General features: G+C 63.9%; 49 protein-coding genes, 1 tRNA gene and 2 pseudogenes (2 of these 52 running past the window's edge). 26 read left to right on the top strand and 26 right to left on the bottom strand.

Annotated elements, in window-relative coordinates; translation table 11 throughout:
- On the bottom strand, positions 1-113 hold the start of the coding sequence (gene ispF / locus NTA49_RS11940; protein ID WP_258295012.1) for a 2-C-methyl-D-erythritol 2,4-cyclodiphosphate synthase. Its footprint begins 367 nt before the window's first position; the window shows 113 of its 480 coding nt (coding positions 1-113); it begins with the start codon at positions 111-113; its stop codon lies beyond the left edge, outside the window.
- Positions 94-762, bottom strand: coding sequence for a 2-C-methyl-D-erythritol 4-phosphate cytidylyltransferase (gene ispD / locus NTA49_RS11935; RefSeq protein WP_258295011.1), 669 nt, complete (start codon positions 760-762; stop codon positions 94-96). Before ispD ends, ispF begins: the two co-directional genes overlap by 20 nt.
- Before the next feature lie 210 nt (positions 763-972).
- On the opposite strand from ispD, the gene dusB reads away from it, so the two are divergent.
- The 5 genes from dusB (at position 973) to ntrX (ending at position 8,121) form a co-directional block, all read left to right on the top strand.
- A complete protein-coding gene (dusB, locus tag NTA49_RS11930) occupies positions 973-1,932 on the top strand; it encodes a tRNA dihydrouridine synthase DusB (protein ID WP_261368289.1) in 960 nt (319 codons plus the stop codon).
- Positions 1,929-3,011: a two-component system sensor histidine kinase NtrB gene (locus tag NTA49_RS11925; RefSeq protein ID WP_258295009.1), complete on the top strand. Its 1,083-nt coding sequence runs from the start codon at positions 1,929-1,931 to the stop codon at positions 3,009-3,011. The genes dusB and NTA49_RS11925 overlap by 4 nt, the downstream gene beginning before the upstream one ends.
- Before the next feature lie 3 nt (positions 3,012-3,014).
- Complete coding sequence (locus tag NTA49_RS11920) at positions 3,015-4,379, top strand: sigma-54 dependent transcriptional regulator (protein ID WP_258295008.1); 1,365 nt, start codon at positions 3,015-3,017, stop codon at positions 4,377-4,379.
- Between the two features lie 137 nt (positions 4,380-4,516).
- Positions 4,517-6,715 carry a sensor histidine kinase NtrY-like gene (locus NTA49_RS11915; protein ID WP_258295007.1) on the top strand — a complete coding sequence of 733 codons (2,199 nt, stop codon included), beginning with the start codon at positions 4,517-4,519 and terminating at the stop codon, positions 6,713-6,715.
- Positions 6,712-8,121 (top strand): nitrogen assimilation response regulator NtrX, encoded by a 1,410-nt coding sequence (gene ntrX, locus NTA49_RS11910; RefSeq protein WP_258295006.1) that lies wholly within the window; start codon positions 6,712-6,714, stop codon positions 8,119-8,121. Before NTA49_RS11915 ends, ntrX begins: the two co-directional genes overlap by 4 nt.
- Positions 8,122-8,157: 36 nt before the next feature.
- Here ntrX and NTA49_RS11905 read toward each other — a convergent pair whose 3' ends face one another.
- Complete coding sequence (locus NTA49_RS11905) at positions 8,158-8,628, bottom strand: hypothetical protein (protein WP_258295005.1); 471 nt, start codon at positions 8,626-8,628, stop codon at positions 8,158-8,160.
- A 127-nt stretch (positions 8,629-8,755) separates the two neighbouring features.
- Here NTA49_RS11905 and trkA point away from each other — a divergent pair, with 127 nt between their 5' ends.
- The 4 genes from trkA to hflX all read left to right on the top strand — a co-directional run bounded on the left by trkA (position 8,756) and on the right by hflX (position 13,348).
- A complete protein-coding gene (trkA, locus tag NTA49_RS11900) occupies positions 8,756-10,132 on the top strand; it encodes a Trk system potassium transporter TrkA (protein WP_258295004.1) in 1,377 nt (458 codons plus the stop codon).
- A gap of 1 nt (position 10,133) precedes the next feature.
- The gene (locus NTA49_RS11895) at positions 10,134-11,669 is read left to right on the top strand and encodes a TrkH family potassium uptake protein (RefSeq protein WP_261368282.1); all 1,536 of its coding nucleotides are present in this window, start codon (positions 10,134-10,136) and stop codon (positions 11,667-11,669) included.
- Positions 11,670-11,813: 144 nt separating this feature from the next.
- Positions 11,814-12,053, top strand: coding sequence for an RNA chaperone Hfq (hfq, locus tag NTA49_RS11890; RefSeq protein ID WP_007119530.1), 240 nt, complete (start codon positions 11,814-11,816; stop codon positions 12,051-12,053).
- 41 nt (positions 12,054-12,094) lie between these two features.
- Positions 12,095-13,348, top strand: coding sequence for a GTPase HflX (gene hflX, locus NTA49_RS11885; RefSeq protein WP_261368288.1), 1,254 nt, complete (start codon positions 12,095-12,097; stop codon positions 13,346-13,348).
- A gap of 93 nt (positions 13,349-13,441) precedes the next feature.
- On the opposite strand, the gene NTA49_RS11880 is transcribed toward hflX, so the two are convergent.
- Together NTA49_RS11880 and NTA49_RS11875 are read right to left on the bottom strand one after the other, a co-directional pair.
- Positions 13,442-13,990 (bottom strand): rRNA large subunit pseudouridine synthase E, encoded by a 549-nt coding sequence (locus NTA49_RS11880; protein WP_261368281.1) that lies wholly within the window; start codon positions 13,988-13,990, stop codon positions 13,442-13,444.
- A complete protein-coding gene (locus NTA49_RS11875; protein ID WP_258294999.1) occupies positions 13,987-16,458 on the bottom strand; it encodes a penicillin acylase family protein in 2,472 nt (823 codons plus the stop codon). The genes NTA49_RS11880 and NTA49_RS11875 overlap by 4 nt, the downstream gene beginning before the upstream one ends.
- 97 nt (positions 16,459-16,555) lie before the next feature.
- Here NTA49_RS11875 and NTA49_RS11870 point away from each other — a divergent pair, with 97 nt between their 5' ends.
- On the top strand, positions 16,556-17,428 hold the full coding sequence (locus tag NTA49_RS11870; RefSeq protein ID WP_258294998.1) for an NAD(P)-dependent oxidoreductase: 873 nt from the start codon (positions 16,556-16,558) through the stop codon (positions 17,426-17,428).
- Positions 17,429-17,559: 131 nt separating this feature from the next.
- On the top strand, positions 17,560-18,789 hold the full coding sequence (locus tag NTA49_RS11865; RefSeq protein WP_258294997.1) for a hypothetical protein: 1,230 nt from the start codon (positions 17,560-17,562) through the stop codon (positions 18,787-18,789).
- Positions 18,790-18,907: 118 nt separating this feature from the next.
- On the opposite strand, the gene NTA49_RS11860 is transcribed toward NTA49_RS11865, so the two are convergent.
- From NTA49_RS11860 to hemB, 3 genes and pseudogenes are all read right to left on the bottom strand, one after another.
- Complete coding sequence (locus NTA49_RS11860) at positions 18,908-19,474, bottom strand: lipid-binding SYLF domain-containing protein (RefSeq protein WP_258294996.1); 567 nt, start codon at positions 19,472-19,474, stop codon at positions 18,908-18,910.
- A 165-nt stretch (positions 19,475-19,639) separates the two neighbouring features.
- A pseudogene (locus NTA49_RS11855) lies at positions 19,640-19,822 on the bottom strand (porphobilinogen synthase); the annotation flags it as partial.
- A 6-nt stretch (positions 19,823-19,828) separates the two neighbouring features.
- Entirely contained in the window at positions 19,829-20,830 is a 1,002-nt protein-coding gene (gene hemB, locus NTA49_RS11850) for a porphobilinogen synthase (protein ID WP_258294995.1), read from the bottom strand.
- Positions 20,831-20,949: 119 nt separating this feature from the next.
- Between hemB and NTA49_RS11845 the strand changes: the two genes are divergently transcribed.
- Together NTA49_RS11845 and mfd are read left to right on the top strand one after the other, a co-directional pair.
- Positions 20,950-21,477 carry a hypothetical protein gene (locus NTA49_RS11845; RefSeq protein ID WP_258294994.1) on the top strand — a complete coding sequence of 176 codons (528 nt, stop codon included), beginning with the start codon at positions 20,950-20,952 and terminating at the stop codon, positions 21,475-21,477.
- A gap of 34 nt (positions 21,478-21,511) precedes the next feature.
- Entirely contained in the window at positions 21,512-24,982 is a 3,471-nt protein-coding gene (gene mfd / locus NTA49_RS11840) for a transcription-repair coupling factor (protein WP_258294993.1), read from the top strand.
- A gap of 5 nt (positions 24,983-24,987) precedes the next feature.
- Here the strand turns inward: mfd and NTA49_RS11835 are convergent, their stop codons facing one another.
- From NTA49_RS11835 to NTA49_RS11810, 6 genes are all read right to left on the bottom strand, one after another.
- Positions 24,988-26,196 (bottom strand): multidrug effflux MFS transporter, encoded by a 1,209-nt coding sequence (locus tag NTA49_RS11835; protein WP_258294992.1) that lies wholly within the window; start codon positions 26,194-26,196, stop codon positions 24,988-24,990.
- 108 nt (positions 26,197-26,304) lie between these two features.
- Entirely contained in the window at positions 26,305-26,709 is a 405-nt protein-coding gene (locus NTA49_RS11830; protein ID WP_258294991.1) for an adenylyltransferase/cytidyltransferase family protein, read from the bottom strand.
- A gap of 228 nt (positions 26,710-26,937) precedes the next feature.
- A complete protein-coding gene (locus NTA49_RS11825) occupies positions 26,938-27,585 on the bottom strand; it encodes a DsbA family oxidoreductase (protein ID WP_258294990.1) in 648 nt (215 codons plus the stop codon).
- Positions 27,586-27,660: 75 nt separating this feature from the next.
- Positions 27,661-29,217 carry a class I adenylate-forming enzyme family protein gene (locus NTA49_RS11820; protein WP_258294989.1) on the bottom strand — a complete coding sequence of 519 codons (1,557 nt, stop codon included), beginning with the start codon at positions 29,215-29,217 and terminating at the stop codon, positions 27,661-27,663.
- An 84-nt stretch (positions 29,218-29,301) separates the two neighbouring features.
- A complete protein-coding gene (locus NTA49_RS11815; RefSeq protein WP_258294988.1) occupies positions 29,302-29,784 on the bottom strand; it encodes an arsenate-mycothiol transferase ArsC in 483 nt (160 codons plus the stop codon).
- A 34-nt stretch (positions 29,785-29,818) separates the two neighbouring features.
- Positions 29,819-31,531: an extracellular solute-binding protein gene (locus tag NTA49_RS11810; RefSeq protein ID WP_261368287.1), complete on the bottom strand. Its 1,713-nt coding sequence runs from the start codon at positions 31,529-31,531 to the stop codon at positions 29,819-29,821.
- Positions 31,532-31,933: 402 nt separating this feature from the next.
- Between NTA49_RS11810 and NTA49_RS11805 the strand changes: the two genes are divergently transcribed.
- Both NTA49_RS11805 and NTA49_RS11800 read left to right on the top strand, forming a co-directional pair.
- Positions 31,934-32,707, top strand: coding sequence for a 3-hydroxybutyrate dehydrogenase (locus tag NTA49_RS11805; RefSeq protein WP_258295087.1), 774 nt, complete (start codon positions 31,934-31,936; stop codon positions 32,705-32,707).
- A gap of 67 nt (positions 32,708-32,774) precedes the next feature.
- Positions 32,775-33,806: a patatin-like phospholipase family protein gene (locus NTA49_RS11800; protein ID WP_258294986.1), complete on the top strand. Its 1,032-nt coding sequence runs from the start codon at positions 32,775-32,777 to the stop codon at positions 33,804-33,806.
- Here NTA49_RS11800 and NTA49_RS11795 read toward each other — a convergent pair.
- The 4 genes from NTA49_RS11795 to NTA49_RS11780 all read right to left on the bottom strand — a co-directional run bounded on the left by NTA49_RS11795 (position 33,793) and on the right by NTA49_RS11780 (position 37,321).
- The gene (locus NTA49_RS11795; RefSeq protein ID WP_258294985.1) at positions 33,793-34,518 is read right to left on the bottom strand and encodes a DUF502 domain-containing protein; all 726 of its coding nucleotides are present in this window, start codon (positions 34,516-34,518) and stop codon (positions 33,793-33,795) included. The genes NTA49_RS11800 and NTA49_RS11795 overlap by 14 nt on opposite strands.
- 112 nt (positions 34,519-34,630) lie before the next feature.
- A complete protein-coding gene (locus tag NTA49_RS11790) occupies positions 34,631-35,539 on the bottom strand; it encodes a pseudouridine-5'-phosphate glycosidase (RefSeq protein ID WP_258294984.1) in 909 nt (302 codons plus the stop codon).
- Entirely contained in the window at positions 35,536-36,423 is an 888-nt protein-coding gene (locus NTA49_RS11785) for a PfkB family carbohydrate kinase (RefSeq protein WP_258294983.1), read from the bottom strand. Before NTA49_RS11785 ends, NTA49_RS11790 begins: the two co-directional genes overlap by 4 nt.
- Positions 36,424-36,505: 82 nt before the next feature.
- A complete protein-coding gene (locus tag NTA49_RS11780) occupies positions 36,506-37,321 on the bottom strand; it encodes a DUF4198 domain-containing protein (RefSeq protein WP_258294982.1) in 816 nt (271 codons plus the stop codon).
- Between NTA49_RS11780 and NTA49_RS11775 the strand changes: the two genes are divergently transcribed.
- Positions 37,320-38,513, top strand: coding sequence for a HupE/UreJ family protein (locus NTA49_RS11775; protein WP_258294981.1), 1,194 nt, complete (start codon positions 37,320-37,322; stop codon positions 38,511-38,513). The genes NTA49_RS11780 and NTA49_RS11775 overlap by 2 nt on opposite strands.
- A gap of 27 nt (positions 38,514-38,540) precedes the next feature.
- On the opposite strand, the gene NTA49_RS11770 is transcribed toward NTA49_RS11775, so the two are convergent.
- Entirely contained in the window at positions 38,541-39,155 is a 615-nt protein-coding gene (locus tag NTA49_RS11770) for a thiamine phosphate synthase (RefSeq protein WP_258294980.1), read from the bottom strand.
- A 121-nt stretch (positions 39,156-39,276) separates the two neighbouring features.
- Between NTA49_RS11770 and NTA49_RS11765 the strand changes: the two genes are divergently transcribed.
- The 4 genes from NTA49_RS11765 (at position 39,277) to NTA49_RS11750 (ending at position 43,229) form a co-directional block, all read left to right on the top strand.
- Complete coding sequence (locus tag NTA49_RS11765; RefSeq protein WP_258294979.1) at positions 39,277-40,014, top strand: RNA methyltransferase; 738 nt, start codon at positions 39,277-39,279, stop codon at positions 40,012-40,014.
- Positions 40,015-40,075: 61 nt separating this feature from the next.
- Positions 40,076-41,242: a heme A synthase gene (gene ctaA / locus NTA49_RS11760; RefSeq protein ID WP_258294978.1), complete on the top strand. Its 1,167-nt coding sequence runs from the start codon at positions 40,076-40,078 to the stop codon at positions 41,240-41,242.
- A gap of 6 nt (positions 41,243-41,248) precedes the next feature.
- The gene (locus tag NTA49_RS11755; protein ID WP_258294977.1) at positions 41,249-42,724 is read left to right on the top strand and encodes a carboxypeptidase M32; all 1,476 of its coding nucleotides are present in this window, start codon (positions 41,249-41,251) and stop codon (positions 42,722-42,724) included.
- A 148-nt stretch (positions 42,725-42,872) separates the two neighbouring features.
- Positions 42,873-43,229: a hypothetical protein gene (locus NTA49_RS11750; protein ID WP_258294976.1), complete on the top strand. Its 357-nt coding sequence runs from the start codon at positions 42,873-42,875 to the stop codon at positions 43,227-43,229.
- A gap of 198 nt (positions 43,230-43,427) precedes the next feature.
- On the opposite strand, the gene gyrA is transcribed toward NTA49_RS11750, so the two are convergent.
- A complete protein-coding gene (gene gyrA / locus NTA49_RS11745) occupies positions 43,428-46,211 on the bottom strand; it encodes a DNA gyrase subunit A (protein WP_258294975.1) in 2,784 nt (927 codons plus the stop codon).
- A 190-nt stretch (positions 46,212-46,401) separates the two neighbouring features.
- On the opposite strand from gyrA, the gene NTA49_RS11740 reads away from it, so the two are divergent.
- The gene (locus NTA49_RS11740; RefSeq protein WP_258294974.1) at positions 46,402-46,671 is read left to right on the top strand and encodes an usg protein; all 270 of its coding nucleotides are present in this window, start codon (positions 46,402-46,404) and stop codon (positions 46,669-46,671) included.
- A gap of 10 nt (positions 46,672-46,681) precedes the next feature.
- On the opposite strand, the gene NTA49_RS11735 is transcribed toward NTA49_RS11740, so the two are convergent.
- Positions 46,682-47,641: a radical SAM protein gene (locus NTA49_RS11735; RefSeq protein WP_258294973.1), complete on the bottom strand. Its 960-nt coding sequence runs from the start codon at positions 47,639-47,641 to the stop codon at positions 46,682-46,684.
- Between the two features lie 161 nt (positions 47,642-47,802).
- Here NTA49_RS11735 and zwf point away from each other — a divergent pair, with 161 nt between their 5' ends.
- Genes zwf through pgi form a run of 3 tightly spaced genes read left to right on the top strand, consistent with a single transcriptional unit; the run spans position 47,803 to position 51,509 of the window.
- Positions 47,803-49,257, top strand: coding sequence for a glucose-6-phosphate dehydrogenase (gene zwf, locus NTA49_RS11730; protein ID WP_258294972.1), 1,455 nt, complete (start codon positions 47,803-47,805; stop codon positions 49,255-49,257).
- Positions 49,254-49,922 carry a 6-phosphogluconolactonase gene (gene pgl / locus NTA49_RS11725; protein WP_258294971.1) on the top strand — a complete coding sequence of 223 codons (669 nt, stop codon included), beginning with the start codon at positions 49,254-49,256 and terminating at the stop codon, positions 49,920-49,922. Before zwf ends, pgl begins: the two co-directional genes overlap by 4 nt.
- Positions 49,923-49,925: 3 nt before the next feature.
- Positions 49,926-51,509: a glucose-6-phosphate isomerase gene (pgi, locus tag NTA49_RS11720; RefSeq protein WP_258294970.1), complete on the top strand. Its 1,584-nt coding sequence runs from the start codon at positions 49,926-49,928 to the stop codon at positions 51,507-51,509.
- A 16-nt stretch (positions 51,510-51,525) separates the two neighbouring features.
- Here the strand turns inward: pgi and NTA49_RS11715 are convergent, their stop codons facing one another.
- Positions 51,526-51,999 carry an acyl-CoA thioesterase gene (locus NTA49_RS11715; protein WP_258294969.1) on the bottom strand — a complete coding sequence of 158 codons (474 nt, stop codon included), beginning with the start codon at positions 51,997-51,999 and terminating at the stop codon, positions 51,526-51,528.
- 136 nt (positions 52,000-52,135) lie between these two features.
- Here NTA49_RS11715 and NTA49_RS11710 point away from each other — a divergent pair, with 136 nt between their 5' ends.
- Together NTA49_RS11710 and NTA49_RS11705 are read left to right on the top strand one after the other, a co-directional pair.
- Positions 52,136-53,755: a long-chain-fatty-acid--CoA ligase gene (locus NTA49_RS11710; protein WP_258294968.1), complete on the top strand. Its 1,620-nt coding sequence runs from the start codon at positions 52,136-52,138 to the stop codon at positions 53,753-53,755.
- A 265-nt stretch (positions 53,756-54,020) separates the two neighbouring features.
- Positions 54,021-54,161: pseudogene (locus NTA49_RS11705) on the top strand (HNH endonuclease); the annotation flags it as partial.
- 25 nt (positions 54,162-54,186) lie between these two features.
- Here NTA49_RS11705 and NTA49_RS11700 read toward each other — a convergent pair.
- From NTA49_RS11700 to NTA49_RS11685, 4 genes are all read right to left on the bottom strand, one after another.
- Positions 54,187-54,816, bottom strand: coding sequence for a hypothetical protein (locus NTA49_RS11700; protein ID WP_258294966.1), 630 nt, complete (start codon positions 54,814-54,816; stop codon positions 54,187-54,189).
- A gap of 301 nt (positions 54,817-55,117) precedes the next feature.
- Positions 55,118-55,191 (bottom strand) — tRNA-Gly (locus NTA49_RS11695).
- Between the two features lie 123 nt (positions 55,192-55,314).
- A complete protein-coding gene (locus tag NTA49_RS11690; protein WP_258294965.1) occupies positions 55,315-56,151 on the bottom strand; it encodes a class I SAM-dependent methyltransferase in 837 nt (278 codons plus the stop codon).
- Positions 56,148-56,849 carry the final stretch of an ASKHA domain-containing protein gene (locus tag NTA49_RS11685; RefSeq protein ID WP_258294964.1) on the bottom strand. 1,353 nt of this gene lie beyond the right edge of the window, so 702 of the gene's 2,055 nt are visible here — the last part of the coding sequence; its start codon lies beyond the right edge, outside the window; its stop codon occupies positions 56,148-56,150. The genes NTA49_RS11690 and NTA49_RS11685 overlap by 4 nt, the downstream gene beginning before the upstream one ends.

Genomic DNA, 56,849 nt, shown 5'->3' with positions numbered 1-56,849 from the left:
TCCGAATGGCCCTTGAGGCCCTGATCGTGGGCGATGCGCACGCCGCAGAGTGTGACGTGATCGCCGCCCTCGAAGGCATGTACGTCAAAGCCGTTACCCAGTCTGATGTCCATTGCGTCCTCTTATGATGCGTGCGGCGCGGTCGAAGTCGCCGGGGTGGGTGATTTTCAGATTGTCCTCGTCCCCCGCGACGATCGCCACGTCAAGCCCTGCGGCGCGGGCGACCTCGACGTCGTCGGCGGCCTGGCCGGTATAGGCGGCATGGGCTGCGGTGATCGCGGCGCGGTCGAAGCCTTGCGGCGTTTGCGCACGGTAAAGACCGCTGCGGTCCTGCGTGCCGGTCACGTGGCCGTGCGATCCTGTCCAGAGTGCGTCGGTGACGGGCAGGGCCGGCGCTGCACCGGCCGAGGTTTCAAGCGCTGCGATGACATCGGTGATCGTGCGCGCGGTGACGCAGGGGCGGGCGACGTCATGGATCAGCACGCGGGTTACCTCCGCATCGTCGAGCGCGGCCAGCCCCGCGCGCACCGAGGCCGCGCGGTCCGCACCGCCGGTGGTGCAGGCGACGCCCGGAAATTCCGCATCCGCGATATCATCGGCATGCAGCACCAGAACCACATGGGCAATCTGCGGATGGCTCAGAAACGCGGCAAGCGTGTGGTCGATGACCCGCTTGCCGCAAAGCGGTTGCCATTGCTTGGCCACGGTGCCACCAGCACGCACGCCACGGCCTGCAGCCACGATGATGGCGGCGCATGTCATGCGGGCTTTGCTTTCGTCTCGCTCATGTCCGATGTTTAGGGGCATTGACGCAGACTGGCAATTCGGCAGTGCATATGCTTAATAATTAAGCACTTGCTGCCGCTATGCGTGCAAAACGGTCATGCAGGATTGAGGCTGCCCAATGGCTGGGCTAGGTCGAAGACACGCACAAGGATTAGGCATTTGCCCCAACGCACCGACCCATTGATGATGAGTGCCCCCGTGATGCTGGCCCCGATGGCCGGAATCACCGACCTGCCGTACCGCAAGCTGGTGGCGCGGTTCGGGGCGGGCATGGTGGTGTCGGAGATGGTTGCCAGCGTCGACATGCTGAACGCGCGCCCCGGTACGCGCGAAAAGGCCGAGCTGGGTCTGGACCAGCAGGGCACCGCCGTGCAGCTGGCCGGTCGCGAGGCAGCGCCCATGGCCGAAGCCGCGCGGATGGTCGAAGGGCAGGGGGCCGCCGTGATCGACATCAACATGGGCTGCCCTGCCAAGAAGGTGACCCAAGGCTATTCCGGGTCGGCGCTGATGAAGACGCCCGACCATGCGCTGACCCTGATTGAGGCGGTGGTGAATGCGGTCAGCATCCCGGTGACGCTGAAGACACGGCTGGGCTGGGACGATGCGCTGCTGAATGCGCCGCAGATCGCCGCACGGGCCGAGGCCGCAGGCATCCGGCAGATCGTCATTCACGGGCGCACCCGCTGCCAGTTCTACAAGGGCCATGCCGATTGGGCCGCGATCCGCGGCGTCAAGGAGGCGGTGGGCATTCCGGTCATTGCCAACGGCGATATCGTCGATGTGGCCACCGCGCGTCAGGCCCTGACGCAATCGGGCGGCGACGGCGTGATGATCGGGCGCGGGGCGCAGGGGCGGCCATGGCTTTTGGCGGAAGTGGCCCATGCGCTTTACGGCACAGCCGCGCCGCAAGTGCCCACAGGGCAGGATTTCGCCGAGATGGTGATGGCGCATTATGCCGAAATGCTGGAATTTTACGGCGCGGACCTGGGGTTGCGCGTCGCGCGCAAGCATCTGGGCTGGTACATGGACACCGCAGGCACAGCACCCGATCTGCGCCGCGCCGTGCTGACCGCCAGAACCGCGCCCGAGGCGATGCGGCTGTTGCCCGATGCCCTGTCGCCCTGGACCGGACAGGTCGCCGCATGAGCCCTGCCGCAGATATCTGGGCCTCGCTGCCCGTGCCCGCGCTGCTGATCGACGCCGACGACCGCATTCTGGAAATCAATGCCGCCGCCGAAGGGTTCCTGAACGTCTCGGCCAAATCCGTGGTGGGGGTGCCGATCTGGGATCAGGTCAATGTGGATTCGCCGCTGGAGGAGGCATTCGCCCGCGCCCGCAACTTTGAGACGCCGCTTTTTGTAAACGACGTCGATGTAGGCGGCGGCCAGCGCGCGCCGCTGCAATGCGGTCTGCAGATTGCTCCGTTGCAGGGCGCGCCGGGGCAGATGATCATGCTGATCAGCCCGCGCGAACTGGCCGGACGCATCACCCAGCACGACAGCGTGAAATCCGCCGCCAAATCGGCCATCGGCATGGCCGAGATGCTGGCCCACGAGATCAAGAACCCGCTGGCGGGCATCACCGGCGCCGCGCAATTGCTGAGCATGAGCCTCAGCAAGGACGATCTGGAACTGACCGATCTGATCGTCGAGGAGAGCCGCCGCATCGTCAAGCTGCTGGAGCAGGTCGAGCAGTTCGGCAACCTGTCGCCGCCCGACTTTCGCGAGGTGAACATCCACGACGTGCTGGACCGCGCGCGGCGCTCGGCGCTGCTGGGGTTCGGTGCGCAGATGAAGATCATCGAGGATTACGATCCCTCGCTGCCGATGGCCCACGGTGATCCGGACCAGTTGTTGCAGGTGGTGCTGAACCTTTTGAAGAACGCATCGGAAGCGGCGGGCAAGGATGGGGGCACCATCCGGCTGCACAGTTATTTCGAACATTCGTTCCGCCTGCGCCGATCTGATGGCACGGGCCGGTCGCTGCCGCTTCAGATCGAGATCATCGACGACGGCCCCGGCCTGCCCGAGGCGATCAAGGCCGATGTGTTCGATCCCTTCGTTTCGGGGCGCGAAAACGGCACCGGGCTGGGGCTGGCGCTGGTCAGCAAGATCATCTCGGACCACGGCGGGTCGATTTCGGTCACGTCAGTGCCGGGGCGCACGGTGTTCCGGTTGTCGCTGGCCCGCGCACCCAACAAGTTAGCGTTGAAAAAGGAAGTTTAAGGTATGGACGGCACGGTTCTGGTTGCAGATGACGATCGCACAATTCGCACGGTGCTGACACAGGCGCTGACGCGGGCAGGGTGCAAGGTGCATGCCACGTCCTCGCTGACGACGCTGATGCGCTGGGTCGGCGAGGGCAAGGGCGATGTCGTCATCACCGATGTCATCATGCCCGATGGCAACGGGTTGGAAATGCTGCCGAAAATCGGGCAGGACCGGCCCGGTCTGCCGGTCATCGTGATCTCGGCGCAGAACACCATCATGACCGCCATTCAGGCCGCTGACGCCGAAGCCTATGATTACCTGCCGAAGCCCTTTGACCTGCCCGACCTGATGAAGCGCACCGCGCGCGCGCTGGAAAGCAAGCAGAGCCGCCCGCGCATCCAGACGGTCGAGGACGACCGCCCCGACGATCTGCCGCTGGTCGGGCGCACGCCGGTGATGCAGGCGCTGTACCGCGTGGTAGCGCAGGTGATGAACACCGACCTTCCGGTGCTGATCTGGGGTGAAAGCGGCACGGGCAAGTCGTTGATCGCGCGCGCCATTCACGACTTTTCCGACCGCCGCTCGCAGCCCTTTGTCGCGGTGACGCCCGCCGATCTGGTTGATCTGGAAGGGCCTGCGCGGGTGATGGCGCGGGTGCGGGGCGGTACGCTTCTGATCGACGAGATTGGCGATATTCCCGACGAGATTCAGGCCCGCATCGTGCGCATGACGGATGCCACGGGCGATGACGTGCCGCGATTCCTGGCCACCAGCCAGACCGATCTGGCCGCCGCGATGGAAAGCGGTGCTGTGCGCAAGGATCTTTATTACCGGCTGAGCGGGGCGACACTGCACGTGCCATCCTTGCGCGAACGGGTCGATGATATCCCGCTGCTTGCGCATCACTTTCTGGCGCGCGGCGAAAAATCCGGTGCGGCGCAGCGCACTCTGTCGGACGAAGCTGCCGAGGTGTTTCGCACCTATTCCTGGCCCGGCAACGTCCGCCAGTTGGAAAATACCGTGCGCCGGCTGGGTCTGACCAGCCGTCTGCCCGAAATTTCCGCCGCAGAGGTCAAACAGGCGCTTGGCAGCCAGCCCGAGATGGAGCCGCTGCAATCGGTGGGCGACACCGAGAAACTGGGCGCCTCGGTCGCGCGCCACCTGCAGCGCTATTTCGATCTGCACGGTGACATGCTGCCGCCTGCGGGTCTGCATGGCCGCATCCTGCGCGAAGTCGAGGCACCGCTGATCGAAATTGCCCTCTCTGCCACCGCCGGAAATCAGGCCAAGGCCGCCGAGCTTTTGGGGATCAACCGAAATACCCTGCGCAAGAAGATCACGGACCTTGGAATACAGGTGACACGCGGTCGAAAGATGATGTAAAACTGCCACATCAAACCGTGGCCATTCGAACACTTTCGGATCAGGACCACGATATGTGGCGGTAGGTGCCTGCGGGCACCGCATCAACAGGTGGGTGCAGGGTGGCAACCCAGACACGGCAATCACGTTGGGCGACTATGGGGCGTTTGCGCCGCAAAAAGCGTGTTCGCAACGTGGCGACGCTGGGACTGGTCATTCTGGGGCCTGCGCTGGCGCTGGGAACCTTCCTGATTCTGGGGCCGCTGGACCAGGGTGCCAACAACATTTCCCTGCGGCTGATTCTGCTGGCGGACTTTGTCTATATCCTTGTGGTTGCGGCATTGGTGATGAGCCAGGTGGCCCGTCTGATCGCGGCGCGGCGGGCGAAATCGGCGGGCTCGCGGCTGCACCTGCGGCTGACCGGCGTGTTTGCGCTGATGGCGCTGATCCCGACGGTGACGGTTGCGGTCTTTGCCGGGCTGACGGTGAACATCGGGCTTGAGGGCTGGTTTTCGGACCGCGTGAGCAATGTGGTCGGATCGTCGCTGGCCGCCGCCGAAGCCTATGAGGCCGAGCAGAACGACGATCTGGTCGAGGATGCCATCGCACTGGCCGAGTTCATTGACCGCATCCGGCGCACCGAACCCAGCCAGAGCGATATCGAGATTCTTGCCGCCGGTCAGCGGCAGATTCAGCGTGGCCTGCGCGAGGCCTATCTGATTGACGGCACCGGCGAGATCCGTGCCCGTGGCGACCGGTCCTATCTCTTCGATTACGAGGAACCCGGTGCTGCGCAACTGGAGGCAGCCCGCGAGGAAGGGCTGCTGGTGATCGAGGATTGGCCCAACAACGAGTTCCGCGCGCTGGTGCCGCTGGCCACCTCGGTCGACCGGTTTCTCTATGTCAGTCGGGATGTCGACGGGGAAATCCTGTCGCTGCTGGATGAAACCCAGGAAACAGTGCGGCTCTATCAACAGCTGGAGGCCGACAGGGGCCGGGTGCTGTTCGAGTTCGGGCTTCTGTACCTCGGCTTTGCCGTGATCCTGATCCTTGCCGCGATCTGGCTGGGGCTGTGGTTTGCCGAACGGCTTTCGGGGCCGGTGGGTCGCCTGACCGGGGCGGCGCAACGTGTCGGTGCGGGCGACATGGACGTGCGCGTGCGCGAGGAGGACGGCGACGACGAGATCGCGATGCTGGGGCGGTATTTCAACCAGATGACCCGCCAGCTCAAGGCGCAGCGCGACACGCTGCTGGACAACACCCGCCAGATCGAACGCCGTCGTCGGTTGTTCGATTCCGTGCTGAGCTCGGTCACATCGGGTGTCGTGGGGCTGGACCCCGAGGGGCGCGTGGCGTTCGTGAACCGGTCGGCCGAGCGGCTGCTGGACTGGCAGGACGACAATCAGTCGATTGCGATTTCCATGGCCGTTCCGGAATTCGGGTCTCTTTTCAAGGTCCTGAAGGACAATCTTCAAGAGGTGGCTCAGGGCGAGGTCAAGGTCAGCCGCAGTGGCCATCTGGAGAACCTGCTGGTGCGCATGGCGACGCGCCGCGCCGAGGACGGGCGGCTGGAGGGCTATGTCGTCGCCTTTGACGACGTGACCGATCTGGTCAGTGCGCAGCGGATGGCGGCCTGGGGCGACGTGGCGCGGCGGATTGCGCATGAGATCAAGAACCCGCTGACCCCGATCCAGCTGAGCGCCGAGCGGATCAAGCGCAAATTCTCGTCGAAAGTGGGCGATGACAGCGACAGTCTGGAACAGATGACGGATGTAATCGTGCGCCAGACCAATGACTTGCGGCGCATTGTTGATGAGTTTTCCAAATTCGCGCGGATGCCCGAACCCGACCGGCAGAACCACGATCTTGTCCAGATCGTGCGCGATGCTGTCATGTTGCAGCGCGCGGGCCAGCCGGATGTGACCATCGACGCCGATGTGCCCGACGCGCCGCTGAACACCGATCTGGATGCGACGATGATTGGTCAAGCGTTGACGAACTTGATCAAGAACGCCGGAGAAGCGATTGAATCGCTTATCGAAAATAGTCCACCCGAAGGTTTGAAGCCGCAGGTGCACGTAAATCTGGAAACCCATAACAACCGTGCGATCATCCAGATCGCCGACAATGGCATCGGCCTTCCCGAAGACCGCGCACGCCTGTTCGAGCCCTATGTGACCACGCGGTCCAGTGGCACCGGGCTGGGGTTGCCGATCGTCAAGAAGATCATCGAAGAGCACGGCGGCACGCTGACTCTCGAAGACGCGCCCGTGTTCGAGGGCCAGACGCATTTCGGCGCGATGGCAGTGATTACGCTGCCTTTGACGCCGCAACGTAAAAACAGTGAGGTAACATGAGTGATATTCTGATCGTTGACGACGAGCGCGACATTCGCGAGCTGATTTCCGATATTCTGAAGGACGAAGGCTTTGCCACGCGGCTGGCGGGCAATTCCGATGACGCGATGAGCGCGATCAACACCGAAGCGCCGGCGCTGATGATCCTGGACATCTGGCTGAAAGACAGCCGCATGGACGGGATCGACATCCTCAAGACCGTCAAGCGCGACAATCCGGATGTGCCGGTCGTGATCATCTCGGGTCACGGCAACATCGAGATCGCGGTCGCGGCGATCAAGCAGGGTGCCTATGACTTCATCGAGAAGCCGTTCAACATCGACCAGCTTCTGGTGGTGATCCGCCGCGCGATGGAAACCTCGCGGCTGCGCCGCGAAAACCAGAGCCTGCGACGGCAGGACAACGGCACGACCCAGATGATCGGATCAAGTGCGTCGTTCAAGGGGTTGATTTCACAGCTGGATAAGGTCACCAAGTCCAATGGCCGGGTGATGCTGACCGGCCCTGCAGGCGCGGGCAAGGAACTGGCGGCGCGCTATATCCATGCCCATTCCAGCCGTGCGTCGGCCCCGTTCATCACCGTCAACTGTGCCGGTGTGGCGCCAGACCGCATGGAAGAGGTGCTGTTTGGCCGCGAAGGCAGTGACCGCGGCGTCGAGCCGGGGTTGCTGGAACAGGCCCACGGCGGCGTGATCTATTTCGACGAGGTGGCCGACATGCCGCTGGGCACCCAGTCCAAGATCCTGCGTGTGCTGGTCGACCAGCAATTCACCCGTGTCGGCGGCAACGACAAGGTGCGTGTCGATCTGCGGGTGATTTCGTCGACCAACCGCAATCTGGAACAGGCCATCGCCGCCGAGACCTTCCGGCAGGAGTTGTTTCACCGGCTGAATGTCGTGCCCATCGCGGTGCCCTCGCTGGAGGACCGGCGCGAGGATATTCCGGTTCTGGCCGACCATTTCATCGCCGAGTTCAACGCGACCCAAGGCCTGCCAAAGCGCGAGATCAGTGACGAGGCGCAGGCGCTGCTGCAAACGATGGTCTGGCCCGGCAACGTGCGCCAGTTGAAGAACCTGGTCGAACGGGTGCTGATCCTGGGCGATGGCACCGGCCCCATCGACGCGCGCGAATTGCCGGGGACCGAGGAAGCCGCGGGCGGTGAGGAAGGCCGCGTCGTGCTGGCCGGGTCGCTGGCCACCTTGCCGCTGCGCGAGGCCCGCGAGGCGTTCGAGCGGGAATACCTGCTGACGCAGATCAACCGGTTCGGCGGCAACATCAGCCGCACCGCCAATTTCGTCGGCATGGAACGTTCGGCCCTGCACCGCAAGCTGAAGAGCCTGGGCGTGGTCACCTCGTCCAAGGCGGGCGCGCGGGTGGCGCATATGGACGAAGACGACGAGGACTGAAGACCGCAGGCGGCGGGGCCACCGGCCCCGCGCGCCTCAGCCCTGGTTCACGATCTGGAACGTGCCGTCGGGGTTGCGGATCGCGCAGGATTTCGGCGTCAGCCGGGGCAGGGTCGCCGTCGCTGCGGGCGCTGCGGCTTGCTTGATCCCTTGCGGACAGGCCGGAATGCTGGCGGGGCTATAGCCCAGATCGGCCATGCACTGATCCTCGACCCTTTTGCGCAGCGGGGCGTTCACATCGACGGTATAGATCTCGCCGGGCAGATAATATCCGCCCGTGGTGCTGCACGATCCCGCCGAATTGCAGACGCGGCGCGCCGGTACATATCTGGGTGGCGTGCGGCGCACCTGGTTTGCAACAGGTGCATCGCGCAGGGCCTGCACCTGGCAGGCGGTTGTGTCACGCTTGAGCTTTTCAACCGGCACGCCGGGCTTGTAATACAGCGTCAGCGGGGCGCAGGCAGGCAGCGCAAGCATGATGAGAAGGGTGGCAAATCGCGTTTTCATGACCTAATTCTGCCGCAAAACCACAGGGTTTACAATTGAATTGACCCGGTTTCGGGCATCTGTCATTCAGATGTCTCGGATCACTCTGGTTGCGATTGCCATAGGGGCCCAAAGGGGCAAGGGACGCATGAAGGTCATCATTTGCGGCGCGGGTCAGGTTGGCTGGCAGATCGCACGACACCTCTCGAATGAGCGCAACGATGTAACGGTGGTCGACAGCGACCCCGATCTGGTGCGCCGTGCCACGGATTCGCTCGATGTGCAGGGCGTTTCGGGCTATGCGAGCTATCCCAACATCCTTGACCGGGCAGGGGCGCGCGACGCCGACATGATCATCGCCGCGACCCATTCGGACGAGGTGAACATGGTCACCTGCCAGGTCGCGCATTCGGTGTTCGGCATCAATCGCAAGATCGCGCGGCTGCGGTCGCAATCCTATCTGGATGCGATCTATTCCGACCTTTACCGTCGCGATCACATGCCCATCGACGTGGTGATCAGCCCCGAACGCGAAGTGGCTGCCGCCGCGCTGCAACGTCTGCACACCACGGCGGCCTTCGACACCGAACGCTTCATGGACGGCAAGGCGCATCTGCTGGGCATCACCATCGAGGAAGAATGCCCGGTGGTGAACACGCCCCTGCGGCAGCTGACGGATCTGTTCTCGACCCTGCGCGCGGTCGTCGTCGGCGTGCGCCGCGACGGCACGCTGTTCACGCCCGAGGCCAAGGACCAGCTGTTTGTCGGCGATGATTGCTATGTGTTTTGCCACGTGGACGACGTGGCCCGCACGATGGAGATTTTCGGCAAGAAGCTGGCCAAGCAGGAGCGCATCATTCTGGTCGGCGGCGGCAACGTCGGGCTTGCTGTCGCGTCCGAGCTGGAGAAACGCACCCACCGCGTGCGCACCAAGATCATCGAGAAAAACCGCAAATGTGCCGAACGCGCCGCCGAGGCGCTGGAGCGGACGATCGTTCTGAATGGCGACGGTCTGGATGTGGCGCTGCTGCACGAGGCGGGCGTGTCGCGTGCCGATGCGATGCTGGCGGTGACGGATGATGACAAGACCAACATGCTGGCCGCCGTGCGCGCCAAGACCGAAGGTTGCCCCTATGCCATCGCGCTGATCAACGACCCGACGCTGGTGCCGATGATGGGCCCGCTGGGCATCGACGCCTATATCAACCCGCGCGCCACCACGGTGTCGTCGATCCTGCGCCACATCCGGCACGGGCGGGTGCGCGCGGTCTATTCCATCGGCGACGCCGAGGCCGAGGTGATCGAGGCCGAAGTGCTGTCGACCTCGCCGCTGGCGGGCCGCAAGATCGGCGAGATCGAGTTTCCCGAAGGGGTGTTGGTCGGTGCCCTGCGCAAGGGCGGCGAAGTGATCCGCCCGATATCGTCGACCCGCATCGACGAGGGCGACGTGATCGCGATCTTCAGCCTGGCCAAGGATGTCCCCGAGGTCGAGCGGCTGATGCAAGTGTCCATCGACTTCTTCTGATATGGCGCAGCCGTCCGCCCTTCGGGATCGCGTCTTGCAGCTGCCGCTGTTTCTGCTGATGTTCGGCGCGGCGTCGGTCCTGATGCTGGTGCCCGCGATCCACGGCGGGGTGATCCGCGAACTGGCCACGGCGCGGGCGTTTCTCTATTCGGCGGTGCTGGGCATCCTGCTCTTTGTCATGATCGCGCTGGCCCATGCGGGGCGCGCGCCCCGTCATGGCACGCTTGGGCCGCTCATGAGCCTCTTTGCCGCCTTCACCGTGCTGCCTGCCTATCTTGCGGTGCCGTTCCACGAAGGGCTTGGCACCACGTCGTTCCTGAACGCCTATATCGAGATGGTCAGTTCGTTCACCACCACGGGGGCCACGCTGTTCGACATGCCGGGGCGGCTGAACGACACGCTGCACCTGTGGCGCGCACAGGTCGGCTGGATGGGCGGGCTGCTGATGTGGATTGCCGCCAGCGCCATTCTGGCGCCGCTGAACCTGGGCGGGTTCGAGGTGACGGCCCGCGCCGAGCCGGGGCGCTATGACGAGCGCAACCTGCGCTATCAGCATCCCGAAGGGCGCGCGCGTCTGGTCAAGGTGACGAAGGCGCTGGTGCCGATCTACATCGGGCTGACGTTGCTGTTGTGGATATTGCTGATCGCCGGGGGCGACCGGTCGCTGGTGGCGCTGTGTCATGCGATGTCGGTGATGGCGACCTCGGGCATCTCTCCGGTGGGCGGGGTGTCGGGGGCAGGGTCCGGTATCAGCGGCGAGATGGTGATGGCGCTTTTCATGCTGTTCGCCCTGTCACGCATGACCTTTTCCACCGACACCGTCACATCCGAAAGCGGCGGTCTGCGCAACGACCCCGAGTTTCGCATCGGCATCGCGCTGGTGCTGGGCGTGCCGCTGATCCTGTTCCTGCGCCATTTCCTCGGCGCGTTCGACATCGGCGAGCAGGACCGCCTGATCTCGGCCTGGCAGGCGCTTTGGGGCAGCGTGTTCACGGTACTGTCGTTCCTGACCACCACCGGCTTTGCCAGTTCGCATTGGGACACCGCGCAGAACTGGTCGGGGCTTGCGACGCCGGGCATGATCCTGATGGGGCTTGCGCTGATCGGCGGCGGCGTGGCGACCACGGCAGGCGGGGTCAAGCTGTTGCGGGTCTTTGCGCTCTATCAGGCGGGCCTGCGCGAGATGGAAAAGCTGGTGCATCCGTCATCGGTCAGCGGCAGCACCACGCTGGGACGCCGTGTGCTCAAGGGCGGGGCGTTCATCGCCTGGGTGTTTTTCATGCTGTTCGCGATCAGCCTGGCACTGGTCACGACGGTGCTGGCAGGCCTGGGCGTCGCGTTCGAGGATGCGATGACGATGGCCGTCGCGGCCCTGTCGACCACCGGTCCGCTGTTGGTCTGGGCGGGCGACGCGCCCATTCGCCTGCAAGAGCTGGGGCCTGCCGCCAAATCGGTCTTTGCCGCCGCGATGGTGCTGGGACGGCTTGAAACACTGGCGATTATCGCATTGCTGTCGCCGGGATTGTGGCGCAGTTAAGCCACAGGCGGGCGGCAGTGTCGCCACAGGGCCACAGCTTGCTGATTTTGGGCTGGAAACTCTGCGACTTGGTCTCCATACTCTCACGCAACGAGGGACGGCTTGATCCGCAGGCCTGCCAACAAGAAAAAAGGTAAGACCGACATGGCTTCGGACAGACAGAATTTGCAGGATGCCTTCCTGAACCACGTGCGCAAGACCAAGGTGCCCGTGACGATTTTCCTCATCAATGGCGTAAAGTTGCAAGGCGTGATCACGTGGTTTGACAACTTCTGTGTGCTGCTGCGCCGTGATGGTCAGTCGCAACTGGTGTACAAGCACGCGATTTCGACGATCATGCCCAGCCAGCCGATCAGCCTGTACGAGGGCGAAGACGCCTCTTGAGCAAACCACCGTTTCAGTTGGATGACAGTGAAGGGCCGCGGATGACGCGGGCCTTCGTGTTGCATCCCGATATAAAATCCGATCGCAACCGGCGTGGTGCCGCTTTGGCAATCGCCGAAGCCGTGGCGCTGGCCCACGCGCTGCCGCATCTGCATGTGGCGGGCGATCTTGTCGTGCCGCTGCCCAAGGTGCACGCGGGCAAGCTGTTCGGCAAAGGCAAGATCGAAGAGCTGCGCGCCCGCTTCAAAGCCGAAGAGATCGAGCTGGTGCTGGTCGACGGTCCCGTCACGCCCGTGCAGCAACGCAACCTGGAAAAGGAATGGGGGGTCAAACTCCTCGACCGGACCGGCCTGATCCTCGAGATTTTCAGCGACCGCGCCGCCACCCGCGAGGGCGTGTTGCAGGTCGAGATGGCGGCGCTCAACTATCAGCGCACCCGTCTGGTCCGCGCCTGGACCCACCTTGAACGCCAGCGCGGCGGCCTTGGCTTTGTCGGCGGCCCCGGCGAAACCCAGATCGAGGCGGACCGCCGTGCGATCGACCTGCAACTGGTGCGCCTGCGCCGCCAGCTGGAAAAGGTGGTCAAGACCCGCACCCTGCACCGCGCCGCGCGCGCCAAGGTGCCGTTCCCCATCGTGGCCCTCGTGGGCTATACCAACGCCGGCAAATCGACACTGTTCAACCGCCTGACCGGGGCCAACGTCATGGCCGAGGACATGCTTTTCGCCACCCTTGACCCCACCATGCGCCGGGTCGAGCTGGAAAATGGCCCCGAGATCATCCTGTCGGACACCGTGGGCTTCATCTCTGACCTGCCGACGGAACTGGTTGCCGCCTTCCGCGCCACGCTCGAAGAGGTGCTGGCCGCCGACATCATCTGCCACGTGCGCGATATCTCGCACCCCGAGACCGAAGATCAGGCCGAAGACGTCCGCGAGATCCTGACCACGCTTGGCGTCGGCAACGAGCGTCCGATGTTCGAGATCTGGAACAAGATCGACCTGCTGCCGGAGGCCGATGCCGAGGCGGCTTTGGCCCGCGCCGCCCGCGACGCGGACATCATCGCCATCTCGGCCCTGACCGGCAAAGGTGTCGACAGCTTCATGTCGATCATCTCGGACGCGCTTCAGGGCCGCGTCAGCGAAGAAACCCTGCGCCTCGGCTTTGCCCAAGGCAAGAAACGCGCCTGGCTCTTCTCCGAAGGCGTCGCCGTGGACGAGGTGCAGGACGAAGAGGGCTTTGCCATCACCGTCCGCTGGACCCCCAGGCAGCGTGCCCAGTTCGAACAGGTCTAGACCGGCTTTCTCTTGGCCAAAAATATTCCGGGGGAAAGCGCCGCCAGGCGCTTGGGGGCAGCGCCCCCCAAAGCCCTCTCAACACTCCGCGCCTCAAACCTCGATGCGCCGCCAGCTGCCGTTTTCCAGCCCATCCAGCGTCCACTCGCCGATGCTGACGCGCACCAGCCGCAGGGTCGGCAGCCCGACATGGGCGGTCATCCGGCGCACCTGGCGGTTGCGGCCTTCGGTCAGGGTCAGCTCGATCCAGCCGTCGGGCACCGTCTTGCGCACGCGGATCGGCGGATTGCGCGGCCACAGCCATTCGGGTGCGTCGATCAGCCGGGCCTTGGCGGGCAGGGTGGGCCCGTCCTTCAGCGTCACACCTGCGCGCAGGTGCGCCATGTGGCTTTCGGTCGGCGTGCCCTCGACCTGCACCAGGTAGGTCTTGGGCTGCTTGAACTTCGGGTGCGATATCCGCGCCTGCAGCGCACCGTCCGAGGTCAGCACCATCAACCCCTCGCTGTCGCGGTCCAGCCGTCCGGCCGGATAGACCTGGGGAACGTCGACATAATCCGACAAGGTCGGCCGGGTCGTCGGGCTGCCCTTGTCGGTGAACTGCGGCAACACGCCGAAGGGCTTGTTGAACAAGAGCGTCGTCATGGTGCGGCGGGTTCCAGCCGGGTGATCCCCACCGATGCTGCCCGCGCCAGACCCTGATCCAGCGACATCGGGATGTATTCCCCGCGCCGCCACAGCTGCGCCATGTCGTCATAGTGGCGCGACAGGAAATGCCCGGACTGGCCGGTCGATTCGATAAAGACCGAACTGTCGGGATCGGCAAAGTCATAGACCCCGCGATAGCCCGCGCCGTGCACGTTCTCGAAGGCATCGGCACCCGAGCCACCGCGCGTCAGCCCGCGTTGCAGGGTGTTGTCGCCGCCCGACGTGCTTTGACGGATGTTCACGAAATACCGCAGCAGCGGGACACTGCCCAGAACCGGATGGTCGTGGGTCGCCTGATGCGCATCGCCCCAGCGCAGCGATTCCAGTTGCGTGCCATAGGTCTCGCCGATCCACAGCAGCGCGTCGTCCAGCGCCAGCCGGGCCATGTCGGGGCAGGTCTCGACCGGGGCGCTGCGGCGCACGTCGCACCAGGACGCGGCACCGTCCACGTCGCGGAACGCGCGCTCGATCAGCAGCGGCTCGACGTGGCGCAGCTCGTTTGCCAGCGGCCCGATATCGTCGCGCACCATCCGGTCCTGCAGCGCGCGCAGCCATGCGGCATAGATCAGCGGCTCGGGCAGGTGTTCGTTCATCTCGCCGTTCCAGTCGGCCAGCAGTGTCAGCGCCCGCTGGCGCTGGCGTTCGGCGGTGCCGTCGGGGGCAGCCTCTTCGGTGAACCACAGTTCGGCCCCGATCAGCGGCAGCAGCGTGCGTGCCGTGGCGCTGACCGTGTCCAGCTGCGCCTCGATGAAACTGTCGCGGGTGTGCACCTGGCGCGCCTGCATCAGCCGCTGCCAGCGCTGGATGCGCTGGGTGTCGCCCCAGCGATAGCTGAGGTGATTGGGAAAGGGCCGGTCGACCGTCTTGTTGTTGGTATTGCCCAGGATACCGCCCAGGGGGGCGACAAAACCGGGGTTCGACGCGAAGGGCATCACCCCCTGCCAGCGGTTCTCGGGCAGGTAGCCCAGCGACGGCATCCGCCCCTTCGACTGGTGCGCGGCGTCGCGGCGCGGGACGGCGCCCACGGTCTTCATCGCGATGATGTCCTGATCGGCCAGCGTCAGGTTCTGCGCGGGTGCGATCACCAGTTCGGCGGCATTGATCGCCTCGGCCACGTTTTGCGCCGACATCAGCTCGACCGCGGCACTGACCGTGGTGTCATTGGGCGACAGCACCGTCCAGCTCAGCGCCGCGACATGGCCCGAAGGCGTTACCGTGCCGATGTTCTTGAAGCTGCCCGGCAGCACGGGGCCGTTGTCGGTCCAGCGCAGGGTCAGCGTGATCGGCTCGGCGTCCTTGATGGTGATGATCGACTTGCGGGTCTCGAAGTCCTTCCAGCCGTCGGGCGTGCGGTATTGCGTGGGGTTGTCGGGGTTCAGCTCTTCGATGAACAGATCCTGATCGTCGACATAGGCCGCCGTGACACCCCAGCCCAGGTCGTCGGACCGCCCGGTCAGAACCGTGGGCATGCCGGGGATCGTGGCCCCGATCACGCCACCTGCCGCCAGGTCCAGCCGCGCCAGATACCAGATGCCGGGCGCGGTAAAGCCAAGGTGCGGATCGTTGGCCAGCAATGTGCCCCCCGACGCTGAACGCGACGGGTCAGCCGCCCAGGCGTTCGACGCACCGGCAAAGGCCTCGGGCCCGAAGGGCGACAGCGGGTCGATCCGCTGCGGCGTGGCGGCGGCATAACGCGGCACATTCGGCACCAGCGCGGAATATTCCGGCAGTGCGGCCACGCCGGTGCCGGGCGCATCGGGCAGGATATCCACCAGCCGCTCAGGGTCTGGCAGCGCCAGCGACATCCGCGCGCGCAGCACTTCGGCGTCAAGCTGGCCCGACAGTTGCAGCCCCATCAGCTTGCCGATGGCGATGCTGTCGGCGGGTTGCCAGGGGGCAAGCGACATCGGAAACACGAAGAATTCGGGCGCGCCGCGTCCCAGCGCCTCGGCGTTGATCTGGGTGATGCGCGCGTTCACCCCTGCGGAATAGGCCTCGAGCGCGGTCAGCGCCTTGGGTGTCTGTGCCGACACCGATTGCACGGCCAGCCGGTAGATATCCAACCGGCGCAGAAAGCTGTCGGTTTCGACCGTCTCGGCGCCGAACACTTCCGACAGGCGCCCCTGCGCGGTGCGCCGCAGCAGCATCATCTGCCAGAGCCGGTCCTGTGCATGCACGAACCCCAGCGCAAAGAAGGCGTCGGCATCGCTTTGCGCCAGAATGTGCGGCACGTTGGCATTGTCGCGCACGATCTCGGTATCCGCGCCCAGACCCGCCACCTGCAGCGTCGCGTCATAGTCGGGCAGGGACCGCGAGGCGAGATAATAGATCATCCCGACACCCAGCACCGCCAACACGATAAGCCCGGCGGTCAAACGCACCAACCACCGAAATACCACAGCCATAGACGGTCTCTCACTTTGCTTGCACAGTTGACCCGATGTGCCTGACTGATAGGAAAGGCGCAAGCGATAGGCAACATCCACGTAAAAGGAAGATCGAATGGCAAAGCTGGCATTTCTGGGTTTGGGCGTGATGGGCGCACCTATGGCGGGACACCTGAAAAAGGCCGGTCACGACGTTACCGTCTACAACCGCACCACGTCCAAGGCGCAGAATTGGGTCGACGACCACGGCGGCGCGCTGGCGAAAACTCCGTTCGAGGCGGCGAAAGGTGCCGATTTCGTGATCTCGTGCGTGGGCAACGACGATGATCTGCGGTCGGTCTGCACGGGCGATCAGGGCGCGTTCAAGGGCATGACCGGCGGTGCGATATTCATCGACCACACCACCGTGTCGGCGCAGGTCACAGCCGAGCTTTATGCCGCGGCGGATGCAGCGCAGATCAGCTTTGTCGATGCGCCGATTTCCGGGGGGCAGGCGGGGGCCGAGAACGGCGCGCTGTCGATCATGTGCGGCGGCGATCAGGGTGCCTATGACCGCGCCCTGCCGATCATGGAGGTGTATTCCAAGATCTGCCGCCGGATCGGTGAAAGCGGCGCGGGCCAGAAGACCAAGATGTGCAACCAGATCGCGATTGCCGGTCTGGTGCAGGGCCTGTCGGAGGCGCTGCATTTCGCCGAAAAGGCGGGTCTGGACGGGCGCGCGGTGGTCGAGGTGATCAGCCAGGGTGCCGCAGGGTCCTGGCAGATGGCGAACCGCTACGAGACCATGCTGGATGACAAGTTCGACCACGGCTTTGCGGTGGACTGGATGCGCAAGGATCTGGGCATCTGTCTGGATACCGCAGATGAGAACGGCGCGTCGTTGCCGGTGACCGCGCTGGTCGACCAGTTCTATAAAGATGTGCAGAAACAGGGCGGCGGGCGTTGGGACACCTCGAGCCTGATCAAACGTCTGCGCGCATTAGGTTGAAGGGCGGGCTAGAGAGCGGGCTTTGATGTCAAAGCCGCGATCTTTGCCGGTTATTGCCTGTCAGGCTTAACCGATCGGAAACTTTACATGGGATAAGCTGCTTTCAAATCACTCCAATTGAAAGCAGCACCTTGTCCACTGATCACCCCACCCGCGACACGGACCGTTTCACTCTTGAAAACCTGTTTTTCTCGCGCACGGACGCGCGCGGTGTCATTCAGGCCGCCAACAGCGTGTTTGTACATGTCTCCGGGCACGCCTGGTCGGCGCTGAACGGGGCCCCGCACAAGATCGTGCGCCACCCCGACATGCCGTCGGGTGTGTTCCACCTGATGTGGGAGGAGATTGCGGCGGGCCGGTCCATCGGGTCCTACGTCAAGAACCTGGCGACCGATCACACGCATTACTGGGTGTTCGCGGTCGTCCTGCCGCTGGAGGACGGATATCTGTCGATGCGGCTGAAACCCAGCAGCGCGCTGTTTGAAAAGGTGCGTCCGCTCTATGCCGCCCTGCGGGCCGAGGAACTGTCGGGCAGGCTGAACCCCGAGCAATCGCATGCCGCATTGCTGGACAAGTTGAAGGAGCTTGGTTTCACCAGCTATGCATCCTTCATGAGCATCGCGCTGGCCCAGGAGCTTGAGGCGCGCAGCGATACCTTGCGGCGGCGTTTCGATCCGGCCCTGCAAGCGATGGGCGGGCTCTCCGAGGCGGTGAAGGATATGGGCATCTACGGCGACAAGGTCGATCAGATCTTTCACAGCACGGCGCTTATTCCCAACAACCTCAGCATTCAGGCCCGCAGCCTGGAGGGGGCGAACGGACCGATCAGCGTGATTTCCAACAACCATCAGGTCATGGCACATTCATTGGGCAATATCCTGACACGGTTCCGCAACGCCGTGAGAGAGGGCGCGACCCACACTGGCATGGCGCGCTTTAACGCAGGCGCGCGCGTGTTGATTCAAGAGGTGGTAGACCAGTTTCGCAGCAACGCGGCCGTCAACGGTGTCGATGTCAGCGTCGAGGCCGACCGGCTGTCTGCGCTGCGGGCCGACTGCATGCAGCGCGAGCACATATCGGTGGTCAAGGTGATGGAGGCTGCCTCGGTCTATCGCGGCATGTCCACCGACATGCGCCGGGTGATGTCGGGGCTGGAGATGAGCCGGGTCATGTGCAAGATCGAACAGTCGAAATATGCATCCAACGTCGATGGTCTGAACGAAATCGTCGAGCGTCTGCACCGCGCAGAGCGACAGTTGAGCCAGGTCATCAACGATATCGAAAGCAGTGTCTTCGTCATCGAGGACCGCACCAGCCGGTTGATGCCCGGACGGGCCGGATACGCAGGTCGCGCGGCGTGAACAGGGACGCTCCCGGACCAGAACACCCGCCGCGTGGGCGGGCGTTCGATGACAGGTTTCGAGGTGTGAGGCGTCGCGGCCCAAAAAACGTCTGGGCCCGTTTTGCCCTAATGCGGGATCAGGGAATGATCCGCGAATATTTGGTGCCTTCCAGCGTCGCACCGAGGCGCAGGCCCGCGCGTCCGAACACCGCCGCCAGCACCGGAGCCAGCGCGGTCGTGGTCTCTGCGTTCAGGCTGTCGCCCTGGTCGGAAATCACGTATTCCAGATCCGCCCCCGCAGCCCAGCCGGGCGAGCGGCGGAACCCTGTCAGCGCGTCCTGGGTCATGAAGAACAGCACATGCGCATATTGCTGCGCGCCGATCTGCAAGCCGCCCGATGCCTTCGTCACGGAATAATAATCCACCGTTGCGTTGTTCACCCGCAGTGCCCCACGTCCATAAGCGCCGCCCAGACCCAGGCCCGCTTCGGTCACCAGCGGCATCACCAGCATGCCGGTGGCTTTTTGTGCCAGCGACTGCGTGTTGGGGTAGAGACGGTACATCTCTGCCAATGTCGCGTCGACGCGCGCGTCGATCATGCCGGGACCACGCCCGCCGATGCCGTTGCCACATGCTGCCAAAGCTGCCGTCGATGAGAGAGCGCCGAGGGCAAAGGCCCGACGTGAGAGGGTGGATAGGGTCATTGTGAACCGCCTGTGATTGTTGCTCTGCTGCCGGTTATCCGGTCTTGGCCGAAACTATAGGCGCAAGATCGCCACCTGTCACGCGCGAAGGCGCCGATGGGCGGAGCGGTGCCTGATTTTACCGACCTTCGGAGCGCGTGCACGCAGGAGCGGCGCACCGATGCCTCAACGGCTGGCCAGTAAACGCGCCGCCGCGGGCGCGAAACAGGTCAGAATGCCGTCGCAGCCTGCGCGTTTGAAGGCCATCAGGCTTTCCAGCATCACCCGATCACCGTCGATCCAGCCGTTTTGTGCTGCTGCCTGGATCATCGCGTATTCACCAGAGACCTGATAGGCGAACGGCGCGCCGATGCCTCAACGTTTGGCCAGAAGCCGTGCCGCCGCGGGCGCAAAATAGGTCAGAATGCCGTCGCAGCCTGCGCGTTTGAAGGCCATCAGGCTTTCCATCATCACCCGGTCGCCGTCGATCCAGCCGTTCTGTGCCGCCGCCTGGATCATCGCGTATTCACCAGACACCTGATAGGCGAAGGTCGGCGCGCCGAACGTGTCGCGGGCACGGCGGCAGATGTCCAGATAGGGCAGGCCGGGTTTGACCATGATCATGTCTGCGCCCTCGGCCAGATCGCGTTCGATCAGGCGCATCGCCTCGTCGGCGTTGCCGGGGTCCATCTGATAGGTGTTCTTGTCGCCGGTCAGGGCCGCCGACGCACCCACCGCATCGCGGAAGGGCCCGTAGAACGCACTGGCGTATTTTGCAGCATAGCTCAGGATCATCACGTTGCTGTGGCCCGCCGCCTCGAACGCCGTGCGCATCGCGCCGATCCGCCCGTCCATCATGTCGGACGGGCCGATGATATCGGCACCCGCATCCGCCTGGGCCACCGCCATCTTGACCAAAGCCTCGACCGAGCGGTCATTGACGATCTCGCCCGCTTCGACAAAGCCGTCGTGGCCGTTGATGTTGTAGGTGTCCAGCGCCACATCGGTCATGATCGCGATGTCGGGCACCGCCGCCTTGATCGCGCGGATCGCGCGGTTGACGTGGTTGTCGGGGTCCCATGCGCCCGTGCAGTCCTCGGTGCGCTCTTCCAGCCCGGTATAGGGGAAGAGGCAGATCGCGTTGATCCCCAGATCGGCGGCCTCGCGGGCGGCCTCGACCACCTTGTCGACGGACCGGCGGTAAACGCCGGGCATCGAGGCGATCGGCTCCATGATGTTCTCGCCCGCGCGCACGAAGACCGGCCAGATGAAATCATCCACCGACAGCGTGGTCTGCCGCACCAGCCCACGGATCTGTGGCGTGGTGCGGGTGCGGCGCAGCCGGGTGGCGGGAAAGGGAGCGAGCGTTGGGCGCATGATAAGGGAGCCTTTTTGAAAGTCATTCTTGGGTGCCACGTAAATTTGCACCGTGCAAGGGTAGGAATTGGTGCGACGCAGCGGTAAGAGAAGCGATATCCACGCAAAAGGCTTTGGCGTTGAACTGGCATCAAACAATTTTCGAGCTGATCGACATGCGGTCCTTTTCCAATCTCTGGTTCTGGATCGCCCTTGCCGTGGTGTGGTCCACGGCCAGCCACTGGGTTCTGGGCGTGCCCTTCGACATGGTGTCGCGCGCGCGCAAGGCCGGTGGTCAGGTCGAGCAAGATCTCGAAGATCTGGTGCGCATCAACGTCAACCGGTTTCTCTTTATCGTGCGACTGTCGGGGCTGTGGATGCTGGGCATCGTGTGTTTCGTGCTGACCATGCTGGGGCTGCTGGGCTGGATCTACCGGATCGAGTTCGCGCAGGCGCTGTTCTTGCTGGCCTTTCCGATGACGCTGGTGGGCGCTTTGAACCTGTCCACCGCGCGTCTGATCGAGCGTGACCAGCTGAGCGGAGAGGGGCTGCGCCGGCGTCTGACCCGGCACCGCACCTACACGCAGGCGGTGGGCATGCTGGCGATCTTCGTCACCGCGCTCTGGGGGATGTATCAAAACCTCAGCCTTGGGGTTCTGGGCGGTTGACAGCGTGCCGGTCTGCCCCACATGAAGCGCGCTTATGATTGATCCCGCACACATCACCGTATCCGGCGCGCCCGAAGGGTTCGACGCCACCCGCATCCTGGCCGAACTGGCGCGGGGCGTGCCTGTGGCCCACGTGGCGCGCGACGACAAGCGGCTGGCGGCGATGCGCGATGCGCTGCGGTTCTTTGCCCCCGACGTGCCGGTGGTCGTCTTTCCCGGATGGGACTGTCTGCCCTATGACCGGGTGTCGCCCAACGCCGACATCTCGGCGCAGCGGATGGCGACGCTGGCCGCGCTTGTGCACGGCATGCCGGACAAGTTCGTGCTGCTGACCACGATCAACGCGGCCACCCAAAAGCTGCCTGCGCGGTCGGTGCTGCGCGAGGCTGCGTTTTCGGCACGTGTGGGGGATCGGATCGACGATGCGTCCCTGCGTGGATTTCTGGTGCGTATGGGGTTCGTGCAATCGCCCACGGTAACCGAGCCCGGCGATTACGCGGTGCGCGGCGGCATCATCGACATCTATCCGCCCGGCGATCTGGGGCCTGTGCGGCTGGATCTCTTCGGCGACGTGCTGGACGGCGCGCGCCGGTTCGATCCCGCGACGCAGCGTACCACTGAAAAGCTGGACGTGATCGAGTTGGCCCCGGTGTCCGAGGTGATCCTGGACGAGGCGGCGGTGACGCGGTTTCGCCAGAACTACCGGCTGGAATTTGGCGCGGCGGGCACTGACGATCCGCTGTATGAGGCGGTGAGCGCAGGGCGCAAGCATCAGGGTGCGGAACATTGGCTGTCGTTCTTCCACGATCATCTTGAGACGCTGTTCGATTACCTGCCCGATGCGGCGATCACGCTGGACGATCAGGTGACGCCGACGCGGTTGGCACGCTGGGACACGATCGCCGACCAATACGAGACGCGCAGGCTGGCGATGCTGAACCGCTCGAAGATGGATTCGGTTTACAAACCCGCGCCACCGCAGGGCCTGTATCTGGACGATGCCGCATGGGAGGCCGCTGTTGCAGGCCGCCGTCTGGTTCAGTTTCGCGCGCTGGCGCAGGCGACGGGCCCCGGCGTGGTGGACGCAGGCGGGCGCATCGGGCGCAATTTCTCGCCCGAGCGTCAGCAGGAAAGCCTGAGCCTTTTCGGGGCTTTGGCCTCGCATATCAAAGCGAAGCTTGCAGATGGCCCGGTGGTTGTCGCCAGCTATTCCGCAGGGGCGCGTGAACGGCTGAGCGGGCTGATCGAGGATGAGGGGCTGGCCGAGACCATCCCCGTCACCGACGCCACGCGGATCGGCAAACGGGGCCTGCATCTGGTGGTCTGGGCGCTGGAACACGGGTTCGAGGGGCCGGTGGACGGCAAGCAGATGACTGTGATCTCGGAACAGGACGTGCTGGGCGACCGGCTGATCCGCCAGCCCAAGCGCAAGCGGCGTGCCGAGAATTTCCTGACCGAAGCGACCAGCCTGACGCCGGGCGATCTGATCGTGCATGTGGATCACGGCATCGGGCGCTATCACGGCATGGAGGTGATCACCGCCGCCGGGGCAGCACATGAGTGTCTTCTGCTGGAATATGCAGAGAATTCAAAGCTGTACCTGCCGGTCGAGAACATCGAACTGCTGTCGAAATACGGCCACGACGAGGGGCTGCTGGACCGCTTGGGCGGTGGCGCATGGCAGTCGAAAAAGGCGAAGCTGAAAGAGCGCATCCGCGAGATGGCCGACAAGCTGATCCGCATCGCGGCCGAGCGTGCGTTGCGCCGCGCACCTGTGCTTGAGCCGCCCCCCGGCATGTGGGACGCATTCAGCGCGCGCTTTCCGTATGAGGAAACCGACGACCAGCTGAAGGCCATCGGCGACGTGATCGAGGATTTGACGAGCGGCGCGCCTATGGACCGTCTGGTGGTGGGCGACGTCGGCTTTGGCAAGACCGAGGTGGCGATGCGCGCGGCTTTCGTGGCGGCGATGGCAGGCGTGCAGGTGGCGGTGATCGCGCCCACGACGCTGCTGGCGCGGCAGCACTACAAAAGCTTTGCGGAGCGGTTTCGCGGCTTTCCCATCGAGGTGCGCACGCTCAGCCGGTTCGTCAGCACAAAGGAGGCGTCGGACACCCGCGAGGCGATGTCGCGCGGCACTGCCGACATTGTTATCGGCACTCATGCGCTGCTGGCCAAGAACACCCGGTTCAAGGAGCTGGGCCTGCTGATCATTGATGAAGAACAACACTTTGGCGTCGGTCACAAGGAACGGCTGAAGCAGATGCGTTCGGACGTGCATGTGCTGACGCTGACCGCGACGCCGATCCCGCGCACGCTGCAACTGTCGCTGACGGGGGTGCGCGATCTGTCGATCATCGGCACGCCGCCCGTCGACCGTCTGGCGATCCGCACCTATGTCAGCGAATTCGACGCGGTGACCGTGCGCGAGGCGTTGCTGCGCGAACATTATCGCGGCGGGCAGTCGTTCTATGTGGTGCCGCGCCTGTCGGACCTGCCCGAGATCGAGGAGTTCCTGAAGGCGCAATTGCCGGAGTTGTCCTATGTCGTGGCGCACGGCCAGATGGCGGCGGGCGAGCTGGATGACCGCATGAACGCCTTTTACGACGGCAAGTTCGACGTGTTGCTGGCCACCACGATTGTCGAAAGCGGTCTGGATATTCCCACTGCCAACACGATGATCGTGCACCGTGCCGACATGTTCGGGCTGGCGCAACTCTATCAAATTCGCGGACGGGTGGGCCGGTCGAAAACCCGCGCTTATGCGTATCTTACGACCAAACCGCGTGCCAAGCTGACGCCGGTTGCGGAGAAACGGCTGCGTGTGCTCGGCTCGCTTGATACGCTTGGTGCGGGCTTTACGCTGGCGAGCCAGGATCTGGACATTCGCGGCGCGGGCAACCTGCTGGGCGAGGAACAGTCGGGCCAGATGCGCGATGTCGGGTTTGAGTTGTACCAGTCGATGCTGGAAGAGGCGATTGCCAAGATCAAGGCGGGCGAGATGGAAGGCCTGAGCGAGGCCGACGAGCAATGGGCGCCGCAGATCAATCTGGGCGTTCCTGTCCTTATTCCCGAAGACTATGTACCGGATTTGGATGTGCGTCTGGGGCTCTACCGCCGTCTCAGCGGGCTGAGCACCAAGGTCGAGCTGGAAGGCTTTGCCGCCGAGTTGATCGACCGTTTCGGCACGCTTCCGCGTGAGGTCAACACGCTGATGCTGGTGGTGCGGATCAAGGCGATGTGCAAACGCGCCGGGATCTCGAAACTGGACGGCGGGCCGAAGGGGGCCACGATCCAGTTCCACAATGACAAGTTCGCCTCGCCCGAGGGGCTGGTCACCTTCATTCAGGATCAGCGCGGGCTGGCACGCGTCAAGGACAACAAGATCGTGGTGCGCCGCGACTGGAAGTCCGAAGGCGACAAGATCAAGGGGGCCTTTGCCATCGCCCGCGATCTGGCGGAAAAGGTCGTGGCGGAGAAGAAGAAGACCAAGAAAAGGGCCTGATCGCGTCAGTCGCGGTTTTCGATCCGGCCCATCCACAGCATCAGCGCATAGCCGCCCGAGACGAAGAGGATCACGGCGATCATCAACGACAGCGCGGTGCCGTCGTAGAACAGTGCCACGGGCGACGCGATGGCCGCCGCCGCCAGCGTGGAAAACGCGCCGATCACCGAGGCTGCCATGCCGGCGATATGCCCCATCGGGTCCATTGCGATGGCGTTGAGGTTGCCCACGGAAAAGCTGGCGGTGCAAAAGAGCGACAGCTGCCAGATCAGGAAGATGTAGAATTCGCCCGACAGGTTCAGGCGGGTCATCACCAGCATGACGCAGGCGAATGCGATCTGCGTGCCTAGCGCCCAGGTCACCAGACGCCGCATGCCCAGGCGCACCACGACCAGCGCATTGGTCAGACTGGCAAGGCCAGAGATCAGCGCCACCAGCCCGAACCAGAACGGAAAGCTCGCGCCGCGCCCATACACATCCGTATAGATCGGCTGGATCAGCATCAGCGTGCTGAACAGCATGGCCATGATCAGGGTCTGCACGATGATCGACAGCCGCACCGTGGGGTGGCGAAACATCTCGACGACCGCATCGCGCATCAGCCGCAGACGCAGGGGGCGACGGTTTGCGTGGGGCAGGGTTTCGGGCAGGCGCAGCCCCAGCCAGCCGACGGAGATCACGGAAAACACCACGAAGGCGCCGAAGATGCCGCGCCAGCCGGTCAGGCCCATGATCAGCGCGCCGATTGCGGGGGCGACGGAGGGCACCAGCGTGAAGATCATCATCACGATTGACATGATCCGCGCCATGCCGCGGCCCGCATAAAGATCGCGGATGATCGCCAGCGCCACCACGCGCGGACCGGCGGCACCGAGGCCCTGAAAGAACCGGGCGGCCAGCACCATGGCGAAGCTGTCCTCGTACCAGCCGACGGCGGCGGACACGATGTAAAGCGCGGCACCGCCGTAGACCACCGGCTTGCGTCCCAGCGCGTCCGAGAGCGGACCGGTAAAGAAGGTGCCAAGCCCCATGCCCATCAGGAACACCGTCAGGATCAGCGCCGCCTGTGCGGCATCGCCGCCCGTCAGCTCGTCAGCGATTTGCGGCAGGGCGGGCAGCATAGCGTCGATGGAAAAGGCGATGGTGGCGAACATCATGCCCATCAGCGCGATGAATTCGACGCGGCCAATGGTGGGCCTTGGGGTGGGGGTCATGGGCTGAGGGCTCCTGGAGGTGGCGCGCAACGGCGTCATGCACGCGCAGGTTTATCCCAGCGTTTTCAGGATCACAATATAGCGAAGCGGATCAAGCGATTGCAGGTCTCAGGCGGCTGAAATCTGCCGCTGGAACGGCTCTTCCGGTGTCAGGTCGGACGCATACGGCAGGTAGATCACCCGCGTGAGGTCACCCAGATCGTCGAACTGGCCGGTCCACCTGTCGTCCATGGCGAAGACCGAGACATCGTAGTTCACGATGTCGGAGCGTTTCTGGTCAAAGCTGGTCTCGGGGATCACCCGGCTGACGAAACGGCAGGCTTCCAGAACCTCGCGGCGTCGGACGAAGGGCATGGTGCAATGGATGCCGCGTGCCCTGGTGTAGGCATCGGTCGCGCAGCCGACGATCAGGGTGTCGCCCAGTTGTGACAGGCGCTGCAACAGGCGGACGTCGCCCTGGTCGAACATGTCGAAACTGCCGTAAGTCAGGACGGTGACAGGTGTGCGGGTCATCGGGCGCACCGCTGCATTCGGGCAAGGCAATCGCCCGTGGTGATGTCAGAAGATGCAATGAATACGCTGCGCACCCCGAAGGGTGCTGCCTGTGTGTGTGCCATGTTACCCGCTCAACTGGTTTGTTTTTATCGTTGTCGCCGGGGGCTTTTGCCCCTCGTTGCGTCAAGAGTACGGCAGGCGGGTTTGATTTTCCACTTGTTTTTATGCCGTTGGGCAGATGGCGGGTCAGCCCTCTTGCGCGGCCAGTTCGGCGATCACCTTCGACCACAGCTCGGGTGGTTGCGCGCCCGGCACTGCATGTTGGCCTGCGACGATGAAGGTCGGCACCGAAGTGATCCCCATCTTGCGGCTGTGTGCGTCACGCTCGATGATCATCTCGCGGTCGGAGTCCGATGCCAGAAGCCGGCGCACCACGGCTGCGTCCATTTCGATGCTGTCGGCGATATCGGCCAGCGTGTCGGCATCGCCGATGTCGCGGCCTTCGACGAAATAGGCCTTGAACAGGGACGAGACGGCGGCGGTCTGGCGGCCTTCGATCCCGGCCCAGTGGATCAGGCGGTGCGCGTCCAGCGTGTTCGGCGTGCGCTGCATCGCCTCGAAGTCGATCTTGAGGCCGGCGGATTTCGCGTGGTCCACCACGGGTGCATAGGCTTTCACCGCACCTTCCTTGCCGCCGAACTTGCCTTCGAGATAGGCGCGGCGGTCCATCCCCTCGGCAGGCATGTCGGGGTTCAGCTGGAACGGATGCCATTCGATCTGGAAGGGATGGTCGGGGTTCTGTTCCAGCGCGCGGTCCAGATAGGATTTGCCGATATAGCACCAGGGGCAGATCGGGTCGGACATGATATCGAGCTTGATCGCGGCGGCTGGCATCGGGGTCACCTTGGTTGTTTGCGTTCTTTCACGCTGCCACATAGCGGGGTTTGCGCGCGGATGCACCCCCTTGGCTCAGGGCACCGTGATCTTGCCTGCGTCGAAGTCGCGGCACAACTTGCGGCGGAGGATCTTGTTGTTGGCACCCGTGGGCAATGCGTCGACATGCACGTAGAGACGCGGGCGCTTGTATCGGGCAAGACGGGTTTCGGCGAAGGCCTTGAGCACGTCGGGGTCCAGCGGTGCGGGCCCGGTGTAGAAGGCCGCGATCACGCGGGTGTCGGCCTTGACCAGCACATCGGTGGCGGCGACGGCGGTGATGCCGTCGTGTGACAGCAGTGCCTGTTCGACCTCGATGGGCGAGACGCGGTAGCCGCCTGCGTTCATCATGTCGTCGGCGCGGCCCAGATAGGTCACCTGATAATCGGCATCCATCTGCGCCTCGTCCCCGGTCAGGAACCAGTCACCAGCGAATTTCTGCGCGGTCTCCTCGGCGGCACCGATGTATTCCAGCATCAGGCCGGGATCGCTGCGGTGCACGGCGATGATGCCGGGCTGGCCGATGGGTCGGGGTGTGCCTGTCTGGTCCACGATGGCGATGTGGCGGCCCGGCTGGGGCTGGCCCGATGCGCCGTCCGTCGCCGGGTTGGTCGGGCTGGCCGAGATGAAGGTCGAGCATTCCGACATGCCGAAAGCCTCGAACACTGGCGTGCCGGTGGCTGCAGACCAGGCATCGCGGATGCGGTCGGGCAGCTTTTCCCCGGCACTTAGCCCGTGGCGCAGATCGGGCAGGAGCATGGACCGGGGCAGGGTATCGCGCCCTTTCAGCATCTGGCGAAAGACGCCGGGTGCGGCGGCGAAGATGGTGGCGCGGTGGCGGGCCAGCAGGTCGGGCAGCGCCTGCGCAGGCGTGCCGGGAGCGGGGATCAGCGCGGCAGCACCCAGCGTCCACGGGTCCATCAGGCCGGTGCCCAGCGTGTAGGTCCAGTTGAACGCGCCCGCGTGGCAAAGCCTGTCGTCGGCGCGCAGCCCGTACCAGCCCTGGTGCATCATGCCGCGCGCCCAGATCGCGCGGTGCGCATGGGCCACGGCGCGCGGTTTGCCCGAGGTGCCGGAGGTATAGATGACGTAAGCCAGCCTGTCGGGATCGCCCATCGCGGCCTCGGCAGGCCGCAGGGCGCGCATCGCCTGCAGGTCGTCCAGCGGGATGCAGCGCGCATCGTCGGGGCAATCGACGCCCGGATCGCGCAGGATCGCGGCGACGGGCAGTTCGGCCAGGATTGCCGCGACTTCGGGGTCGGTCAGTGCAGCCGAGGTGGGGATCGGCACCAGCCCGGCCCAGATCGCGCCCAGGTAAGCGATGGGAAAATCGACGGTATTGCCCAGCCGCATCAGCACCATCTGGCCGGGCTGCGCATGGCGCAAAAGCCCCGTCGCGGTGCCGCGAATGGCGGCGATCAGCGCGCCGAAGCTCCAGTCCTCGGTTTGGTCGTCGTGCCCGTCGTGCCCGTCGTGCAGGATGCTCAGGGCAAGCTGATCACGGCGCGTATCGCCTGCGCGCAGGACATGAGCGGCCATGTTGAACGGGGCGGGGCAGCGGGGATGCACCCCTTGGGCAAAGACTGACAACATGGCTGATCGGTAGACCGACCGCGGCGTCGTTGCAAGGTGCGGGAACAGCGGCATTGGCTGTAGCGTGACCAAGGCGGTGGCCTGTCAATCCAGGCTGCCGATCTCTTTCAACAGCTTCTCAAGCGCGTCTCTCTCCATCGTCTCGAACGGGTGATCCAGAAGCGCCTGCGTCCGGCGGTTCAGACGTTCGAACGTGGTCTGAAACGCGTCGTCCCATCGGGCTTCGGGCGTGGCGGCGGGGTCTGCGACGGGCCAGTGCGCCATGGCAGGCGAACCCGGCCACTGCAGGTTGATTTCATCTGCGGCAGAGCCGCTTACCGAGATGACCACGTCCATCACCGGCGCGCCGCTTGCCGTAAACTCGTCCCGGCTTTTGGGTCGCAGGGGGTCTGTCTCCATCTCCATCTCGTCCAGCAGCTTCAGGCAGTGCGGATGCACGCGCCCTTGCGGACGCAAGCCTGCCGAAAAGGCGCGGATGCGTCCGATGCCGGCATCATCGAGGATGGATTCAAGCAAGATCGACCGGGTCGCGTTTCGGGTGCCAAGCACAAGGATGTTCACTGGCACGGCGCTGGTCCCTCGCTGTTGCAGACAGGTGGCATCATTCTTCCCACCACCAGACTTCCGGCATGTACGTCGGCCCGTCGCCATAGATCGGCAGCAAATCGGGGTGTTTCATTTGCCGGACGTGGGCGATGCGCCCTTCGGTGAACTGCCAGAACGGAATGACATAGCGCCCCGCTGTCAGCACGCGGTCGAGGGCGCGGGTGGCCGTGACGAACTGATCCTGTCCTTCGGCCCCCAGCATCGCGTCGATCATCGCATCGACAGCCGGGCTTGCGATACCGGGCAGGTTGCGCGAGCCTTCGGCCTCGGCGGCCTCGCTGCTCCAGTAATAGCGCTGCTCGTTGCCGGGCGAGAGCGACAGGGCGCGGCGGAAATAGGTCATGTCGAAATCGAAGCTGTTGGTGCGTGCCAGAAACTGCGCGTCGTCCACGGTTTCGATGCCCGCGGTGATGCCCAGCCGTGCCAGCGCGCCCACATAGATGTCGGCGATGGCGATGTTTTCGGTGCTGCCCTTGGGCAACAGGATGTCGAAGGTGAAAGGCGTGCCATCGGGGCCGCGTAGGGTGCCGCCTTCGGCGGAAAACCCGGCCTCTTGCAGCAGCTTCGTGGCCTTGCGCAGGTTGGCGCGGTTGCGCGCGGTGCCGTCCGAGACAGGCAGGGCGTAGCCGTCCAGCGTACCCTCGGGCAGATCGTCCGCGTAAGGCTCCAGCAAGGCGGCCACCTCGGGCGACGCGGGCCCTGTCTGCATCGCAAGGGCCGAGTTCGAGAAATACGACGTGATGCGCGGCTGCGCGCCCCCGGTCAGCGTGTCGTTGATATACTCAAAATTGAACGCGTGCATCAGTGCTGCGCGCACACGCCAGTCGTCGAAGGGCGCGCGGCGGGTGTTCATCGCAAGACCGGTCATGCCTGACGGTTTGCCATGCGGGATCTCTGATTGCACCACATCGCCGCTGAGCGCGCGCGGGAAGTCGTATTGCGAGGCCCAGCGTTCGGCGTTGAATTCGCGGATGGCGGAAATCTCGCCCGCTTTGAACCCTTCCAGCAGGACGGTGCCGTCGCCGTAGAAGTCGATGCGGATCTCGTCGAAATTATGGGTGCCGCGCCGCACCGGCACGTCCGCGCCCCAATAGTCGGGGTTGCGGGTCAGTTGCACGAACCGGCCGCCTTCGTAATCGCTGACCACGTAGGGCCCGCTGCCCAGCGGCACATCGGCCAGCGGCGCATTGGCGAAATCGCGGCCTTCCCATTGCGCCTTGCTCAGGATCGGGCGCATGCCCGCCAGCAGGGCCAGTTCGCGGTTGCCGGGATCGAAGGTGATCTTGACCGCGCGCGGCCCGTCCTGGGTGATCGAGGTGATCTGCGCCCAGAGCCCGTGGTATTTCGGGTGCCCTTGGGTGCCGAGTGTCTCGTAGCTCCAGATCACGTCCTCGACCGTCACCGGGGTGCCGTCGGAAAACGCAGCCTCGGGGCGCAGGACAAAACGTACCTCGGTGCGGTCCTCGGACACCTCGACCGATTCGGCCAGAAGACCGTATAAAGTGAACGGTTCGTCCAGGGAGCGGCCCATCAAGCTTTCGTGGGTGAAGTCGGCCAGCTGCCAGGGCGCGTTGCCTTTGCGGACGAAGGGATTGAGCGAATCAAACCCGCCGGTGTTGCCCAGAACGATCGACCCGCCACGCGGCGCGTCCGGGTTCACGTAGGGCAGGGACACAAAATCAGGTGGCAGGGCGGGGTCGCCGTACATAGCTATGCCATGCGTGGGCTCGGACACCGCAGCACCGCAGCCGAGAATCAGTGCCGCCGAGATCAGGTTGCGAAGTCCGTTTTGGAAAATATAGAAGCCCATATTGGAGACAATTCCCTTCTGCCCTTGTTTTGTTAGACCCAGCGGTAACTGGGGTTTCAGGTGTTTTCAAACTTTTAGCTTGGCCCTGAGCCACAGATTGCTTATAAAGGGGTCACTGCTCGATAGGTTTCTTGCCTGTATGAAACCTGCCTCAATAACTTAACGCCAGCTTCGTGCTGGCGTTTTTTTTTGGCTGTCGCCGGTCGGGCGTCATCTTGCCGTTCCTATTGCAGGTGCAGCATGGCAGAGTTGGCGCAGCACATTGCAACGCAACAAGGAGCATATCCCATGGCCATCACAATGGACCTCTCCGGCAAGACCGCCGTCATCACCGGCTCCAACTCGGGCATCGGCCTTGGCGTGGCCAAGGAGATGGGCAAGGCGGGGGCCAATCTGGTTCTCAACAGCTTTACCGATTCGCCCGAGGATCACGACCTGGCCGCCGAACTGTCCCGCAGCCTCGGGGTCGACGTCCGCTATATCCAGGCCGACATGTCCAAGGCCGAAGACTGCCGCCGTCTGGTCGTGGCCGCGGGCGGCTGCGACATTCTGGTGAACAACGCAGGCATCCAGCACGTCGCCGCGATCGAGGAATTTCCGATCGACAAGTGGGACGCGATCATCGCGATCAACCTCAGCTCGGCCTTTCACACCAGCGCCGCCGCCGTCACCGGCATGCGCGAACGCGGCTGGGGCCGGATCATCAACATCGCCTCGGCGCATGGTCTGACCGCGTCGCCCTACAAATCGGCCTATGTCGCGGCCAAGCACGGCATCGTCGGTCTGACCAAGACCGTCGCACTGGAAACCGCCACCGACCCGATCACCGTCAACGCGATCTGTCCGGGCTATGTGCTGACGCCCATCGTCGAAAAGCAGATCCCCGACACGATGCGCGAATACAAGATGACCCGCGAAGAGGTGATCCAGAACGTGATGCTGACCCGTCAGCCCAGCAAGGAATTCGCCACCACCGAGCAGATGGGCGGCACCGCCGTGTTCCTGTGTTCGGATGCCGCGGCACAGATCACCGGCACCACCATCAGCGTCGATGGCGGCTGGACCGCACTTTGACTTCATCTTGCCCCTTAAACTCCCGCCGGAGGCTCCCACAGGCCTGCGGCGCGTCCAGAGGCCGATCATGACACGCAAACGGATCAATCTGGCCCTGCAGGGCGGCGGCGCGCACGGCGCGTTCACCTGGGGGGCGCTTGACCGCATCCTCGAAGACGACCGCATCGAGATCGCGGCGATTTCCGGCACCTCTGCGGGGGCGCTGAACGGGGCCGCGCTGAAATCGGGCATGGTCCGGGGCGGGCCTGATGGCGCGCGCGCGGCGCTGGATGCGCTGTGGCACGAGGTTGCCGGGCTGCAGGGGATCGGGGTCGACAGCTGGATGGCGCCCTTTGGTGTGCGCAACATCAGCCGGGCGATGGAGATGAACCCGCTCTACCTGATGGGCGAGTTCATCACCCAAGGTCTGTCGCCCTATGCGATGGGGCCGCTTTATTCCAATCCGCTGAAGTCCATCGTCAGCGCCTTTGATTACGGCCAGGTCTGTGCGGACGAGGGTCCTGCGTTCTTCGTCAACGCCACCCGTGTGCGCAACGGCAAGCTGCGGGTGTTCGCCGCCGAAGAGGTCAACGCCGATGTGATCATGGCCTCGGCCTGCCTGCCGACGCTGTTTCAGGCGGTGCAGGTCTTCGACAGCCAGACCGGCCGGACCGAAGCGTTCTGGGATGGCGGATATACCGGCAATCCGGCGCTGTTTCCGTTCTTTGGCAAGGGTTTGCCCGCCGACATCGTGGTGATCAACATCAATCCGCTTGAGCGCGAGGATGTGCCCTATACACCCCAGCAGATCCAGAACCGGATCAACGAGATCAGCTTCAACTCGTCCCTGCTGCGCGAGATGCGGGCGATTGCGCTGGTGCAGCGGCTTCTGGATGATGGCACGCTTCCCGAAGAGCGGATGTCGCGGGTGCACATGCACATGATTGCCGACGACGACCTGATGAACGACCTGTCGGTCGCCACCAAGACCGTGCCGAACGGCTATGTTCTGGGACGTCTCAAGGAGGCGGGACGGGCGGCGGCAGACCAGTTCCTGGGGCAGCATTTCGAGGATCTGGGCGCACGCTCCAGCATCGACATGCGGGCTATGTACGGCTGAGCGGCTGGTCCTGAGGCACACTCGGGTCCTTGGAGTTCGGATAGACCAGCCCCGCCGAGATCACCAGTTTCGCCGCGTCCTCGACGCTCATGTCCAGCTCGATCACGTCCTCTGTCGGGAAGTACAGCAAAAATCCCGACGTCGGGTTCGGCGTGGTCGGCACGAAGATCGACAACAGCCCGTCGGGCGCGCCGGAGCGGCGTGAAATCTCGCCCTTGGCGGGCGTCGAGATGAAGCCGATGGCCCAGATGCCGCGACGCGGATATTCGATCAGGCAGGCTTTTTCGAAGCTTCGTTCGGACTGGGCAAAGACGGTTTCCGAGATCTGCTTGATGCCCGAATAGATCGAGCGGACCACCGGCGTGCGTTCCACCAGGCTTTCGCCAAAGCGCAGGACCGAGCGGCCGATGATGCCCTTGGCCATCCAGCCGACCATGATGGTGAACACCAGAAAGATGATTACGCCAAAGCCGCGCACGTTGATCTGCGATTCGGGTGCGAGGCCGAAAAAGTCTTGGATCATGCGGTCGGGATGATAGGCGCGCGGCACGAAAGGCAGCACGAAGCCGTCGATCCAGCCGATGACCGCCCAGATCAGCCAGATGGTCAGGCCCACGGGCGCGATCACCACAAGCCCGGTCAGGAAAGACGCGCGCAGACGTGCAAACATGCTGACCTTGCGGCGTGGTTCCTCGTCAAAAGGTGTGTTCATCGGGTTCCCGGAGGTTGGTGGATTCTGTGATCCAGCGGCTGACGACTTAAAATAGGGACTTTGCGCAGGGGCTACAACACCGATCCCGGCGCGCTTTCAGGCGCTTTTGCGGCTACTTGGTCAATTCGACGGAAATTTGTGCGGCCAGTCGCGCATTGTTGCGCACAAGTGCGATGTTTGCGGTCAGGGACCGGCCCTCGGTCAGTTCGAATATCCGTTGCAGCAGGAAGGGCGTGACCGCCTTGGCGCTGATGCCTTGCGCGTCCGCTTCGGCCTGGGCCTGGGCGATGATCGGGGCCAGCACCTCGGGGGCGATCTCGTCCTCGGCGGGGATCGGGTTGGCGATCAGCTGTCCGCCCGGCAGCGCCAGACGGTTGCGCATCTTGTGGGCGGCGGCGATGTCGGCGGCACTGTCCATGCGCAGCGGCGCGTCGAAGCCTGCACTACGCGACCAGAAGGCGGGCAGCGCGTCCTGACCGTAGGCGATCACCGGCACGCCTTGGGTTTCCAGCACTTCCAATGTTTTGGGGATGTCCAGGATTGCCTTGGGCCCTGCGGCCACGACGGTTACGGCGGTCTGCGCCAGTTCCATCAGGTCGGCGGAGATGTCAAAGCTTTGGTCCGCGCCCATGTGCACACCGCCGATGCCACCGGTGGCAAAGACGCCGATGTTGGCCAGACGTGCCGCGATCATGGTGGCGGCGACGGTCGTGGCCCCGGTGCGCCCCTGCGCCATGCAGACGGCCATATCGGCGCGGCTGAGCTTGGCGACGTCTTTCTCCTGCGCCAGCGCTTCGAGCTGCGCGTCCGACAGACCCACGTGCAGACGGCCTGCGATCACTGCCATCGTCGCGGGCGTGGCCCCGGCGCTGCGCACATCTTCTTCGACCTGCCGCGCGACTTCCAGGTTTTGCGGATAGGGCATGCCGTGGGTGATGATCGTGCTTTCAAGCGCGACGACGGGTGCGCCGCTGGCCTGGGCATCGGCGACTTCGGCGGAGCGGGCGTAGGAATGGGTCAATTGGGGGTGTCTCCTGAAACGTAGATTGCGGCTGCTTCCAAGGCCTGGGCCAGCGCCGTGTCGCGGTCGGCACCACGGGCTTCGGCGGCGATGTGGGCGGCCATGAATGTGTCGCCTGCACCGGTCACGCGGGTGACCAGCACCTGTGGCGGTGTTGCGTGGATGACGCCGCCCGTCGCGCAGCCTTCGGCGGCGTCTTGGCCGCCGTTGGTGACCAGAACGCGGGCAGCGCCCCGGTCCAGCAGGGCGGCGGCGGCCCGGGGGGCAGTGTCGAAGGTGGTCTGGCAGAGCAGTCCGGCCTCTTCGCAGTTCACGTAAAGCGTGCCGCGCGTGGCGTTGAGAAAGGGCGTCAGCCGCTCGGCCTTGCCCGGAGAGGCCGGGGCCACGCGCAGATCGGCCCGTGCCAGCGCATCGCCCGTGGCGATCTCGGCCAGCAATTCCAGCGTCAGGTTGCCGTCGAGTGCCACAAGGCCGGTATAGGGTGCGGGCAGTGTGCCATCGGTCAGCGGGCGCAGGATCTTGGCGCCGGCGGCTTCCAGCGAATGGGCGTCGGCAACCGCCGCGATCAGCCCGTTGGCCCCTTCGACGGCCATGTAGCGGTCGGTCGGCAGATCATCCGAGCGGTAGATCGTGCCGGTGATCATCCCGCGCGCGGAACAGGCCGCCATCAGCTCGTCGCCTTCGGCGTCGCGTCCGATCGCGGTCAGCAGCGCAGGGGTCAGCCCGAAACGCGCCAGCGTCATCGCGATGTTCATCGCAACGCCCCCCGGCAGGCGGGTGATCCGTCCCGGCACGTCGGACCCCTGACGCATGACCGACGCAGAGCGCCCGATCACGTCCCACAGGACCGATCCGATACACAATATGTCAGCTGTCTTTTTCATCCGCGCTTCATGGCCTGCGACGCGGCGTCTTGCAAGCCGTTCAGAGGCGCGGATCGCACAGTAATCGCAGTCTGTTTGCAGTCTATTCGGGCACCTTGAACGTCAACGCGGCCCACAGGGTTTCCCACACCGCGTCCCGGTCGCCGGAATATGGCCGCAGCACCACCGCATCCAGCAGGTATTCGCTGCCCGGCGAGACGGGGATGCTGGCGACACCTTCGGCATTGGTGCGGGTCAGGGTGATGTCCACCTCGCCCTCGGGCGTGCGGCGGAAGATTTCCACCTGCGCATCGGCGCGCGGCTGCGCCTTGTACAGCACCTGCACCTGCATGGTGCCGTCAAAGGCCGCCGAATAGGGGTTGGTCAGCGCGACCAGTTCGGTTTCCATGCCGGTGATCATGTCGGTGCCTTCGCCGTTGCCCACGGCGACCAGCGATTTGATATAGCGGCTGTAAACTTCGCCAAAGCCCTGCTGGGGCCAGCCTGCTGCCAGGTGTGCGGCCTCGGCGATCTTGAAATCCTTGTGCTCGGCGAAGGCCAGGAATTTCTCCCATTCGGCGTATTTGAGCGAGGACGGCGTGGATTGATAGACCAGCACCAGCAGCCCGTCGACGGCGGGTGCGGCGGTTTCCAGCGCGGGGATATTGCCCGGTCGCGCCTCGACAGGGGCTGCGGTCTCGCCCATGATCATGTCAAAGCGCACGATGTTGTTGGGGAAATAGCCCAGCGTGGAGCCTACGAATTCCTCGCCGTTCTTGAGGTCCGCGGTCAGATCGCCCTGGGTTTCGACTTGATACGCGAGCGGTTCCAGCCAAGACTCGTGGGCGAAGACCGATGAGGTGCCCGCAAGGGGGACACCGAAGGCGGTGGCGATAAACAGGAACCGGGACAAACGCATGACAAAACCTTTTGCTAAGTTGGCCTCCAAGCTGCGCCAAGTGGCGGCAATGTCAACCCTGTGGCTGCTGACGGTTGCGTCATCTGGTCACGCCCACGAGATCATGCCGACGGTGGCGGACATCAGCAATGAGGGCAGCACACTGACCCTGCAGCTACGCGCCAACGTCGAGGCGTTTCTGGCAGGCATCGACATGGACGCGATCACCGACACGGACACGGCGGCGCAGGCCGAGGACTACGACGCCCTGCGTGCCCGTCCCGTCGAGGAGATCGAAGGTTTGCTGGACGGGCTGATCGCCGACTGGAATGCCGTGCCGATGGTGCGCAGCGACGGTGCGGCGGTGCCGCTGTCGCTGTTCGACTTCCAGGTCGCCGAGGCGCCGGACCCGCAGGCGCCGCGCCAGTCGCTGCTGACGATGACGGGGCAATTGCCCGCAGGCGCCTCTGAGGTCACGGTGTTCTGGCCCGACGGGCAGGGTGCGCTGGTCCTGCGCCAGCAGGGCGTCGATGAGCCGTTTACCGGGTATATCGAGAGCGGCAGTGACAGCGGGCCGATCGCGTTGGCGGGGGGCGATGTGGCGTCGGGTTGGACCACGTTCGCAGGCTACATCCCCGTGGGCTTTGACCACATCCTGCCGAAAGGTCTGAACCATATCCTGTTCGTGCTGGGGCTGTTTCTGCTCAGCACCGCGTGGCGGCCCCTGATCGTGCAGATCAGCGTGTTCACCGTGGCCCATACCGTCACGCTGGCGCTGGGGGCGCTTGGGCTTGTGAGTGTTCCGGGCAGCATCGTCGAGCCGTTGATCGCCGCCAGCATCGTCTATGTGGCGGTCGAGAACATTTTCTGGCGCAGGCTGTCGCCCTGGCGGCCCTTTGTGATCTTTGGCTTTGGACTGCTGCACGGGCTGGGGTTTGCGTCCGTGCTGGGCGAATTCGGCCTGCCTGCGGATCAGTTCGTGCCTGCGCTGCTGGGCTTTAACGTGGGCGTTGAAATCGGGCAGCTGACGGTCGTGGCGCTGGCGGCGATCCTGTTCGTGCTGGCGCTGTCGGCGGCGCGTGCCGTCCGGCTGGAGGGCGACGAGATATTCGTGCAGGAAAGCGATGTGCTGTTTCGCGCGGTATCCATCACCGGGTCGCTGATCATCGCACTGATCGGCGCATGGTGGGTGGTCGAGCGGGTGTTCTTGTAACACCCGCCGCCTGCGTCTGGTTTTTGGTCACAAGTCGGCCAGAAGGGCCGTCAAGGCTGCGGCGGGGTCATCCGCGCCCCAGATTTCCGCGCCGATGCCGAAGAAGTCGGTGTAGGGTGCCAAGGCCGTGATCTGCGCGCGGTCCAGGTTGCCTTCGGCGATCACCGGAATCTCGATGACTTCGGACCACCACTGGAACAGCTCTGCCTCGGCAAAGTCGTCGTCTTCGGGGCTTTTGCCCTGAACCGGACCGAAGGCCACGTAATCCGCGCCCGCTTCGCCCGCCGACAGACCGTCGTGGCGCGAGCCGCTGCAGAAGGCGCCGACGATGGCATCGGGCCCCAGCGCCTTGCGGGCGTCGCGTACCGATCCGGGCAGGGTCAGGTGCACGCCGTCCAGCCCCAGACGTTCGGCCAGCGCCACGTTGTCGTTGATCACCAGCGCCACGTCGCGCGCGTGCGTCACTTCGCGCAGCGCGTCGGCGGCGCGCGCCAGGCGGTCTTCGTCGCGGGTGTCCAGCGCCAGGCGCACGCAGGCGATGGGATGCGCGTCCAGCACCCGCGCCAGCACGTCGGGAAACTGCGCGAGGTCCATCTCTGGCGGGCTGATGAGGTAGAGTTGCGGCTGCTCGGTCTCGGCCATGATCTTTTGGTCCTTTGTCGTCACTGGCAGCGCAGATAGCGGATCGCGCAGCGAAAGGAAACAAGTGCCTGCATGCGCCGGGGGGCTTTTCGACGCCGAAAGGGCGCTGTATGGGGGCGGCATGAGCGATATTCCTTACTTTGTGCTGGTGCGCCCGCAAATGGGCGAAAACATCGGGTCCGCCGCGCGGGCGATGTGGAACTTTGACCTGGACCGGATGCGCATCGTGGCCCCGCGTGACGGCTGGCCCAATCCGGCGGCTGTGGCGCTGGCCTCGGGGGCGGGGCGGTTGCTGGATGATGCGCAGCTGTCGCCCGATCTGCCCGATGCGCTGAAGGACTGCACTTATGTCTATGCCACCACGGCGCGGGCGCGCGATCTGTCGAAACCGGTGTTTTCGCCCGAAGAGGCGATGCGCGATGCCGCCGCGCGGATCGCGGAGGGCCAGAAGGTCGCGGTGATGTTCGGCCCCGAACGCGCAGGCCTTGAGAATGAGGACATCGCGCGGGCCAATGCGATCATCTCGGTGCCGGTGAACCCCAAGTTTGCCTCGCTCAATCTGGCGCAATGCGTGCTGTTGGTGGGCTATGAGTGGATGCGCGCCAGTGGCGCGGTCGTGCACCGCACGGATGCGCTGGCTGGCACCGACTGGGCGCAGGGCGTCGAGGTCGAGCATCTGGCGGCGCATTACGAAGAGCAGCTGGACGCGGCGGGCTTTTTCTTTCCCGAACACAAATCCGCCAGCATGCGCACCAACCTGCGCAACATGTGGAGCCGGATGCCGCTGACCCGTGCCGATGTGCAGATGCTGCACGGGGTGATGCGGCAGATGGTCCGATGGGCGCAAAAGCGGGACTGAAGGTTCTGGACCATCCTGCGGCGCGGCCCTAGGTTGCGCGGCAAAGATGAGGACCCAACCCATGAGCGGCAAACCCAAAAGCGGAAAACGCAGCATTTTCGAAGAGGTCGCAAGCCCCGAGGCCGCGACCAGAGACGCACCCGTCGCGGGTGTCATCGACCGGGGGCGCGGAGGTGCGCGGCGCGGCATCCGCATCTGGCTGATGATCCTGTTCGCGCTGGTGTTCGTGATGATCGCCGTGGGCGGTCTGACGCGGCTGACGGATTCGGGCCTGTCGATCACCGAATGGAAGCCGTTTACCGGCGCGATGCCGCCGCTGAACCAGGCCGACTGGGAATCCGAATTCGCCAAGTATCAGCAGATCGACCAGTTCCGCATCATGAACCAGTGGATGGAACTGTCTGATTTCAAGGTGATCTACTGGTGGGAATGGGGTCATCGCCAGTTGGGCCGGGTGATCGGGCTGGTCTGGGCCCTGGGCTTTGCCTATTTCGCGGTGCGCCGTCAGGTGCCCGTGGGCTGGAACCGCCGATTGTTGTTCGTGGGTCTGCTGGGCGGTGCGCAGGGCGCGATCGGCTGGTGGATGGTGGCCAGTGGCGTGACGCAGGGCGAGGGGGCCACGAGTGTGGCGAGCTACCGGCTTGCCACGCACCTGGGGCTGGCGTTCATCATCCTGGGGGTTCTGACGTGGTATATCCTGCTGTTGGGCCGGACCGAGCGGGACCTGATGCAGGCACGGCGCAGCAAGGAGGCGAAGCTTTTCGGTCTCTCTACCGGATTGCTGCATTTCGCGTTCCTGCAGATCCTGATCGGCGCGCTGGTGGCGGGCATCGACGCGGGCCGCAGCTATACCGATTGGCCGTTGATGGGCGGGCAATGGTTTCCGCCCAATGCCTTCCCGGTCGAGCCTGTGTGGCGCAACCTGTTTGAAAGCCCCGGTCTGGTGCAGTTCATCCACCGCATCGCGGGCTACCTGCTGGCGATCTTCGGCGTGGTCGTCTGGCTGCGCGGGCGGCGCAGTGCGCACCGGCGGACGCGCTTTGCCTTCAACGCGGTCTTTGCGGCGCTGGCTTTGCAGATTGCCCTTGGGATCGTCACCGTGCTCTATGGCGCGCCTGTGCATGTGGCGATCCTGCATCAGGGGCTGGCTGTGGTGCTGTGGGTCTTGATCCTGCGGGCGCGGTTCCTCACTGCTTATCCGATCCAATCCTCAATCCGCGAAGGCTGATACCACATGACCGACTATGACGCGCTGATGGCATTTGAACGTGACACGCAGGCCCTGGCCCAGGTCGCGGGGCGTCTGGGGTGGGATCAGGAAACCATGATGCCGCGTGGTGCCGCCGATCAACGCAGCGACGAAATGGCCGCGATGGAGACGATCCTGCATGCGCGCCGCACGGCACCGCAGGTGGGCGACTGGCTGGCGGGGATCGACGACAGCACGCTGGATGCGGTCGGACAGGCCCAGTTGCGCCACATCCGCCGCAGCCATGCCCGCGCGACCAAGGTGCCTGCGGCATTGGCGTCGAAGCTGGCGCGGGTGACGTCGGTGGCCCAGGGCAAATGGGCGGAAGCGCGCGGTGCGGATGATTTCGCGGCCTTCGCCCCCGTGCTGGAAGAGGTCGTGGCGCTGAAACGCGAAGAGGGCGCGGCACTGGCTGCGGGGGGCGATCTGTATGATGCGATGCTGCAGGATTACGAGCCCGGCACGACGGGAGCCGAAATCGAGGCGATGTTTTCGGCCATGCGCCCGGTGCTGACAGATCTGCGCGCCGCCGTTTTGCAGGCCGAAAAGCCCGCAGCCCTGACCGGCACCTATGACGAGGCCGCGCAGATGAAGCTGAGCCGCCATCTGGCGCGCACCTTCGGCTATGACATGCAGCGCGGGCGCGTGGACAAGGCCGTGCATCCGTTCAGCTCGGGCAGCGGCAATGATGTGCGCATCACCACGCGGACCAATCCGACCGATCCGTTCAACTGTTTCTATTCCACGATCCACGAGGTCGGACATGCGGCCTATGAGCAGAACATCGACCAGGCCTATCTGCTGACGCCGTTGGGGCAGGGCGGGTCGATGGGCGTGCACGAAAGCCAAAGCCGTATCTACGAGAACCAGATCGGACGTGGGCGTGCCTTTACCGGCTGGCTTTACGGGCAGATGAAGGATGCCTTTGGCGATTTCGGCATTGCCGACGAGGATGCGTTCTATGCCTGCGTGAACCGCGTGAACAACGGCTATATCCGCACCGAGGCGGACGAGGTGCAGTACAACCTGCATGTGATGATGCGGTTCGATCTGGAGCGCGCGCTGATGTCGGGCGATCTGGCGGTTGCCGATCTGGAAGCGGCCTGGAACGACCGGTTCGAGGCGGATTTCGGCTATGCCGTCGACAAGGCGAGCAACGGCGTGTTGCAGGACGTGCATTGGTCGGTGGGCCTGTTCGGTTACTTCCCGACCTATTCGCTGGGCAATGTCTATGCGGGCTGTCTGTATCAGGCGCTGCGCACGGCGGTGCCCGATCTGGACGACCATCTGGCGCAGGGCGACACCACGCCCGCGACCGATTGGCTGCGCGACAACGTGCAGGTCAACGGTGGCCTCTACGAGCCGCGCGTGACCATCACGATGGCAAGCGGCATGGAGCCGACCGAGGCGCCCTTGCTGGACTACCTCAAGGACAAGTTTGCGGGCATCTACGGGCTTTGACCGCCGCGCGCGGGGTTTGGCGGCGGGCCAGAGCCGGTTGCGTCGCAAGCCCCACGGAAACGGCCAGGCGTTACGGTTTTATTAAGGTTTAGGGTGTCATCTGTCCTGAGCGGTTATTTGTTTTTCCGAATCTTATGGAGGTTTCCTGATGAAAACTGTTTTTTGCGCCGTGGGCCTGACCCTGATGCTTGCCACCTCCGCACTGGCACAGGGCGTCGTGCGTCAGGTGGAGGTGAACGGCGGCAGCGGCAATGCGGATTATCCGGTGGCTGTCACCGGCTCGGACGGCAGTTCCTATGCGTGCAAGGCTGATTTCTTCAGCGAAGACGGTCTGCGCAAGCGGCTGTGCCTGCGCGATGCCGTCACCAATGACGCGCCGGTGTTGCTGTCCGGCGGTCTGGGTGCAGGCATTGGCGTTGCGGCCCTTGCGCTGGGTGTGATTGCGATGGTTGCCGGGGGCGACGACACGTCGACCACGACCACGTCAACAGGCGGGACGCCCTGATCTGCGGGGCGACGATCCACGGGGCAACGATCCGCAGGGCGACAGTTTGACCTCGAGCGGGTGTGTCCGGTTTTGAAAAGAGAAATGAAAACGGCGACCCTGCGATAGGACCACCGTTTTTAGACCGTACCCTTTCGGAGGCCTGCTGTATCTGCGCGCGGTTCAGGGTCGCCTGACCCCGAGCCGCGCGCAAACGCATCATTCTTCGGCAGGACCCTCGGTGGCATCGCCACCTTCGACATCGCCACCTTCGACATCGACATCCGCATCGCCCTGATCGGCGATCCATGCGACGCTGACGACCTCTTCGTTCTTGCCGGTGTTGAACACCCGCACGCCACCTGCGCTGCGCGAGCGGAAGCTGATGCCCTCGACCGGCACGCGGATCGACTGGCCCTTGGACGTGGCGAGCATGATCTGGTCGTCCATCTCGACGGGGAAGGAGGCCACGATTTCGCCGCCGCGCATCGCCTTGTCCATCGCGGTGACACCCAGGCCGCCGCGCCCGCGCACGGGGTAGTCGTGGCTGGACGACAGTTTGCCCGCGCCCTTGGCGGTGATGGTCAGGATCAGGTTTTCGGCGGCCGACATCTCGACGTAGCGTTCGTTCGAGAAGTTTGGATCGGCGGGGGCTTCGTCCTCGTCGGTGTCCTCGTCTGCCAGTCCGGCCATTGCGCGCCGCATCTTCAGATAGGCGGTGCGTTCTTCGGATGTGGCGTCGAAGTGGCGGATGATCGACATCGACACGACGGTGTCTTTCGCGCCCAGCTTGATCCCGCGCACCCCGACCGAGGCGCGTGAGTTGAACACCCGCACGTCTGTCGCCGGAAAGCGGATCGCGCGACCCGAGTTTGTGATCAGCATCACGTCGTCGTCGTTCGACGCGATGCGGGCGTTGATCAGCGTGGTGCCCTCATGCTCGCCCTCGAACTTCATCGCGATCTTGCCGTTGCGCATGACGTTGGTGAAATCCGACAGCTTGTTGCGGCGCACGGTGCCTGCCGAGGTGGCAAAGACCACCTGCAGATCGTCCCAGTCTTTTTCGTCGCGGTCGACCGGCATGATGGCCGCGATCGAAACGCCGACAGGGATCGGCAGGATGTTGACGATGGCCTTGCCCTTGGACGTGCGGCTGCCTTGCGGCAGGCGCCATGTCTTGAGCTTGTAGGACATCCCGTCGGTGGTGAAGAACAGCAGTTGCGTGTGGGTGTTGGCCACGAAGAGGGTGGTGATCACGTCCTCTTCCTTGGTCTGCATGCCCGACACGCCCTTGCCGCCGCGCTTTTGGGCACGGAAATCGGCCAGCGGCGTGCGTTTGATATAGCCGCCCGAGGTCACGGTCACGACCATGTCCTCGCGCTCGATCAGGTCCTCGTCGTCCATGTCACCGGACCAGTCGACGATGTCGGTGCGGCGCGGCACGGCGAATTGGTCGCGCACTTCGCGCAGCTCGTCGGCGATGATGCCCATGATCCGGTCGCGGCTGCCGAGGATTTCAAGGTATTCCTTGATCTTGCCGGCCAGCTCTTCCAGCTCGTCGGTGACCTCCTTGACGCCGATCTGGGTCAGGCGTTGCAGGCGCAGATCAAGGATGGCGCGGGCCTGGGTTTCAGAGAGGTTATAGGTGCCATCGTCGTTGGCGGTGTGGGTCGGATCGTCGATCAGCGCGATGTAATCGAGGATCGATTCCGCAGGCCAGCGGCGTGTCATCAGCTTTTCACGCGCCTCGGCCGCATCGGCAGAGGACCGGATGGTCGCGACAATCTCGTCGATGTTGGTGACGGCGACGGCCAGACCGCACAGGATGTGGCTGCGCTCGCGGGCCTTGCGCAACAGATAAGCGGTGCGGCGCGCGACGACATCCTCGCGGAAGTCGATGAAGCAGGTCAGGAACCGGCGCAGGGTCAGCTGCTCGGGGCGGCCGCCGTTGAGGGCCAGCATGTTGCAGCCGAAATAGACCTGCATCGGGGTAAAGCGGAACAGCTGGTTCAGCACCACCTCGGCGGTGGCGTCGCGTTTCAGCTCGACCACGACGCGCACGCCGTTGCGGTCGGATTCGTCCTGCACGTGCGCGATGCCCTCGATCCGCTTTTCGCGGGCGGCCTCGGCGATGCGTTCGATCATCGTGGCCTTGTTCACCTGATAGGGGATCTCGTCGATGACGATGGCAAAGCGGTCCTTGCGGATCTCCTCGACGCGGGTCTTGGCCCGGATCACGACGCTGCCGCGCCCCTCAAGATAGGCTTTGCGCGCGCCGGAGCGGCCCAGCATCGTGCCACCCGTGGGGAAATCGGGGCCGGGCACATAGTCGATCAGTTGCTCGGAGGTCAGGTCCGGGTCTTCGATCAGCGCCAGCGTGGCATCGACGACTTCGCCCAGATTGTGCGGCGGGATGTTGGTCGCCATGCCGACCGCGATACCGCCGGCGCCGTTGACCAGCATGTTTGGAAAGCGCGCGGGCAGAACCGTGGGTTCTTTTTGCTTGCCGTCATAGTTGTCCTGGAAATCGACGGTGTCCTTGTCGATGTCGGCCAGCAGATAGGCGGCGGGCTTGTCCATGCGCACTTCGGTATAGCGCATCGCGGCGGCGTTATCGCCGTCCATCGAGCCAAAGTTGCCCTGACCGTCGAGCAGCGGCAGCGACATCGAGAAATCCTGCGCCATGCGCACCAGCGCGTCATAGATCGCACTGTCGCCATGCGGGTGGTATTGGCCCATCACATCGCCCACGGGACGCGCCGATTTGCGATAGGATTTGTCATGCGTGTTGCCGGTTTCGTGCATCGCGAACAGAATGCGCCGGTGCACCGGTTTCAGCCCGTCGCGCAGGTCGGGAATGGCCCGGCTGACAATGACCGACATGGCATAATCCAGATAGGACGTGCGCATCTCGTGTTCGATGGTGACAGAAGGCCCGGTGTAGACGGGACGCTCTGGCGGAATTTCATCATTGTTCTCAGGTGTTTGTGGCGTGTCGTTCACTTGGCTGCCCGTCTTTTTCTGAGTGTCTATATGTTGTGAGGAACCTTATCAGAAGCGGCATATAAGGTGCAATGGCGGGTGGCCCCGTGCGGTTGGCAGCACAGCGCGCAGAGTGCCAACATACTGTTTTCATTGAAAAGTAATCTGAGCGTGCCAAGATGCAAGAAAAGCAGCATGAAAGGTGCGCAAGATGCAGGTCTCGGAAACGGAAATGATGTTGAAGGGATACGGGCTGACCACTGCGGAATTCTTCTACCGCATGCCCGATTATACCCATGTTCTGAACACTTATGTCTGGCAGGATTACGATCTTGCCCCGGATCACCCGCGATTGTTCGAATTCGTCGAGTTCTGGCAGAGCGAGATCGAGGGGCCGCTGCATTCAGTGCGCTTTATCCACCGCAAGCTGATCGCGCCGGGGGAATGGCGCAATCAGGTCGGTGAATTTCGGATACACTGAGCGGGCGGGATCAGGCCGAGCAGCTGGCGCCGCCCAGCACGCAGAATTTTGCGCAATGCGGGTGGTTCAGGGCGACGGGTCCTTCGGCGTCTTTCAGGGTCTCGCCCAATTCGAACTCGGGCGCGTAGGGCAGCAGCGTGCAGGCCAGCACGGCGGGGCGCTTAGCACCCTTGCGTTTGACGACCATGCGCGAGGATGAGCACATCACCGCATCGGGTGACTTGTTCAGGATGCCCCAGCAGGCGGTGGTGATTTCGGGCACTTCGACCTCTTCGTCCATTTCAGGGAAAAGAACTGTCATGCCAGGGTCTTGTGCGTCGATGTTGAAGCCGTGGCGCGCGTAGAATTCGGCGTAGCCTGCGCGCGAGGTGACCTCGTCCTCCTCGAACACCGAGCGGCCCGCGACCGCCATGCGAAAGCCGTGGTCGCGCAGCCATTCCATGCCTTTCAGCGTCTTGGCGAAGCTGCCCGTGCCGCGTTCGGCATCGTGCAATTCGGCGCGGTGGTGATCGACCGAGATGCGCATCGTAAGCTTGCCGGGGTAATCGGCGTTCAGCGCCAGCAGCCCGTCCTGCATTGTCTTGCGCATCATCGGGCGCATCGCGTTGGTCAGGATCAGCACGTCATAGCCGCGTTCCAGCGCGGCGCGGGTGATGTCGATCATCGCGGGGTTCATGAACGGCTCGCCGCCGGTAAAGGCAATCTCGGTCACGGGCCAGGCGCGGTCAGTCAGCTGGTCGAGGTAATCGCGCACCTCGTCCGCCGTGATATAGACCAGCGCGTCATTGGTCGGGCTGCTGGCGATATAGCAGTTCTCGCATTCGATGTTGCACAGGGTGCCGGTGTTGAACCAAAGCGTCTGTGGGTTGGACAGGGCCACGGTCGCGCGCTCCTCGCCCTTGGCGGTCAGCTTCGGGTTCTGAAATTTGCCTGCGTTGCCGTGTGTTTGGGCATCTGCACTGTCTTTCATCTTGTCGGGGCCTCCGGTCTTTGCCTCTCTTTCATTTGTGGTAGGGTACGCGCGAAGGCAAGAATAGCCGCCGGATTGACCCTGACACTATTGTGATCGGGGGTGGTTTAGGGCATGTTTGCGCTAACATTGATAGATTTCGATAATCGAGGGCCCTTAGTATGGTTTCGCGCGTCATTCCGGTCGATCCTTTTGATCTGGTCATTTTCGGGGGGACGGGCGATCTGGCCCGTCGCAAGATCCTGCCGGGTCTGTTCCGGCGGTTTTGCGCGGGGCAGATGCCCGACGACGCGCGGGTGATCGGTGCCGCCCGGTCCGAGATGACGTCGCAGGACTACCGCGACTTTGTGGCGGATGCGATTCGCGAGTTCTGCAAGCCGGCGTCGTTCGATGATGGCCAGCTGGAAGCGTTCCAGACGCGGCTGGATTATGTCACCGTCGATGCCAAGGGCGATGGCGGCTGGCCCGAACTGGGCAAGCTGATGGAAGGGCGCGACGTCGTGCGGGCCTATTACTTTTCCGTGGCCCCCAGCCTGTTCGGCGATCTGGCGTCGCGCCTGCACAAGTGGAAGCTGACCAGTGACCAGACCCGCATCGTGGTCGAAAAGCCGTTTGGCCGCGATCTGGCCACGGCCAAGGCGCTGAACGCTTCGCTGGCCGAGCATTTCGACGAGGGCCAGATTTACCGGATCGACCATTATCTGGGCAAGGAAACGGTGCAGAACCTGATGGCGGTGCGCTTTGGCAACATGCTGTTCGAGCCGCTTTGGAATTCGCAATATGTCGATCATATTCAGATCACGGTGGCCGAAACCGTGGGCGTCGGGGGCAGGGGCGAGTATTACGACCGCTCAGGCGCGATGCGCGATATGGTGCAGAACCACCTGATGCAGCTGTTGTGCCTGATCGCGATGGAGCCGCCCAGCAAGTTCGACCCCGACGCGGTGCGCGATGAAAAGCTGAAGGTGATCCGCGCGCTGGACCCCGTCGCACCGCACCACGTCGTGCGCGGACAATATGACGCCAGCAGCGATGGCCCAAGCTACCGCGAGGCGGTCGAGGACCCGCGGTCGCGCACCGAAAGCTATGTGGCGATGAAGGTGGGCATTTCCAACTGGCGTTGGGCGGGCACGCCGTTCTATCTGCGCACCGGCAAGCGTCTGGTGGCGCGGTCCAGCGAGATCACGGTGGTGTTCAAGGAGCTGAACCATTCGATTTTCGGCGAGAAGCAGGACCACCGCAACACCCTGTCGATCCGGCTGCAGCCCAATGAGGGCATCACGCTGAACGTGACCATCAAGGAACCGGGACCGGGCGGCATGCGTCTGGTTGATGTGCCGCTGGACATGTCCTTTGCCGACGCGCTTGGCGCAGACGCGGAGGAGCCGCCAGATGCCTATGAGCGGCTGATCATGGACGTGATCCGGGGCAACCAGACGCTGTTCATGCGCGGCGACGAGGTCGAGGCCGCATGGGCCTGGACCGATCCGATCATCGCGGGCTGGGAAGCGCGCGGCGAGGTGCCCAAGCCCTATGACAGCGGCAGCGCGGGGCCGGGCGATGCAGTACAGATGCTGGCCCGCGACACACGGGTCTGGCGAGAGGTGAAACCATGAAGATCGAAGACTATCTGGACCGCGAGATGCTGGCCATCGGGGTCGCCAATGTGATGGCGGGTGCGTTGGAAAACACGCTGTTCACCCATGAACGGGCGCTGATGGTGGTGCCGGGCGGTACGTCTCCGGGGCCGATATTCGACGCGCTGTCGGCGGCAAGTGTGGATTGGGACCGGGTCGATGTGACCCTGACCGACGAGCGCTGGGTGGACGAGACCTCGGACCGATCAAACGGGGCGCTGTTGCGGCGGCGGCTGTTGGTCGACCGCGCGGCGGCGGCCCGGTTCAAGCCGCTTTACCGCGATGGCATGGACGTGGATGCGGGGGCTGCCGATGTGTCGGGCGATCTGGCGGATACCCTGCCGATTTCCGTGCTGCTGCTGGGCATGGGGGCCGACATGCACACCGCATCGCTGTTTCCCGGCGCCGAGGGGCTGGATGCGGCGCTGGCGCCGGATGCACCCGTGGCCCTGCCGATCCATGCCGAGGGGCAGGAGCCGCGCATCAGCCTGTCGGCGCATGTGCTGAACGACGCGATGTCGAAACATCTGGTGATTTTCGGTGCCGAGAAACGCGCGGCACTGGAACGGGCGATGGATCTGACACCGCAGGATGCGCCGATTGCGGCGGTTCTGGAAGATATTACCGTACATTGGGCAGACTGAATTATGTGGACTGAATTGAAGACCAAGGCCGCCGCGGTGGCCGACCGTCATATGCTGGATCTGTTCAGCGCTGACGCAACGCGCGCCGATGATTTCAGCGTGCAGACCGGCGACATGCGGCTGGATTATTCCAAGACGAACCTGGACGCCGAAACCCGTGACATGCTGCTGGCGCTGGCCGGGGCATCGGGCTGGCAGGACAAGCGCGATGCGATGTTCGCAGGTGCGCCGATCAATGAAACGGAAGGGCGCGCGGTGCTGCACACCGCTTTGCGCAATCTGGACGGGGGTGCTGTGCAGGTCGATGGCGCGGACGTGATGCCCGGTATCCTCGACACGCTGGCGCGGATGCGCGCCTATGCCGATGCGGTGCGCGGATCGGATGTGACGGATGTGATCAACATCGGCATCGGTGGGTCCGATCTGGGGCCCGCGATGGCGGCGCAGGCGCTGACGCCCTATCATGATGGGCCGAGGGTGCATTTCGTGTCGAACGTGGACGGCGCGCACATCGCGGACACGCTGCGGGGGCTGGATGCAAGCACCACGCTGGTCATCGTCGCCTCGAAAACCTTTGCGACCATCGAGACCATGACCAACGCCCGCACCGCGCGCGCCTGGATGCAGGACAACGGTGGTGATCCCACGCAGCAATTTGCGGCGCTGTCGACAAACATGGAAAAGACCGCTGACTTCGGCATTCCGGCCGAGCGTGTGTTCGGGTTCGGGGATTGGGTCGGCGGGCGCTATTCGATGTGGGGGCCGATCGGGCTGAGCGTGATGATCGCCGTGGGGCCAAAGGCTTTTGACGCGTTCCTGCGCGGCGGACAGGCGATGGACCGGCATTTCCGTGCAGCAGAAGGCGTGGAAAACATGCCGCTGATGCACGCGCTGGTGGGGATGTGGCACCGGCAGGTTCTGGGATACGGCACCCGCGCGGTGCTGCCCTATGACCAGCGGCTGGCGCTGCTGCCTGCCTATTTCCAGCAGCTTGAGATGGAGAGCAACGGCAAATCGGTGACGATGGACGGCAAGCCGGTTGCGGTGCCCTCGGGCCCCGTGGTCTGGGGTGCGTCGGGCACCAACGGGCAGCACGCGTTCTATCAGCTGATCCATCAGGGCACCGATGTGATCCCCTGCGAGTTCATGATCGCCGCACAAGGGCACGAGCCCGAACTGAAGCACCACCATGATCTGCTGGTGGCCAATTGTCTGGCGCAATCCGAGGCGCTGATGCGGGGCCGGTCACTGGACGCGGCGCGTGCGTCTGTTGCGGGCAAGTTCGAGGGGGCCGAGCTGGAGCGTCAGGCGGCGCACCGGGTGTTCCCCGGAAACCGGCCTTCGGTCACGCTGGCCTATCCGCTGCTTGATCCCGAAACGCTGGGCATGATCGTGGCGCTCTACGAGCACCGGGTGTTTGTCGAGGGCGTGATCCTGGGCATCAATTCCTATGACCAGTGGGGGGTTGAGCTGGGCAAGGAACTGGCGACGGCCTTGCAGCCGGTGGTTGAGGGCACCGAGAGCGCAGAGGGCAAGGACGGCTCGACACGCGGGCTGGTCGCATTCGTGCACCGCCACCGGGCCTAAGGGGCGGGGCGTACTATTAGTCCGCGCGCGCGCCATCCGCGATCAGCCGGTCGCGGATGTCTTGCGGGATCGGCATGCGCGCAGATCCGTCCTGCGTCAGCAGCACCATCACGCATGAGAATGTCGCACGCACGCGCCCCTCGGCCCAGATCGCCTGGTCCAGGGTCATCGAGGTGGTGCGCAGCGCGGTACAGGTCGTGGTGACGACATAATCGGTGCCCGCGCGGATTTCCTCGACAAAGCGCACCTCGCCCGAGCGGATCACGATGCGCGGGCTGTCGGGATCGTTCAGCTTGCCGATCGCGTACATCTGCATGTGCCGGATGCGCAGGCGTTCAAACCAGACGAAATAACGGGTGTTGTTGACGTGGTTGAGCGTATCGAGATCGTCGTGATGCACGCGGTCGGCCACCGCCAGCGGAGCGGGGGGCGTGATGCCAAGGCGGGTCTGCTGGCCATGATCCAGCGGCTGATGATAGGGAATTTCCATCTGACCACGCGTAAATCTCTGCGCCCACGCTTGCAAGCCCTGCAGTGGCTTGGCACAGTCGGCGCCAACGGGAGGATTGCGAACGCAGGGCGACAGGTCAGGCGACGATCTTCCGTGATCTATCGAGGAGGTTCCGATGCTTGGCCAAATGATGACTGCCCCTTTGACGATTTCCGCACTGGTGGACCATGCCGCGCGCTATCACGGCGACACCGAGATCTTTTCGGTCCAGACCGGCGGCGGCGTCGAAACCACAAGCTGGCGCGATGTGGGGGCCAATGCGCACCGTCTGGGCGACGCGCTGACCAAGCTGGGTCTTGATCCGCAGGCGCGCTGCGGCACCATCGCCTGGAACAACCGCCGCCACCTTGAGATCTACTTTGGCGTGTCTGGCGCGGGCTTTGTCTGCCACACGATCAACCCGCGTCTGTTCCCCGAACAGCTGGTCTATATCATCAACCACGCCGACGATCAGGTTCTGTTCATCGACAAGACTTTCGTGCCGCTGGTGGCCGCGATCCGCGACAAGTGCCCCAACCTCAAGCACGTCGTGCTGATGGAAGGCCGGGATGAAGAGGCGGCCGCCGCTCTGGACGGCCTGCAATTCTATGATGAGCTGATCGCCACGGGCGATGCCGGGTTCGAGTGGCCCGAGTTGGAAGAAAACACCGCCTCGTCGCTGTGCTATACCTCGGGCACCACAGGCAACCCCAAGGGGGTGCTTTATTCGCACCGCTCGACCGTGCTGCACAGTCTGGTGGCGGCACTGCCCGACAGTCTGGACCTGTCCGCGACCAAGCGGGTGCTGCCCGTGGTGCCGATGTTCCACGTCAACGCCTGGGGCACGCCTTATGCCTGTGCGATGACCGGCGCGTCGATGGTGCTGCCTGGTCCCGGTCTGGACGGTGCATCGCTGGTCAAGCTGATCGACGACTACAAGGTTTCGGTCGCTCTGGGTGTGCCGACGATCTGGCTGGGGCTGGTGAACGAGGCGCTGAAATCCGGCAGCAAGCTGGAAACGCTGGAGCGTACCGTGATCGGCGGGTCGGCCTGTCCGCCGTCGATGATCACCGCCTTCCGGGAGAACTTTGGCGTGGAAACGATCCACGCCTGGGGCATGACGGAAATGTCGCCTTTGGGCTCGGTCAACCAGCTGCTGGCCAAGCATGACGCGCTGAGCGATGCGGAGCGCTACAAGATGCGCGAAAACCAGGGCCGTCCGCCGTTCGGCGTGGAGCTGAAGATCGTCGATGAGAACGGCAAGACGCTGCCCAACGACGGCAAGACGCAGGGTGACCTGTATGTGCGCGGGCACTGGATTCTAGACAGTTATTTCCGCCAGACCACCGAAGAAACCCTGACCGACGGCTGGTTCGACACCGGCGACGTGGCCACCATCAATGCCGACGGTTATCTGAGCATCAAGGACCGCTCGAAGGACATCATCAAGTCGGGCGGCGAGTGGATCAGTTCGGTTGATCTGGAGAACATCGCGATTGCCCATCCGAAACTGGCCGACGCCGCGGTGATCGGCGCGCGCCACGAAAAATGGGACGAGCGCCCGGTTCTGGTCGCGGTCAAGGCCGAAGGGCAGGACCCGTCGGAGGAAGACGTGCTGTCGATCTTCGAGGACAAGATCGCCAAGTGGCAGATCCCTGACCGCGTGGTCTTCACCGACGTGCTGCCGCGAAATGCCACCGGCAAAGTGCTGAAACGCACCCTGCGCGAGGAGTTCGGCGACATCCTGATGGATTGAGTGTCGTCGCGGTGCAAAACAGGGGCCGGTGCGGGTGCGCACCGGCCTTTTTGTGTTTGTGGTGGGCGGGGCAATTCTTGCATTGATTGGAAATGGTTAACGGGCTTCTCCTGTGGGGTGTTCGAACATAGGAACCCTGTAGGTTTGAGCGTGCACTGGCCGCATCCCCGGTCGTGCGAGCGTCGCTGCACCGGAGCAAGGGCCGCACATGTCTTGGACGCGCAGTCTTTCAGAAATTACCGTCAACCCCGAGACCGAAGGCCCTGCCACTGATGTCGACCACATCACCCCGCACAAGGGTGACCGTAGGTTGTTCTTTGACCAATCCAACTGGCAGTCGCTGTGCAAATCCTGCCACAGCCGCAAGACAGCCCGCGAGGTTTTCCACGGTGGTGTGGCGGGATAGTGTTTAGCCCCAATAACCTTTCCGTCTATCTGGTGAAGTCGATTATTGTGCGGGAGACGGAAACCAGACCGTTTGGCAGTTCTTTGATCTGAACAAGTTCGACCTTATCGCTATCTGGCTTTTCTAACTTCCACACGTGCGCGTCGTATGTGGCCATGGAAATTCGCCGATCAGACTGGTCTCCAAACATCGGATAGTTGGACGCTTTTCGTTGTTTGAAAAACCAGTCAATAGTAATCGCTTCAGCCTTTAGGTAGTCGCCATGAGCAGCCATACCGCACGAGTAGTAGTTTTCGCCGGTTGTAAAAATAACCGAGCCACCGACTTTTGTGTGCGTATAGATCTCATGTCTTTCACCTTCGCGCTGAAGCTCGGAAATGTTTGCGCCGATGTCAGCAAGGTCTTTCTTGATGGAGCTGAAGTCTGGTTCTGAACCCAAGCAAGAGATGGAAAAGGCACTGAGTGTACTTTCGATGCTTTCAAAAACAATTTGTTCATCGACTGATGCGTCGCTTGAGTTGAGCGGAAGCCTCTCATTGGAAGTTAGATTCGGTTCCTCAGCGGTCAATAGTGGCCATGCGACAGAGGCAACGATAACGAGCACGGCTAGCGCCATTCCAATTTTTGCCTTGAATTCTGGTTTCTTGTTTTGCATTTGTCTTCGCTTTTCAAACGGTTCGCATTTGATCCTGCCGTTGAGTAGCTTCACTTGGCTGACACGACAAGCTCATCGGGCTCTTAGAGCCCGTTTCGCCCCTTGGGGGGGTTCTTAAAAACTCAGCCGTCCGACACAGGACCGGCGGGGGTACATTTCTTATCGTGCGCGCGAAATTGGGGAAAAAGCCCAAGGGTAAAAGCCTTTTGCGGCAATGAAGGAAGGACGAATGAAAGGACGCAAGCCGAACATTGGCACGGTCGTGCCTTTGCCTGCTACAGTGTTTTTGGTGATCTCTGCATGGAGCGGGTAACGAGAATCGAACTCGTAACTAAAGCTTGGGAAGCTGCCGTGATACCTTTTCACCATACCCGCCGCAGGCTGGACTGATAGCGGCTGGTCGGGGGAGCGTCAATCGGGATTGTGAAGGGATCGTTAGGTGTTCGGGTGGCCTGCGATCTGGCTGGTTGCGTGCCCGTCAGCTGCTCGGACAGGTGATCAGACACGTGCGGTGATCAGGTTGATGCGGGCAGGCACCCGCACGCCGCTCTGCGTGTCATAGGCGGAAAATGCCTCTGCGATGCCCGCGCGGATGGCTTTGCGGTCTGCATCTGTCGCGTCGAAGTCGCGCATGATGCCGACGGCAGGCCCGATGTTGCAGCTTTGCTCGGCCAGATCGTCGAGCGTTGCCAGTGCGCCGAGGCGCAGATCGACGGGGGTTACGGTGACATCCAGACCCGCGGCGCTCAGCAGGCGGGTCACGCGGTCGGCGTCTTCGAAGGCGAAGGGGCCGGGCAGGGTGCGGTCCACCTTGGGCGGGGTGCCGAGCCGTTCGCGTGCGACGCGGGCCGGGTCCATGAACCACGGGTTTTGCGCGGCGGGGCCCCACGCGGCCATCACCATCCGCCCGCCGGGTCGCAGGGCGTGGGCGAGATTGGCAAAGGCCGCGGTCGGATCGGCAAAGAACATCACGCCAAAGCGCGAAATCAGCGCGTCGGCGGCCCCTTTGGCAAAGGTGTGATCCTGGGCATCGGCCTCGGTCAGGGTCACGTTGTCGAGATCGGCGGTGCGCTGTGCTGCGAGGTCCAGCATGACAGGCGAAATGTCATAGCCGTGCACGGCGCCACTCGGCCCGACAGTTTCTGCCGCACGCAGGGTCGAGGCTCCGGTGCCGCAGCCGATGTCGATCACTGTTTCACCGGGTTGCAAGTCGGCATGGTTCAGCACCAGATCGAGCACCGGGGCCATGACCGCATCCAGGGCATGCCGGAAGGTGACCCAGTTGCGGCCCGCCTCGGTGCTCCAGAACGTGGCCTGATCCGAATTGCCGCTCATGCGCGCGCGCGTCTGCGACGCCCGCCTTCGGACTTGTCGCCGCCGCCGGTGTTGAAGGTGGCCGTGGGCAGGGTCACGATGGAATTCAGGATCGGGAACGGCTCGACCGAGTTCGGGATCGCGCTGGCGTTCACGAAATGCTCTTGAAAGCGCGGCTCTATCGCGGTTTCGACCTTGTGGATGGCGCGCACGGTTTCCTCGATCTCCATCCGTGCCTCGCGGTTCAGAAGGGCGATGCGGGCGCCGGTGCCCGCGGCGTTGCCTGCCGAGGTCACCTTGTCCAGTGGCGCGTCGGGGATCATGCCCAGGATCATCGCGTGTTTGGGCGAGATATGCGCGCCGAAGGCCCCGGCCAGCACGATGCGGTCCACCTTGTCGACGCCGAATTTGTCCATCAGCAGGCGCGCGCCGGAATAGAGCGCCGCCTTGGCCATCTGGATTTCGCGGATGTCGCGGTTGGTCACGGTGATGCGCGGGCCGCCCCGGTCGGTCGCGTCGTAGACCAGGTATGAGTAGGTGCGCCCGTCGAGGAAACAGCGCGATGTGCCGGTCTGCTCGGGGCTGCCGATCAGGCCGGGGGCGTCGACGATCCCGGCCATGCGCATTTCGGCGACCATCTCGATGATGCCCGAGCCGCAGATGCCGGTGACGCCCGAGGCACCGATGGCCTCGTCAAAGCCGTCCTCGTCGGACCACAG

The organism is Pseudosulfitobacter koreensis (assembly GCF_024733015.1).
GTDB classification, from domain to species: domain Bacteria; phylum Pseudomonadota; class Alphaproteobacteria; order Rhodobacterales; family Rhodobacteraceae; genus Pseudosulfitobacter; species Pseudosulfitobacter koreensis.
This window is presented reverse-complemented; position numbering and strand designations above follow the sequence as displayed.

Excerpts from the sequence above, each read along its gene's own strand:
- ispD (WP_258295011.1), bottom strand. The coding sequence starts at position 762 with ATGACATGCGCCGCCATCATCGTGGCTGCAGGCCGTGGCGTGCGTGCT.
- dusB (WP_261368289.1), top strand. The coding sequence starts at position 973 with ATGAGTGCCCCCGTGATGCTGGCCCCGATGGCCGGAATCACCGACCTG.
- NTA49_RS11925 (WP_258295009.1), top strand. The coding sequence starts at position 1,929 with ATGAGCCCTGCCGCAGATATCTGGGCCTCGCTGCCCGTGCCCGCGCTG.
- NTA49_RS11920 (WP_258295008.1), top strand. The coding sequence starts at position 3,015 with ATGGACGGCACGGTTCTGGTTGCAGATGACGATCGCACAATTCGCACG.
- NTA49_RS11915 (WP_258295007.1), top strand. The coding sequence starts at position 4,517 with ATGGGGCGTTTGCGCCGCAAAAAGCGTGTTCGCAACGTGGCGACGCTG.
- ntrX (WP_258295006.1), top strand. The coding sequence starts at position 6,712 with ATGAGTGATATTCTGATCGTTGACGACGAGCGCGACATTCGCGAGCTG.
- NTA49_RS11905 (WP_258295005.1), bottom strand. The coding sequence starts at position 8,628 with ATGAAAACGCGATTTGCCACCCTTCTCATCATGCTTGCGCTGCCTGCC.
- trkA (WP_258295004.1), top strand. The coding sequence starts at position 8,756 with ATGAAGGTCATCATTTGCGGCGCGGGTCAGGTTGGCTGGCAGATCGCA.
- NTA49_RS11895 (WP_261368282.1), top strand. The coding sequence starts at position 10,134 with ATGGCGCAGCCGTCCGCCCTTCGGGATCGCGTCTTGCAGCTGCCGCTG.
- hfq (WP_007119530.1), top strand. The coding sequence starts at position 11,814 with ATGGCTTCGGACAGACAGAATTTGCAGGATGCCTTCCTGAACCACGTG.
- hflX (WP_261368288.1), top strand. The coding sequence starts at position 12,095 with ATGACGCGGGCCTTCGTGTTGCATCCCGATATAAAATCCGATCGCAAC.
- NTA49_RS11880 (WP_261368281.1), bottom strand. The coding sequence starts at position 13,990 with ATGACGACGCTCTTGTTCAACAAGCCCTTCGGCGTGTTGCCGCAGTTC.
- NTA49_RS11875 (WP_258294999.1), bottom strand. The coding sequence starts at position 16,458 with ATGGCTGTGGTATTTCGGTGGTTGGTGCGTTTGACCGCCGGGCTTATC.
- NTA49_RS11870 (WP_258294998.1), top strand. The coding sequence starts at position 16,556 with ATGGCAAAGCTGGCATTTCTGGGTTTGGGCGTGATGGGCGCACCTATG.
- NTA49_RS11860 (WP_258294996.1), bottom strand. The coding sequence starts at position 19,474 with ATGACCCTATCCACCCTCTCACGTCGGGCCTTTGCCCTCGGCGCTCTC.
- hemB (WP_258294995.1), bottom strand. The coding sequence starts at position 20,830 with ATGCGCCCAACGCTCGCTCCCTTTCCCGCCACCCGGCTGCGCCGCACC.
- mfd (WP_258294993.1), top strand. The coding sequence starts at position 21,512 with ATGATTGATCCCGCACACATCACCGTATCCGGCGCGCCCGAAGGGTTC.
- NTA49_RS11835 (WP_258294992.1), bottom strand. The coding sequence starts at position 26,196 with ATGACCCCCACCCCAAGGCCCACCATTGGCCGCGTCGAATTCATCGCG.
- NTA49_RS11830 (WP_258294991.1), bottom strand. The coding sequence starts at position 26,709 with ATGACCCGCACACCTGTCACCGTCCTGACTTACGGCAGTTTCGACATG.
- NTA49_RS11825 (WP_258294990.1), bottom strand. The coding sequence starts at position 27,585 with ATGCCAGCCGCCGCGATCAAGCTCGATATCATGTCCGACCCGATCTGC.
- NTA49_RS11820 (WP_258294989.1), bottom strand. The coding sequence starts at position 29,217 with ATGTTGTCAGTCTTTGCCCAAGGGGTGCATCCCCGCTGCCCCGCCCCG.
- NTA49_RS11810 (WP_261368287.1), bottom strand. The coding sequence starts at position 31,531 with ATGTACGGCGACCCCGCCCTGCCACCTGATTTTGTGTCCCTGCCCTAC.
- NTA49_RS11805 (WP_258295087.1), top strand. The coding sequence starts at position 31,934 with ATGGACCTCTCCGGCAAGACCGCCGTCATCACCGGCTCCAACTCGGGC.
- NTA49_RS11800 (WP_258294986.1), top strand. The coding sequence starts at position 32,775 with ATGACACGCAAACGGATCAATCTGGCCCTGCAGGGCGGCGGCGCGCAC.
- NTA49_RS11795 (WP_258294985.1), bottom strand. The coding sequence starts at position 34,518 with ATGAACACACCTTTTGACGAGGAACCACGCCGCAAGGTCAGCATGTTT.
- NTA49_RS11785 (WP_258294983.1), bottom strand. The coding sequence starts at position 36,423 with ATGAAAAAGACAGCTGACATATTGTGTATCGGATCGGTCCTGTGGGAC.
- NTA49_RS11775 (WP_258294981.1), top strand. The coding sequence starts at position 37,320 with ATGACAAAACCTTTTGCTAAGTTGGCCTCCAAGCTGCGCCAAGTGGCG.
- NTA49_RS11780 (WP_258294982.1), bottom strand. The coding sequence starts at position 37,321 with ATGCGTTTGTCCCGGTTCCTGTTTATCGCCACCGCCTTCGGTGTCCCC.
- NTA49_RS11770 (WP_258294980.1), bottom strand. The coding sequence starts at position 39,155 with ATGGCCGAGACCGAGCAGCCGCAACTCTACCTCATCAGCCCGCCAGAG.
- NTA49_RS11765 (WP_258294979.1), top strand. The coding sequence starts at position 39,277 with ATGAGCGATATTCCTTACTTTGTGCTGGTGCGCCCGCAAATGGGCGAA.
- ctaA (WP_258294978.1), top strand. The coding sequence starts at position 40,076 with ATGAGCGGCAAACCCAAAAGCGGAAAACGCAGCATTTTCGAAGAGGTC.
- NTA49_RS11755 (WP_258294977.1), top strand. The coding sequence starts at position 41,249 with ATGACCGACTATGACGCGCTGATGGCATTTGAACGTGACACGCAGGCC.
- NTA49_RS11750 (WP_258294976.1), top strand. The coding sequence starts at position 42,873 with ATGAAAACTGTTTTTTGCGCCGTGGGCCTGACCCTGATGCTTGCCACC.
- NTA49_RS11740 (WP_258294974.1), top strand. The coding sequence starts at position 46,402 with ATGCAGGTCTCGGAAACGGAAATGATGTTGAAGGGATACGGGCTGACC.
- NTA49_RS11735 (WP_258294973.1), bottom strand. The coding sequence starts at position 47,641 with ATGAAAGACAGTGCAGATGCCCAAACACACGGCAACGCAGGCAAATTT.
- zwf (WP_258294972.1), top strand. The coding sequence starts at position 47,803 with ATGGTTTCGCGCGTCATTCCGGTCGATCCTTTTGATCTGGTCATTTTC.
- pgl (WP_258294971.1), top strand. The coding sequence starts at position 49,254 with ATGAAGATCGAAGACTATCTGGACCGCGAGATGCTGGCCATCGGGGTC.
- pgi (WP_258294970.1), top strand. The coding sequence starts at position 49,926 with ATGTGGACTGAATTGAAGACCAAGGCCGCCGCGGTGGCCGACCGTCAT.
- NTA49_RS11715 (WP_258294969.1), bottom strand. The coding sequence starts at position 51,999 with ATGGAAATTCCCTATCATCAGCCGCTGGATCATGGCCAGCAGACCCGC.
- NTA49_RS11710 (WP_258294968.1), top strand. The coding sequence starts at position 52,136 with ATGCTTGGCCAAATGATGACTGCCCCTTTGACGATTTCCGCACTGGTG.
- NTA49_RS11700 (WP_258294966.1), bottom strand. The coding sequence starts at position 54,816 with ATGCAAAACAAGAAACCAGAATTCAAGGCAAAAATTGGAATGGCGCTA.
- NTA49_RS11690 (WP_258294965.1), bottom strand. The coding sequence starts at position 56,151 with ATGAGCGGCAATTCGGATCAGGCCACGTTCTGGAGCACCGAGGCGGGC.